This is a genomic window from Formicincola oecophyllae (genome assembly GCF_006542395.2).
GTDB lineage: Bacteria > Pseudomonadota > Alphaproteobacteria > Acetobacterales > Acetobacteraceae > Formicincola > Formicincola oecophyllae.
In genome coordinates this window covers 1,496,775-1,554,445 of sequence record NZ_CP038231.1, presented here as the reverse complement: position 1 = coordinate 1,554,445, position 57,671 = coordinate 1,496,775, and the positions used below count along the sequence as shown (strand labels likewise).

The 57,671-nt window shown below is 63.5% G+C and carries 44 protein-coding genes (1 of these 44 only partly in view); 22 read left to right on the top strand and 22 right to left on the bottom strand.

The annotated features are described in order from the left end of the window. The 3 genes from E3E12_RS06905 to E3E12_RS06895 form a co-directional block, all read right to left on the bottom strand. Window positions 1-913, bottom strand: the 5' portion of a protein-coding gene (locus E3E12_RS06905) for a DegT/DnrJ/EryC1/StrS family aminotransferase (RefSeq protein ID WP_141444165.1). Its footprint begins 200 nt before the window's first position; 913 of the gene's 1,113 nt are visible here — the first part of the coding sequence; it begins with the start codon at window positions 911-913; its stop codon lies off the left edge, out of view. Between the two features lie 193 nt (window positions 914-1,106). After that, window positions 1,107-1,532: a MarR family transcriptional regulator gene (locus E3E12_RS06900; protein ID WP_141443646.1), complete on the bottom strand. Its 426-nt coding sequence runs from the start codon at window positions 1,530-1,532 to the stop codon at window positions 1,107-1,109. Window positions 1,533-1,736: 204 nt separating this feature from the next. Further along, on the bottom strand, window positions 1,737-3,392 hold the full coding sequence (locus E3E12_RS06895) for a leucyl aminopeptidase family protein (protein WP_168194412.1): 1,656 nt from the start codon (window positions 3,390-3,392) through the stop codon (window positions 1,737-1,739). A 184-nt stretch (window positions 3,393-3,576) separates the two neighbouring features. Here E3E12_RS06895 and E3E12_RS06890 point away from each other — a divergent pair, with 184 nt between their 5' ends. The 3 genes from E3E12_RS06890 to fdxA all read left to right on the top strand — a co-directional run bounded on the left by E3E12_RS06890 (window position 3,577) and on the right by fdxA (window position 7,271). Beyond that, window positions 3,577-6,420 carry a helicase-related protein gene (locus E3E12_RS06890; RefSeq protein WP_141443644.1) on the top strand — a complete coding sequence of 948 codons (2,844 nt, stop codon included), beginning with the start codon at window positions 3,577-3,579 and terminating at the stop codon, window positions 6,418-6,420. Between the two features lie 28 nt (window positions 6,421-6,448). Next, window positions 6,449-6,799, top strand: coding sequence for an RNA-binding S4 domain-containing protein (locus E3E12_RS06885; protein ID WP_141443643.1), 351 nt, complete (start codon window positions 6,449-6,451; stop codon window positions 6,797-6,799). Window positions 6,800-6,938: 139 nt separating this feature from the next. After that, window positions 6,939-7,271, top strand: coding sequence for a ferredoxin FdxA (fdxA, locus tag E3E12_RS06880; RefSeq protein ID WP_141443642.1), 333 nt, complete (start codon window positions 6,939-6,941; stop codon window positions 7,269-7,271). Between the two features lie 194 nt (window positions 7,272-7,465). Here fdxA and E3E12_RS06875 read toward each other — a convergent pair whose 3' ends face one another. Beyond that, window positions 7,466-8,245, bottom strand: coding sequence for a Bax inhibitor-1/YccA family protein (locus E3E12_RS06875; RefSeq protein WP_240810472.1), 780 nt, complete (start codon window positions 8,243-8,245; stop codon window positions 7,466-7,468). A 231-nt stretch (window positions 8,246-8,476) separates the two neighbouring features. Between E3E12_RS06875 and E3E12_RS06870 the strand changes: the two genes are divergently transcribed. Then, complete coding sequence (locus E3E12_RS06870; RefSeq protein WP_141443641.1) at window positions 8,477-9,184, top strand: 2'-5' RNA ligase family protein; 708 nt, start codon at window positions 8,477-8,479, stop codon at window positions 9,182-9,184. Window positions 9,185-9,233: 49 nt separating this feature from the next. On the opposite strand, the gene E3E12_RS06865 is transcribed toward E3E12_RS06870, so the two are convergent. Further along, window positions 9,234-11,378, bottom strand: a complete 2,145-nt coding sequence (locus tag E3E12_RS06865; RefSeq protein ID WP_286206916.1) for a lysylphosphatidylglycerol synthase domain-containing protein — start codon at window positions 11,376-11,378, stop codon at window positions 9,234-9,236. Between the two features lie 74 nt (window positions 11,379-11,452). Then, entirely contained in the window at window positions 11,453-13,126 is a 1,674-nt protein-coding gene (locus tag E3E12_RS06860) for a lysine--tRNA ligase (protein WP_141444163.1), read from the bottom strand. Window positions 13,127-13,353: 227 nt separating this feature from the next. Between E3E12_RS06860 and E3E12_RS06855 the strand changes: the two genes are divergently transcribed. After that, the gene (locus tag E3E12_RS06855) at window positions 13,354-16,542 is read left to right on the top strand and encodes an ATP-dependent DNA helicase (protein ID WP_240810470.1); all 3,189 of its coding nucleotides are present in this window, start codon (window positions 13,354-13,356) and stop codon (window positions 16,540-16,542) included. A 311-nt stretch (window positions 16,543-16,853) separates the two neighbouring features. Here the strand turns inward: E3E12_RS06855 and groL are convergent, their stop codons facing one another. Together groL and E3E12_RS06845 are read right to left on the bottom strand one after the other, a co-directional pair. Then, window positions 16,854-18,503: a chaperonin GroEL gene (gene groL / locus E3E12_RS06850; protein ID WP_141443639.1), complete on the bottom strand. Its 1,650-nt coding sequence runs from the start codon at window positions 18,501-18,503 to the stop codon at window positions 16,854-16,856. Between the two features lie 104 nt (window positions 18,504-18,607). Next, the gene (locus E3E12_RS06845; protein ID WP_141443638.1) at window positions 18,608-18,898 is read right to left on the bottom strand and encodes a co-chaperone GroES; all 291 of its coding nucleotides are present in this window, start codon (window positions 18,896-18,898) and stop codon (window positions 18,608-18,610) included. Window positions 18,899-19,216: 318 nt separating this feature from the next. On the opposite strand from E3E12_RS06845, the gene E3E12_RS06840 reads away from it, so the two are divergent. Continuing rightward, a complete protein-coding gene (locus E3E12_RS06840; RefSeq protein WP_141443637.1) occupies window positions 19,217-19,960 on the top strand; it encodes a dienelactone hydrolase family protein in 744 nt (247 codons plus the stop codon). A 50-nt stretch (window positions 19,961-20,010) separates the two neighbouring features. On the opposite strand, the gene E3E12_RS06835 is transcribed toward E3E12_RS06840, so the two are convergent. The 6 genes from E3E12_RS06835 to E3E12_RS06810 all read right to left on the bottom strand — a co-directional run bounded on the left by E3E12_RS06835 (window position 20,011) and on the right by E3E12_RS06810 (window position 26,263). Further along, window positions 20,011-20,919: an S-methyl-5'-thioadenosine phosphorylase gene (locus E3E12_RS06835; protein WP_141443636.1), complete on the bottom strand. Its 909-nt coding sequence runs from the start codon at window positions 20,917-20,919 to the stop codon at window positions 20,011-20,013. A 137-nt stretch (window positions 20,920-21,056) separates the two neighbouring features. Then, a complete protein-coding gene (locus E3E12_RS06830) occupies window positions 21,057-21,869 on the bottom strand; it encodes an ABC transporter ATP-binding protein (protein WP_141443635.1) in 813 nt (270 codons plus the stop codon). Window positions 21,870-21,966: 97 nt separating this feature from the next. Further along, a complete protein-coding gene (locus E3E12_RS06825; protein WP_141444161.1) occupies window positions 21,967-22,986 on the bottom strand; it encodes a FecCD family ABC transporter permease in 1,020 nt (339 codons plus the stop codon). A gap of 83 nt (window positions 22,987-23,069) precedes the next feature. Next, a complete protein-coding gene (locus E3E12_RS06820; RefSeq protein ID WP_141443634.1) occupies window positions 23,070-24,248 on the bottom strand; it encodes an ABC transporter substrate-binding protein in 1,179 nt (392 codons plus the stop codon). Between the two features lie 323 nt (window positions 24,249-24,571). Beyond that, a complete protein-coding gene (locus E3E12_RS06815) occupies window positions 24,572-25,390 on the bottom strand; it encodes a Smr/MutS family protein (protein WP_141443633.1) in 819 nt (272 codons plus the stop codon). Between the two features lie 78 nt (window positions 25,391-25,468). Then, window positions 25,469-26,263, bottom strand: coding sequence for a Tim44/TimA family putative adaptor protein (locus E3E12_RS06810; RefSeq protein ID WP_141443632.1), 795 nt, complete (start codon window positions 26,261-26,263; stop codon window positions 25,469-25,471). A 511-nt stretch (window positions 26,264-26,774) separates the two neighbouring features. On the opposite strand from E3E12_RS06810, the gene secB reads away from it, so the two are divergent. Next, window positions 26,775-27,278: a protein-export chaperone SecB gene (gene secB, locus E3E12_RS06805; protein ID WP_240810625.1), complete on the top strand. Its 504-nt coding sequence runs from the start codon at window positions 26,775-26,777 to the stop codon at window positions 27,276-27,278. A 96-nt stretch (window positions 27,279-27,374) separates the two neighbouring features. Here the strand turns inward: secB and E3E12_RS06800 are convergent, their stop codons facing one another. Together E3E12_RS06800 and hemC are read right to left on the bottom strand one after the other, a co-directional pair. Next, window positions 27,375-28,169, bottom strand: coding sequence for a uroporphyrinogen-III synthase (locus tag E3E12_RS06800; protein WP_141443630.1), 795 nt, complete (start codon window positions 28,167-28,169; stop codon window positions 27,375-27,377). 62 nt (window positions 28,170-28,231) lie between these two features. Further along, window positions 28,232-29,323: a hydroxymethylbilane synthase gene (hemC, locus tag E3E12_RS06795; RefSeq protein ID WP_141443629.1), complete on the bottom strand. Its 1,092-nt coding sequence runs from the start codon at window positions 29,321-29,323 to the stop codon at window positions 28,232-28,234. A gap of 228 nt (window positions 29,324-29,551) precedes the next feature. Between hemC and tsaD the strand changes: the two genes are divergently transcribed. The 9 genes from tsaD to wrbA all read left to right on the top strand — a co-directional run bounded on the left by tsaD (window position 29,552) and on the right by wrbA (window position 44,617). Next, complete coding sequence (gene tsaD / locus E3E12_RS06790) at window positions 29,552-30,694, top strand: tRNA (adenosine(37)-N6)-threonylcarbamoyltransferase complex transferase subunit TsaD (RefSeq protein WP_141443628.1); 1,143 nt, start codon at window positions 29,552-29,554, stop codon at window positions 30,692-30,694. A 124-nt stretch (window positions 30,695-30,818) separates the two neighbouring features. Continuing rightward, window positions 30,819-31,826, top strand: a complete 1,008-nt coding sequence (locus tag E3E12_RS06785) for an NAD(P)H-dependent glycerol-3-phosphate dehydrogenase (protein WP_141444160.1) — start codon at window positions 30,819-30,821, stop codon at window positions 31,824-31,826. Window positions 31,827-31,923: 97 nt separating this feature from the next. Beyond that, complete coding sequence (gene murJ, locus E3E12_RS06780; protein ID WP_141444159.1) at window positions 31,924-33,489, top strand: murein biosynthesis integral membrane protein MurJ; 1,566 nt, start codon at window positions 31,924-31,926, stop codon at window positions 33,487-33,489. 69 nt (window positions 33,490-33,558) lie between these two features. Continuing rightward, complete coding sequence (gene mutS / locus E3E12_RS06775; protein ID WP_141443627.1) at window positions 33,559-36,519, top strand: DNA mismatch repair protein MutS; 2,961 nt, start codon at window positions 33,559-33,561, stop codon at window positions 36,517-36,519. Between the two features lie 426 nt (window positions 36,520-36,945). Beyond that, window positions 36,946-39,936, top strand: a complete 2,991-nt coding sequence (locus E3E12_RS06770) for a [protein-PII] uridylyltransferase family protein (RefSeq protein ID WP_141443626.1) — start codon at window positions 36,946-36,948, stop codon at window positions 39,934-39,936. Window positions 39,937-40,077: 141 nt separating this feature from the next. Next, window positions 40,078-41,499, top strand: coding sequence for a threonine synthase (thrC, locus tag E3E12_RS06765; protein WP_141443625.1), 1,422 nt, complete (start codon window positions 40,078-40,080; stop codon window positions 41,497-41,499). Window positions 41,500-41,612: 113 nt separating this feature from the next. Further along, complete coding sequence (locus tag E3E12_RS06760) at window positions 41,613-42,884, top strand: M16 family metallopeptidase (RefSeq protein ID WP_141443624.1); 1,272 nt, start codon at window positions 41,613-41,615, stop codon at window positions 42,882-42,884. Between the two features lie 101 nt (window positions 42,885-42,985). Beyond that, the gene (locus E3E12_RS06755; protein ID WP_240810469.1) at window positions 42,986-43,969 is read left to right on the top strand and encodes a Tim44 domain-containing protein; all 984 of its coding nucleotides are present in this window, start codon (window positions 42,986-42,988) and stop codon (window positions 43,967-43,969) included. A 39-nt stretch (window positions 43,970-44,008) separates the two neighbouring features. Next, window positions 44,009-44,617: an NAD(P)H:quinone oxidoreductase gene (gene wrbA / locus E3E12_RS06750; protein ID WP_141443623.1), complete on the top strand. Its 609-nt coding sequence runs from the start codon at window positions 44,009-44,011 to the stop codon at window positions 44,615-44,617. Between the two features lie 216 nt (window positions 44,618-44,833). Here wrbA and E3E12_RS06745 read toward each other — a convergent pair whose 3' ends face one another. The 4 genes from E3E12_RS06745 to uvrB all read right to left on the bottom strand — a co-directional run bounded on the left by E3E12_RS06745 (window position 44,834) and on the right by uvrB (window position 49,622). Further along, entirely contained in the window at window positions 44,834-45,490 is a 657-nt protein-coding gene (locus E3E12_RS06745; protein ID WP_141443622.1) for a class I SAM-dependent methyltransferase, read from the bottom strand. 161 nt (window positions 45,491-45,651) lie between these two features. After that, window positions 45,652-46,668, bottom strand: a complete 1,017-nt coding sequence (gshB, locus tag E3E12_RS06740; RefSeq protein ID WP_141443621.1) for a glutathione synthase — start codon at window positions 46,666-46,668, stop codon at window positions 45,652-45,654. Window positions 46,669-46,762: 94 nt separating this feature from the next. Continuing rightward, window positions 46,763-47,320, bottom strand: a complete 558-nt coding sequence (gene greB, locus E3E12_RS06735) for a transcription elongation factor GreB (RefSeq protein ID WP_141443620.1) — start codon at window positions 47,318-47,320, stop codon at window positions 46,763-46,765. Window positions 47,321-47,408: 88 nt separating this feature from the next. Next, window positions 47,409-49,622, bottom strand: coding sequence for an excinuclease ABC subunit UvrB (gene uvrB / locus E3E12_RS06730; protein WP_141443619.1), 2,214 nt, complete (start codon window positions 49,620-49,622; stop codon window positions 47,409-47,411). Window positions 49,623-49,893: 271 nt separating this feature from the next. Between uvrB and E3E12_RS06725 the strand changes: the two genes are divergently transcribed. The 3 genes from E3E12_RS06725 (at window position 49,894) to E3E12_RS06715 (ending at window position 53,473) form a co-directional block, all read left to right on the top strand. Then, a complete protein-coding gene (locus E3E12_RS06725; protein ID WP_141443618.1) occupies window positions 49,894-51,612 on the top strand; it encodes an aspartate-alanine antiporter-like transporter in 1,719 nt (572 codons plus the stop codon). Window positions 51,613-51,684: 72 nt separating this feature from the next. Then, window positions 51,685-52,920, top strand: a complete 1,236-nt coding sequence (locus E3E12_RS06720) for an asparaginase (protein ID WP_240810468.1) — start codon at window positions 51,685-51,687, stop codon at window positions 52,918-52,920. Between the two features lie 49 nt (window positions 52,921-52,969). Next, on the top strand, window positions 52,970-53,473 hold the full coding sequence (locus E3E12_RS06715; protein ID WP_141443617.1) for a nucleotidyltransferase family protein: 504 nt from the start codon (window positions 52,970-52,972) through the stop codon (window positions 53,471-53,473). A gap of 49 nt (window positions 53,474-53,522) precedes the next feature. Here the strand turns inward: E3E12_RS06715 and E3E12_RS06710 are convergent, their stop codons facing one another. Continuing rightward, window positions 53,523-53,963 (bottom strand): hypothetical protein, encoded by a 441-nt coding sequence (locus E3E12_RS06710; RefSeq protein ID WP_141443616.1) that lies wholly within the window; start codon window positions 53,961-53,963, stop codon window positions 53,523-53,525. A gap of 344 nt (window positions 53,964-54,307) precedes the next feature. Between E3E12_RS06710 and E3E12_RS06705 the strand changes: the two genes are divergently transcribed. The 3 genes from E3E12_RS06705 (at window position 54,308) to E3E12_RS06695 (ending at window position 56,150) form a co-directional block, all read left to right on the top strand. Then, a complete protein-coding gene (locus E3E12_RS06705; RefSeq protein WP_149498274.1) occupies window positions 54,308-55,291 on the top strand; it encodes a hypothetical protein in 984 nt (327 codons plus the stop codon). Window positions 55,292-55,308: 17 nt separating this feature from the next. Beyond that, a complete protein-coding gene (locus E3E12_RS06700) occupies window positions 55,309-55,503 on the top strand; it encodes a hypothetical protein (protein ID WP_141443614.1) in 195 nt (64 codons plus the stop codon). Window positions 55,504-55,685: 182 nt separating this feature from the next. Further along, window positions 55,686-56,150: a hypothetical protein gene (locus tag E3E12_RS06695; RefSeq protein ID WP_141443613.1), complete on the top strand. Its 465-nt coding sequence runs from the start codon at window positions 55,686-55,688 to the stop codon at window positions 56,148-56,150. Between the two features lie 99 nt (window positions 56,151-56,249). On the opposite strand, the gene E3E12_RS06690 is transcribed toward E3E12_RS06695, so the two are convergent. Further along, window positions 56,250-57,668, bottom strand: a complete 1,419-nt coding sequence (locus E3E12_RS06690; RefSeq protein ID WP_141443612.1) for an ABC1 kinase family protein — start codon at window positions 57,666-57,668, stop codon at window positions 56,250-56,252. Window positions 57,669-57,671 lie beyond the last annotated feature (3 nt).

The window sequence follows — 57,671 nt, the reverse complement described above, 5'->3', positions numbered from 1 at the left end:
GCAGTCCGGCTGCCTCAAACGCCTTCTGGACGTGTGCGCGCGCTGCAGGCCCAGCCAGCTTGACGGTGTAAACCGCCCAAGCGCTTTCACTGCTAGGCACGCGCGCTGGCACCTGCACCCCTAAGCCCCCTTGCCCGCCCAGCAAGCGGTCATAAAGGGCCGCCACATGGCGGCGGCGCTTCAAATCATCGTCAAATATCTCCAGCTTGGCTAGGAGAACGGCAGCCTGAAGGGTGTCGAGGCGCGCATTGAGGCCAATACGCTGCACATCGTAACGTTCCCGCCCCTCCCCATGGCTGCGCAGGGAGCGGTAAAGGGCGGCGCGTCTGGGGTCGGCTGTTAAGATAGCGCCACCATCACCCCACCCCCCTAGCGGCTTGGAAGGGAAGAAGGAAAGCGCCGTGGCCATGGCCTGCCCCCCCAAAGGCCTGCCTGCCAAGGTAGCGCCAAAGGCCTGGGCTGCGTCATCAACCGTGAACAGGCCATGGTCGCTGGCAAAATCGTTCAGCGCAGCCCAGGGCGCTGGCTGGCCAAACAAATCCACCCCCATGACGGCGCGCGGCCTGTGGGTGCCGGCTTCCACAATAGCTTGGTGGCGCCGCTTCAAGCTTGCCATGTCGATTTGGAAGGTGTCGGGGTCCACATCCACAAAAACGGGCATCGCGCCCAAAAGCAGGATGACCTCTGCCGTGGCCGTGTAGGTGAAGGTGGGCAGAAACACAGCATCGCCTGGCCCCACCCCCTCCCCCATCAAAATGGCCAGGAGGGCATCTGTGCCAGAGGAGACGCCGATGGCCTCCACCCCGCCCCCAACGCGGGCGGCCAAGGCCCCTTCAAGCTCTGCCACCTCTGGCCCCAGGACAAAGCGCCCATGAGCTTGGACAGCCTCCAATCGCTTGGGCAGGCTTTTCATGCGCGCGCGCTGCGCCTGGAGGTCCAGGAAGCGCACCGTTTCTGGAAGGGCCTGGGGGATAGAGGGGTTGGCTGGCACGGGCTGCGGCTTTCGCGTTCAGGTCAAAAAGCTGGGCCTGGCAACAGGTGCAAGGCGCACACCGCTGGCCAGGCAACATGCCACCGCCAGCACAGGCCAAGCGGGGCTTGCCCCCTTAACCTGCCTGCAGCATTCCCAAAGTGCCACCCATGCCAAGCGCAACCAGCCCATGCGTTGGGTGGTCGCGCCCATCCCCCTCATGGTCAGCGCAGCGCATGATTTGGCGCAGACGGCGCAGATAGGCCGCCCCCTTGGGGGTGCGCTGCACCAGGACGGAACGCCTGTCCATCGGGTCCTCTTTACGCAGCGCCAGGCCAAGGGCCGCTAAGCGGTCAAGTGCGCGGGTGATGGCTGGTTTAGAGACATTCAACGCCTGCGCTAGCCCACGCACGGTATGGGCGCCGTCACGCACGTAGCAGGTCAGGAAAACGGCCATTTGGCGCGCACTGAGGTCGGGCGTTTCCCCACGCACGAGCGAAACCATGGTTTCGCGCAGAACTGCAAGGCGGTCATTGTGGTGTGGATCGCGTGGTTTCGTCATTTCTGCTCCTCTCTGGCAGGGTGGATCCTGCGCCAGAACAAAACAGTGAAAGTGGAAAGATAGGGCCAGGGGGCCGGCCAACCTGGGAAGCGCGCCCCCTGCATGAAGGTGGCTGCGGTGCGGCAGGCCTGGCGCAGCGCCTGTTGGTGGCGGTGATAGGCAGCCATTAAGGATTTTCTGTGGCAAGATTGCCGCACATCGAAACTAAATTTCCGTAACCCCTCCACGCCAGTTGGCTGGTTGGGCCAGGAAGCGGTGCAGGGCGCGCAGCCCTGGCAGGTCGCCGCCGTGAGGGTGGGCTGGTGCTGGGTCATCGCGCCAAGCATAAGTGTCGATGTGCAACCAGGGTTGGCCTGGCGGGATGAACCTCTCCAGGAAAAGGGCTGCCGTCACAGCGCCCGCCATGGGCACGCTTGCACAGTTATTGATGTCAGCTAGGCGGCTTTTCAGCCACTTACCGTAAGGCTGCCACAAAGGCAGGCGCCAAAGGGGGTCCCTGCAGGCGTGGCCTGCTTTGAGCAAAGCTTGGGCGTGGCTTTCCGAATTGGCAAAAAGCGCTGGCAGGTCAGGGCCGAGGGCTGCGCGCGCAGCGCCTGTCAAAGTGGCGCCATCCACAATCAGGTCTGGCTTCAAAGCCGCCACATCGCTTAGCAAATCGCACAGCACCAGGCGGCCTTCAGCATCCGTATTGCCCACCTCCACTGTCAGGCCGGAACGCGTGGCCAGTACATCTCCTGGCACCATGGCGCTAGCGCCAAGGCTGTTCTCCACACAACCTAGGCGCAGTTCAAAACGCACGCCTTGGGCCGTGTTGGGCACGGTTTCCACCAAAAGCAGGGCCGTGGCCAGCATGAAGGCAGCACCGCCCATATCCTTTTTCATGCGTGCCATGGCCCCACCAGGTTTGAGGTTGTAGCCGCCTGTGTCAAAGCACACGCCTTTGCCGCACAGCGCCACAAGGGGGGCTTCAGGGTGGCCCCAGCTGGCCTTCACCACCACAGGGCCGCGCTGGCTTCCAGCGCCCACAGCAGCCAAGCAGGGATAATCAGCTGCCACCATCGCCCCCTCCACCAAGGTTACCTTGGCGCCCTGGTCTGCAAGCAGTGTAGCCGCCGCCCTGGCCAGCTCCGCAGGCCCCAGGAGGTTGGCTGGCACATTGATGAGCGCCCGCCCCAGGCGCATGGCGCGCGCTGTTGCCCGCACTTCAGCCAACATGACCTCTGGCACCACATGGGGTGGTGGCGTGACCAGGCAGGCACGCTTATGAACGGGCGCTGCAGGGCCGGCGTCCCCTTCACGCGCCCTCAACTGTGCCAGGTCATGGCCCTTTAGGGTGCAGGACGGGCTGCCCAAGCAAAAGCCCAGCAGCGCATCAGCCATCAGGCGCGCTGGCGCCGCAGCCCCTTCATTACTTTCCCTACCTTCATCTTCCTCCCCCTCAGTGAAAGGGGCTTCCAGCCGCCAGGGGCCGGGCGGTAACTTCTGGGCCAGGGCGCCGAATTCATCAGGCCCAGCACCTGGTTGGTAGCAGTAAAGCGCCACAGGGGCTTGAGGCAGGCGGGGCTGGGTTTCCTTAACCTGATCTTCGCTCCCTGAAAGAGGCGGCAACGTTGGCAGCAGCAGGAAATCGCCTGCTACACCAGCCAATCCAAGCTGGCGCGCATAGCCCAAGGACGCGCCGCAGGCCACTTCCCATGCTGTGGGCGCTGCCCCATCAGGCTGGGCTGGCACAAGGATAAGAGTGCCCACCATGGTGCCTGGATCGCCATCCAGCCCAACCAAAGGCAGGCTGGCAGCTTGGCGGAGCACAGCTTCAACCAAAGGCAGTGAAGGGGCGAGCTGGTTGGAAGGGGATTGCATAGACGATCTTCCGCTCTTGTGTGGAGTACTAGGTGTGGGTTGCTGGGGCGTTGGTGGCACGGCTTGGCTGCTGGCACGTGCCAGGCACTGATGCTCCAAAGATGGTGTGCCAATCCCCCATTGCCACCCCACCCCTTGCTTTCCAGGCCCGCCGCACCGATTTAGGACCCAAGCAGGGAGAGCCATGGCACAACGCAACGCACATCAGTTCCGCGCCCTGGCGGGCAGCGCCCTTGAGGAGCTGGCCCAGCGCCGCAACAGCGCTGTCACCGCCATTCTGGGCCCCACTAACACAGGCAAGACCCATCATGCGCTCAGCCGCATGATGGCGCACAAAAGCGGCATCATGGGTTTTCCCCTGCGCCTTCTAGCACGAGAAAATTACGAGCGCCTCAAAGCGGTCAAAGGCGCTGGCAAGGTGGCGCTGCTGACGGGGGAGGAGAAGATCGTCCCCCCAGGCGCGCAGTGGTTCGCTTGCACGGTGGAGGCCATGCCCCTGGAGCGCGCGGTGGATTTCATCGGCATTGACGAGATCCAGCTAGCTGCCGACCCAGAGCGCGGCCATGTTTTCACTGACCGCCTCCTCCATGCGCGCGGGCGCAGCGAAACGTTGTTCCTTGGCGCTGAGACTATGCGCCCCATGCTGCAGAAGCTCATACCAGGCATCACGGTTGAGACCAGGCCGCGCCTGTCGCAGCTTGTCCATGCTGGCCACAGCAATTTGGGGCGGCTACCTGCGCGTTCGGCCATTGTCGCGTTCTCCGCCCATGAGGTCTACAGCCTGGCTGAGGCCATCAGGCAGAGGCGCGGCGGTTGTGCCGTCATCATGGGACGGTTGAGCCCGCGCACGCGCAACGCCCAGATAGAGCTCTACCAGAACCGTGACGTTGACTACCTGGTGGCGACAGACGCCATCGGCATGGGTCTCAACATGGATGTGGACCATGTGGCCCTGGCTTCCATGCGCAAATTTGACGGCCAGTTCCCCCGCCATTTGAGCGCGCAGGAGATCGCCCAGATTGCCGGGCGCGCTGGGCGTGGCATGAAGGATGGCACCTTCGGCACCACCCACACATGCCCCCCCATGGCCCCCAGCTTGGCTGATACCATTGAGGAGCACCGCTTTGAAGCGGTGGAGAAGCTCCATTGGCGCCAAAGCGCGCTTGAGTTCGCCAACCCCCAAGCCCTTCTGCGCAGCCTGCGCGCCAAGCCACCCAGGCCAGAGCTGAAACCAGGGCGCCCTGGCTCTGACTTGGAGGTGCTGCAAACCCTGGCCCGTGAGCAGGCCATCATGGAGCGCGCGCGTGGCAGGCGCGAAACGGCCTTGCTGTGGGAGGCATGCCAAATACCTGATTTCAGGAAAATGGGCGACCAAAGCCACGCGCAGCTTTGCGGGCGCATTTTCAAGGAACTGCTGGAGAAGGGGCGCCTGCCAACAGCTTGGATCCAGGGCCACTTGAAGGCCCTTGACCAAACGGAAGGCGACATCGACATGTTGATGAACCGTCTTTCAGGGGTGCGTGTGTGGGCCTATGTCACAGCGCGCGCTGGCTGGACCGCTCCAGGCAGCGCCTTAGGCGCGCAAAGCCAAGCTGTGGAGGAGCGCCTTTCAGACGCTTTGCATGAAAGGTTAACAGCGCGCTTCGTCAACCGCCGCGCCGCTGTGCTGATGCGCCGTGAAGGCCATGATGATGCGGCCATGCTTCATGCTGTCACCGCCACAGGCGCTGTGGTGGTGGAAGGACACGAGATTGGCCAGTTGGAGGGGTTCGCCTTCAATGCGGCCAACGCCCAAAGCCGCTCAGAGCATGACGCCATCGCCAAAGCTGGCCACAGGGCCGCACGTGAGGCCATGGGAGGCATCATCAAGCGCTTCCTGGAGGATGGGGGAGAAACGATCGCCCTTGTTGAAAGCGGCGCAGACAGGGTGCCTGGCGCGGGGCCAGAAAATGGCGCAAGCGCCTTGCAGGAACAACCCATCCCCCCTGGCACGCTGACATGGCGCGGCGCCCCTGTGGCGCGCCTAGTCAAGGGGGAGGGTTTCTTTGCCCCCACCATCAAGCTGCTGCGGGGGGATTTCAGCGATCCCCAGCAGGAGGTGCCCGTGCGCGAGCGCCTTCAGGGCTGGCTGGCTGACTATGTGCGCCAGCGCCTGCGCCTTTTCTGGCAGGGGTTAGAGCAACTGCGCCAGCAAAGCATGACCCGTGGCCTGGCCCACAGGCTGGCTGAGGATGGCGGCGTCACCGTGTTGCTTGGGGGGGAGGGTACCAACCTGCGCACCCAGGCGCGTGCTTTGAAAAGCCATGGCTTTGCTTTTTCAACAGCTCTTGGCGTGGAGGGGCAGGGGCTTGTGTGGCATGAAAGCTTGCTCAAGCCAGCGGTAGCTGGGCTGATGTCCCTTTTGGGCTGCGTGTGGGAAGGGGCAGGCACAGCGCCCCAGCCCATGGCGCCTGGGCGCTTTTGGGTGGAGGAAGCCCAAAGGCCACCTTGGCCTGGGTGGGTTAAGGCTGGCCCTGTCGCCCTGCGCCTTGACCAGGCGGAGAGGGTCCTGCAAGCCGTTGCCAAGTTGCGGCCCCAGCCTGGGCAGCGCCATGTGCCCTTGCCTGCTGACATCACCAGGCGCCTGGCGCTCAAAGCCACCATGGCGCCAGATGTCCTGGCAGGGCTTGGCGTGCCGTTGCGCCTGCTTGGTGATCTGCCAGTTGGCGCGCTTGGCGCGCCAGCGCCGCCCCTCATCCGCATCAAGCCCTCAAGGCCAGGTTCCAGCCACCCAGGCCAAGCTGAGGGCAGGGCGCGGCATAGCAACGCACACCCCCCCGCCAAGCGCCGTGGAAGCCAGGGGCGCCTTGAAGGTCATGATCCTGCCAGCCCTTTTGCGGCCTTGGCTGGGCTTACCCTCAAAACTGCCCCTGGAAAGGGGGCGCGCAAGCCATCCAATCTTCAAAACCGCCCAGCCAGCAAGCGCAAGCCTGCCCAGGCTCCTTCAGCAAGCCACGCCAAACGCCATGACTCCAAACGCCATGCCTGATGCCCCCAGCCCCAACGCAGATCAAGCCATGAACAAGCCCACCTCCCAGCAGGAGGGGCCTGATGAAGCCCAGCTTGACCAACTGCCCGACCAGCTGCCTGAACAGCGCCTTGACGTTTGGTTCTACAATGCGCGCCTAGCTAAGACGCGCGCCTTGACGGCCAAACTGGCAGGCAGCGGCAAAGTGCGCCTCAACGGGCGCAGGCTGACCAAGGCCCACGCCAAAGTGCGCCCTGGGGACGTGCTGACTTTCCCCGCCCCAGGCAACTCGCGGGAAGCGAAGGTTCTGGTGTGGCGTGTGCGCGCTTGCGTGGAACGGCGCGGCCCAGCCAAGTTAGCCCAGCGCCTTTATGCTGCGCTGCCCCCAAACCCAAGCTGAAGGGTTGCCACTGGGGGCTGCGGGCCATCTGGCCGCGCCCTTGCAGGCTGGAGGGGATTGGGCCATAACCAGCCCATTTCCCGGCGGCACTCCCAATGGCTGCTTCCAGCCCAGCCGCCCCTGCTTCGGAGATCAAGTCATGACCTATGTGGTCACGGAAAACTGCATCAACTGCAAGTTCACCGATTGCGTGGAAGTGTGCCCTGTTGACTGTTTCTATGCCGGGGAGAACTTCCTCGTCATCAACCCTGATGAATGCATCGATTGCGGTGTGTGCGAGCCTGAATGCCCAGCGGAGGCCATTTTCCCTGACACGGACGAGCGTTCCGCTGGCTGGCTTGAGACCAACGCCAAGTATGCTTCCCAGTGGCCCAAAATCACCCAGAAGATCCCCGCTATGGCAGAGGCTGACGAATGGGACGGCAAGCCTGATAAAACCCCCCTGCTTTCTCCCAAGCCACAGCAGGGCTGAGCGAGACCGACCTTGGCTCTGGCCCTGGTTTTGGCGCCCTGGGCCTTGGTGGCTTCACGTTTTGGGTCTCAGCTCCGGTTGGCATAGGCTTAAAAGCAGCGCAGCTTGCACAAAGGCCAGCAAAAAGGCGCCCCCCTGGGAGGGCGCCTTTTTCTAATGGGTTTTCGCTAGTGGGGCTGGCCCCACCTGTGCGCTCAGTTGTTGTTGGAGCTAGAGCTGTTCTGCCCCATCAGCGAGAGCAGGAACTGGAACAGGTTGATGAAGTCCAGGTAAAGCGACAGGGCATCGTAAACGCTGCGCTTGCCCAGTTCATCAGGCGGGAGGACGGCGCTCATCTCCTGGTAGCCGATCTTGATGCTTTGCATGTCATAAGCCGTGAAAGCCGTGAACAGCACAACGCCCACGCAGGAAATGACCATAGACATCATGCCTGACGGCCAAATCAGGTTTACCACCATGGCAATCAGAAGCCCAATCATACCCATGAACAGAAAAGAGCCCATGCTGGCCAGTGAACGCTTAGTGGTGTAGCCCCAAAAAGCCACAGCTGCGTAAAGCGCAGCGCAGACAAAGAAGGTGCGCGCAACGGAAACGCCCGTGTAGCACATCACCAAGCTGGCCATGCTGACGCCCATCACCACGCTGAACAGCAGGAACAGCCCTTGGACTGCCTGGCGCGAAAGCCTGTTGAGGCCGAAGGAAAGCACCAGCACGAAAGCCAGCGGCGCCAGGACGGCCACCCAGCCAAGCCCGGTCAGCCCAACGGGGAACAGGCCGCCCTGCGTCATCACAAGCTTGAAGAACGCCCCAGCCAGAGACGTGTGGATAACCGCCCAGGAGGTGAGGCCCGTCAAAGCCAGCCCTGCGGCCATCCAGTTGAAGACGCGCACCAGATAAAGGCGCAGTCCTTCATCAAAGGGGACGGCAGCAGGCTGGGCCATGCCGCCATTGAACTGGTTGAACTGATTGTCCATGAAGTATCGTCCATGTTGAGAGCGTGAGAAAGCGGTGAAGATGTTTTACCACACCTGAAAACGCCGTTGCCACGGCTGCCCCACAGGGTTCTGGCGCAAAGCCGGCATAGGTTTCCAACATGGGGTGGGGAAGTGTTTTGTGCAACCCACCCCGAACCAGGGCGCACCACCGCCAGCGCAACCTGTGCAAGGGGGCTGGCCATGGGGGCATTGGCCTGCCATTGAGGGAGCATGAAGCGTTACACTGCCCTTCTCCTTCCCCCCCCCTCCCTCCTTGGTGAATTGGGGCTGATGCGTGGCGTCCTGCCCAAGGCCCGCTGGGCCAGGCTGGAAAGCCTGCACCTGCCATTGCGCAGCTTCACCCTGCCAGGTCGGCATGAGGCCGCTGCCCTCGACAGCGCGTTGGAACATGTGCGCTGGAAAGCGTTTGACATGACGCTGAGGGAGGTTTTCATCACCCCCCCACCCCCCCATGCCCCCAACCCTGAACTGGGGCTTGAAGTAGGCGCTGCCCCCCCAGGCCCCCTTGAAGCGCTGCAAAAAAAAGTGGAGAACGCCGTCAGGAGCGCAGGCTTGCCTCCCCGCAAAAGCCGCTGGCAGCCCAGGCTCCACCTGGGGGCCATCCCTGAAGGGTACCTTGATGACGCTGTGCGCTGGATGCAGCGCCACAATTTGTTCCGCAGCTTGCCCATGCGGGTGGACCGCTTCTTCATCGCCGAGACCTGGCCAGATCCGGAAGGTCCTGGCGCCCAGATGGAGCTTGCCGGTGTGTTCAGCCATGATGGGCGTCCGCTGGACCTGGAAGACCCCTTGCCTGATGAGGATGACGACATCTACGGCGAAGACGGCATCGCTGATGATGATTTTCTGGCAACGCTTGGCGGGGAAGGGCGTGATGGGGAAGAGCTTGGCGGAACTAGCGCCAGTCAGGGCGGCTGAGCCGCCAGCCCCTAGGCACGCACGGCCCTTCCCCCCCGCGTGAGGCTTTTCAGGCGGCAGGGGCCTTGCTGTGGTCGGTGTCCACCACACCAGTTTGCATGGCTGGTTGGGAGGCTACCTTCACCCGCTGCCTGATGCGCCCTTTGAGGAGGGCAGCCAATTGCCCCCCAGCCCCCAGGGGCTGGAACAGGAATAGCCCCTGGCCAAGTGGCTGGGCGTGTTCAGCGCCCAGGTCCTCGCACACAGGGCGGTAGCACAGCGAATCCTGCACGTAGGCGCAGGGCACCTGTTCCTGCAGGGCGTAATCGCAAGCGCGCCACAGCATGGGAACGCGCCCTTTACGCCGGCCCACTGGCCCCACTAACACCAAATATGGCCCCACATGAGCGCACAGCATGGCCGCGCGTCCGTCATCGTCATAAAGAACGGCGTCTGGGCGCAGCCCCAAAAGGCCCATCACGCGTTCCAGCCCATCACCATCACGCAATTGGCGGCAGTGCTGCGCCTGCGCACTGTCCCAGGGAACAGGGCTTATCCAGCTGCGCCGCATAGCGCCCCACAGCGCCCCGAACACCCCAAGCGCCCCCAACCCCAGGCACCAGCGGCCCACCGTGCTATCGGCGCCGCGTGTCAGCGCTTGCCACCACAGCGCCCCCACATGGTGGCTCAGCAAGCTTGCCGTCATCAGGGCGATGGCGCCCAGCCACAGCAGCAGGGGGGCGATGTGCGCCAGGGAGAACGGCTCCGCCCGCCAGCTGGGCTTGCGGTAATAGCAAGGCCCAAAAGGCAGAAGCACCACAAACACCCCAAGGTCAGCAAGCCAGATTTGCCATGGCGCACCCAAGGCCGGCACCAGTAGGGCAACCACCACCAGCACCCCAAGCGACTGCAGCCTGGCCTGCTTGATGCGCCTGTGCAGGCCTGTGGCCAGCGCCACCAGAACGATGCCCAATGTGAACAGCAGGAAGTCACCCCCCTGCCCTAGTGCCATCCACAGTGCAGAACCAGCTGTGCTGTGGCGGTAGACATGGGTGGCTGGTGGCGCCAACACGGCGTAAAGCGCCAACACACACCCCAGGAGGGTTTGAAGCCCTGTGGCGATGCCAACGGAGAACGTGGCCTCTGACTGGCGAATGAGACCTGCGGAGTGCGCTGAACCAGGGGCTGTGCTGGTGACTGCAGCCTTGGTGGTGGGGGGACCTTCCACCCCTTCTGGCGCGGCCGCTTGCTGGGGGGCGGGCAGGGCGCAAGCGCCTTCCTCCTGGCAGTCCTGGGCGCGCGCTGCTGGGCCTACTATGGCCTTGGCCCCGCGCAGGCGCACCCACAGCTCATGGAAACCAAAGGTGCCGCCCGCCATGAACAAGGGCACCACATAGTAAAATAACCTGAAAACCAGCGCTGAACCTAGAATGCGAGACGCGCTTAGCTCCCCCCCCAAGGCAATGAGGAGCGTGCTTTCAAACACCCCAAGCCCCCCTGGCACGCTGGCCAGAAGCCCAGCACTATAGGAGGCCAGGTAAATGGCCAGAAAGCTGCAGAACGTCAGCGTGCTGCCTTCAGGCAAGGGGCCCAGCACGCACCAGGCGATCAGGGCAGTGGCCGTCATGTCCGCCATGCTAACGGCGATCTGCCCCACAGCTAGGGGGGCGCTTGGCATGGTGAGGCGCCACCGCCCCCAGCGCAGCTCCCGCTGGCGGGACGCTATGAAGATATACCCCCCCAGCACAGCCACGCACAGAAGACCAGCCATCATCACTAAGGGGGTTGGGACCTGGCCCAGGTGGGGCAGGCTGTGGGGGTGCGTTAGGCACAGGAACCCCACCAACCCCAAAAGCCCCAAAATATACATGATGGAGCAGAAAGCGATGATGGAGGCGATGCCTTGCCCCCCAACCCCCCAACCCTGGTAGAGGCGGTAACGCACCGCTGCCCCCGAAATAGCCGAGCACCCCAGATTGTGCGAAAGCACGTAGGAGCAGAAGGCTGCGAACGCCGCGCGCGGCCACCCCACCTGCGCCTTGATGCTGCGGCAAGCCAGGATGTCGTAGAAGGCCAGCACTATGTAAGACAGGACGGTGGCCCCCACCCCCGCCCACAGCGCACTGGTGGGGATGGCGCGCAAGCTAGCCATGATGTCATGGGGGGAGAGGCTCCTGGCTTCATGCCAGATGACCCACACAGCAGCTCCCAGCAGCAGCAGCCCGAAAAGCGCTGGCAGGCGGCGCAGGGCAAGGGTGCGCCACCCTGGCCCAGGGTTTGGCTGTGCGCTCAGGGCGCGGTGCCTTCCTGGCTGGGGGCTTCAGGGGTAGCGGGGGCGCCCAGCGTGCCAGCCAGCCCCCCCCTGATCAGCTGGACGGTTTCAGGCAGGCCGTAAAGGGCTGCGAACACGCCAAAGCGCGGCCCATCGCTTTGCCCTAGCAGAACCTCGTAAAGGCAGCCAAACCAGGCGCGCAGTTCCTTTTTGTCAAAGTGGCGTTTGCCGATTTCAAACACTGTGTTCTGCACTGCCTCAGGAGTGGTGGTGGCTGGCAGGGCCTCAAGCGCGTCAGCCAGTTCCGCCAAGGCCTGGCGTTCGCGCGCGTCTGGGGCGCGGTAGCGCTTGCCTGGCTTGACGCGCTCATTGTAATAGGCCACGGCGCGCTCCACCAAGGCCGCCAGGTAAGGCTGGCTTTCTGGCGAAAGGGCGCTGTCATAACGGCGGATGAACTTCCACAACGTGGCCGCCTCGCTGGCATTGGCCACGCCAGCCAGGTTCAGCAACGTACTGAAGGCGACAGGGCTCCCCGCCCCCTCTGGCACGCGGCCCTGCTGGTCCAGCTGGCCGTGGACAAAGCGCACGGGATTGGCATGGTAGGCAGCGCCCTCTTGGGTGCGGCTGCGCTCAATCAAGCCCAAATACTCATCCGTGGCTTTGGGGATAACGTCAAAATGAAGCCGCTTGGCGCGTGTCGGCGCTTGGAACATGAACTGGCCCAGGCTTTCAGGCGTGCCGTAGCGCAGCCATTCCTCCACAGACAGGCCATTGCCCTTAGACTTGCTGATTTTGCGCCCCTCAGCGTCCAGGAACAGCTCGTAGGTGAGGTTCTCAGGGGGATTCCCCCCCAGGAGGCGGCAAATGCGCGATGAAAGCTTCACGCTGTCCGTCAAGTCTTTGCCTGACATCTCATAATCAACGCCTAGGGCGTACCAGCGCATGGCCCAGTCGGCTTTCCACTGCATTTTGGCGTGGCCGCCATAAACGCTTGTCTCGTGCGTTTTGCCGGTGGCAGGGTCTTTCCAGACCACCGTGCCAGCTTCTGGGTCCGCCTTGATGATGGGCACCTGCATGACCTCTCCCGTCTCTGGGTGGATGGGCAGCACAGGGGAATAAGTGGCGCGGCGTTCCTCACGCAATGTGGGGGCGATGACCTTAACGATGTCGTCATGCACCTCCAGCACGCGCTTGAGGGCAACGTCAAAGCGGCCTGAAGCATAGTAATCTGAGGCAGAAGCGAATTCGTAGTCAAAGCCGAACGCGTCCAGGAAGTCGCGCAGCATGGCGTTGTTATGGGCAGCAAAGCTCTCATGCGTGCCGAAGGGATCGGGGATGCGTGAAAGCGGCTGGCCCAGATGCTTGGCCAGCATTTCCTGGTTGGGCACGTTGCCTGGCACTTTGCGCAAGGCGTCCATATCATCAGAGAAAGCCAGCAGGCGGCTGGGAAGGCCCGTCATCTCCGTAAAAGCTTTGCGCACCCAGGTGGTGCGGGCGACCTCCCCAAACGTGCCGATATGGGGCAAGCCAGAGGGGCCGTAGCCCGTCTCGAACAGGAGGGGGCCGTCCTTCGGTTTCCCCTCCAGACGTTCCACAAGTTTTCGCGCCTCAGCATAGGGCCAGAGGTTGGGGAACCCAGCCTGGGCAGCGCCAAGGGCTTTGGAAACGTTCGCTTGGGAATGGTCTGTCATGGGGTTGGCAACGTCAACGTCTGTAAAGTGGCACTGGCTGGTCTGGCGCGCGCAGGCAGCGCTTGCGCCCCCGCCAGGGTGGAGGACCGGTGGCGTGGGCAAGTGCGCCCAGCAAGCCAAACAGGCCCCTTGTGGCCAGGGGTTGAAATTGGCACCCGGCACAGGATTGTTTTCCGCTATCATGGGGGGCGATGTCCATAGCCCATCACCCCTGACGGGAAAAGCCAGTGCCAGAAAACACCACCCCTGCGAAAAAGGACCCCGTTCAGGCAGCCCCAACTCAGGCTGCCAGCGCTGGCCAGACCTTGCCAGACGACATCAAGCGGCAATGCGCTTTGGGCGCCCTTGAGGGGCTGCCAGCCCTGGTGGCGGGCCACGCTGGCGCTGCCTTGCTCACAGCGGATGGGGAGGTGGTGGAGGGACCATCCAGCACCATCAACCCCTTGCTGCGCACCATGACGCCCCCCGTGCTTCTGCACGGGCCTGCCACGTTGCGCATGCTTGGCTTGCCGCCAGAACCCCAGCCCGTTCCCTGGCTGGATGTACTGGAGCTGTTCCTACTGGTGCGCCCTGGCCAAAGCCCAGCCCCAACGGCCCAGGCCCTGGCGGCAATGCTAGGGGTGGGGGGCGCCGCTGGCCCTGAGGGCCTCCTTGAACTGGCAGCCACTTTGCTGGGGGAGGCTTTGCAGCTGGCGCTGGACCCACAGCGCGGGCCGATTTTCCAGGACTGCCTGCGCCAACTTGACCAGGCAGGCTGGAGCTGGGGCCCCGTTTTGGCGGATCTGCTCATGCAGGCAACGAGCCTGGGCGTAACCCTGCCCCAGCCAGCGCGCCCTGGCAGCGCCCTGGCTGTTGCTGACCGGCTGCCTGAATGGGAGGATGAGCCGCCACGCCCCGTTCCAGGTACACAGCCACTCCTGCCAGGGGAAGCCACCAAACGCCTGGCCAAAATGCGCGGCCCTGGCTTTGAGCCCCGCCCAGGGCAGGAGGCCTACGCTGAACTAGCCGCCCATGCTTTCAGCGAACGCCCTAGCCCAGAGGGCCCAGCCCTCGTCCTGGCGGAAGCCGGCACAGGAACGGGCAAAACGCTGGGTTACCTGGCGCCAGCATCGCTTTGGGCTGCGCGCAACAGCGGCACGGTGTGGATCAGCACCTTCACGCGGCACCTGCAGGGCCAAGTGGCTGCTGAACTGGCCCGCCTCTACCCCGACAAGGCCGAACGCCAACGCAAAGTGGTGGTGCGCAAAGGGCGCGAGAATTACTTCTGCCTTCTGAACTTCACGGAAATCGCCCAGGCCCTCCAAGCGCGCCAACCCAACCAGCAAGGCAGCTTGATGGTGGCGCTGGTACTACTTGCGCGTTGGGCTGAAAGCGGCACGGAAGGGGACCTGCATGGCGGCGACCTGCCAGGTTGGTTCAGCGAGCTGTTCCGCCCCGCCTGGGTGCGGACCATGGCTGACAGGCGCGGTGAATGCCTGCACAGTGCCTGCCCCTTCTACCAATGCTGCTTCATTGAACACAGCGTGCGCCGCGCCCGCCAGGCGGAACTGGTGATTGCCAACCATGCCTTGACCCTTAACCTGGCGTTCTGGCAAGCGCAGGGGGAAGCTTACGGCATGGATGAGAACGGCAGCCCCACGCGCTATGTTTTCGATGAGGCCCACCACCTTGCTCAGGCAGCTGACAGCGTGTTTGGACTTCTGTTCTCTGGTGTGGAGGCATACGAGCTGCGGCGCTGGCTTTTGGGGCGCGAACAAGGACGCGCCCGCGGGCGTGGCCTCAGGCAACGCATGGAAACCATCCTCCAAGCGGTGCCTGAAGCAGCAGCGCCCCTCAACGCGCTTTTGCTGGCTGCGCAAGCAACCTTGCCCCTGCCTGGCTGGCAGGAACGCCTAGCCCAGATCCTGGCGCCTGAGGAACCCGCCCCAGGGCCTGCCACCGTCCTTGCCACTGGGGAAACAGACCCTGGAAACCCTGCCACCCCTTTGGCGGAAAGTCTGCCCCTGCCAGGGGTGGATGGCGGGATGGCCGTCAACAACCCCGCTGAAACCGTGCTGCACGCCTTGGCACGCCAATTGCTGCTGCGCGAGGCCAGCCAGAAGCCGGGCAAAGGCCAGGGCGACCACGGCCAGGACAGCCAGTGCGAACTCCACCCCGCGACAGATGAACTTGCACGCGTGGCGCCTTGGCTGGCGGAGGAGCTCTCCACCCTTTTGGCGCACGTCAACCGCCTGCTGGCCGTTTTGGGGGCCAAGCTGGAGGGCGCGCGCCAAAAGCCTCAGGGGCAGGAAGGGGTGGGTGATGCCCCCCAACCTGGCCAGGATAGCGCGCCAAGTCCCACGCCTGATCCCCCTTTGGACATGGCTACGTTGCAGCTTGTGGCCAGTATCAGGCGTAGCCTGGCCCAGCGCGCCTTGGGACCGCTGACGGAATGGCTGGCCATCATGAAGGCCATCGCCCATCCACCTGGTTTGGAGGAGACGGAGGGGGAGGAAAGTGCCCCCACAGCGCGCATAGGTTACGTGCGCCGCACAGCTGAGCATGACGTGGGGGTGAAGCGCCATTGGCTGGACCCGACAGTGCCCATGGCGCAGGTGCTGGGCAAAAGCGCCCATGGCGTTTTGATGACCTCAGCCACGCTGCGTGACGGTAAGCCAGAACCTGCGCCTGCGGAGGGGACACATTCCACGCCGCACCCAACCCCCTTGCCAGCGCCTGGGGTAACAGCATGGCAACAAGCGGAACGGGCCACAGGCGCTTGCCATTTTAAAACCAGTGCCCTTCATGGCGCAGTCGCAAGTCCCTTTGACTACAGCGCCCAGGCGCGCGTTTTCATCATCACCGACATGGCACCTGGGATGGAGGCGCTGGCCCAGGCTTACCAACGGTTTTTCATGGCATCCCAAGGGGGTGGACTGGGGCTGTTCACAGCCATTGCGCGCCTGCGCGGCGTTTATGAACGCATCAAGGGGCCTTTGGGGGCGGCTGGCATCCCCCTCCACGCCCAGCATGTCAGTGCCATGGGCAACCAAACCTTGGTGGATGTGTTCAGGGAAGACATCAAGAGTTGCCTGCTAGGAACAGACGCCATGCGCGATGGCGTTGACGTGCCAGGGGACGCTTTGCGCCTGGTGGTGTTTGAACGCACCCCCTGGGCGCGGCCAGACATCCTGCACAGGGCACGCAAAAAGCTGCTGCCAGGCAGCCCCCGTGATTATGAGGACAGGCTGGCGCGCATGAAGCTGCGCCAAGCTTTTGGGCGTCTGATTAGGCGTGGCACGGACAAGGGCGTGTTCGCCCTGTTGGACAGGCGCACACCAAGCCGCCTGCTGACGGCCTTCCCACCCACTGTGCCCATTGAGCGCCTGCCCCTGGCGGAGGCCCTGGTGAAAACCCAGCAGTTCCTGAACCCCTAACCATGTGGCCTAGGGTTGGGGTTGGTTTAAGTTAAGTTGGATTGGGCAAAAGCTAACCTAACCAGCCCAACCTTCTTCGAAGGGGCCTGGGCAGGCGCGCAACAACTGCCACCATCATCACAGCTTTCATAGGGGCTGCATAACAGGCACCACCAGGGGCTTCTCAAGGCGTGCCCCTGAAGCAGGCATAAAAAAGCCTGCCACCCCCTGTATAGGGGCAGCAGGCGTTTTGGCGTGCGGAACGCAGCTGGCAGGGGCGTGGCCATGCCCCCACCAAAGCAGCGCTTAACGCTCCTGGGTTTGGCCTGAGCTTAGAAGCCCATGCCGCCGCCCATGCCACCCATACCGCCCATGCCACCAGCAGGGGCTTCGGCCTTGGGCTCTGGGTGATCAGCCACCATGGCTTCAGTCGTGGTCAGCAGACCACCAACAGAGGCTGCGTCCTGCAAGGCCACGCGGGCAACCTTGGCAGGGTCGATGATGCCGGCCTTGACCAGGTCCTTGTAGTCACCGTCCTGGGCGTCATAGCCAAAGTTGTAGTCTGGGTTCTCCAGCACTTTGGAAACGACCACGCCGTCATCAACACCAGCATTGCTGGCGATCTGGCGCAGGGGGGACTGAAGGGCGCGGCGGACGATGTCAACGCCAACGCGCTGGTCGTCATTGGCAGCCTTCACGCTGTCCAGGGTTTTGCTGGCGCGGGCCAGGGCGGTGCCACCGCCAGGGACGATGCCTTCCTCCACAGCGGCGCGGGTGGCGGCCAGGGCGTCGTCAACGCGGTCCTTGCGCTCCTTCACCTCTGTCTCCGTGCCACCACCAACGCGGATGACGGCAACGCCGCCAGCCAGCTTGGCCAGGCGTTCCTGCAGCTTCTCACGGTCGTAGTCGGAGGAGGTCTCCTCCAGCTGCTTGCGGATCTGGGCGCAGCGGTCCTTGATGGCCTGCTGGGCGCCAGCGCCTTCGACAACGGTGGTGTTGTCCTTGTCGATGTGGACCTTCTTGGCGGTGCCCAGCATCTCAGGGGTAACGTTCTCCAGCTTGATGCCGAGATCGTCAGAGACAACCTGCCCGCCTGTCAGGATGGAAAGGTCCTGCAGCATGGCCTTGCGGCGGTCACCGAAGCCAGGGGCCTTGACGGCGGCAACCTTCAGGCCGCCGCGCAGCTTGTTCACCACCAGGGTGGAGAGGGCCTCGCCATCGACGTCCTCAGCCACGATCAGCAGGGGGCGCCCAGACTGCAGCACGGTCTCCAGCAAGGGAAGGATGGGCTGGAGGGAAGAGATTTTGCCTTCGCTGAGGAGGATGTAGGGGTTCTCGAACTCAACCGTCATCTTCTCAGGGTTGGTGACGAAGTAGGGAGAGATGTAGCCGCGGTCGAACTGCATCCCCTCAACAACTTCAAGCTCGGTGTCGGGGGTCTTGGCTTCCTCAACCGTGATGACGCCGTCAGGGCCGACCTTGGCCATGGCTTTGGCGATCAGGTCGCCGATTTCCTTCTCCCCATTAGCGGAGATGGTGCCGACCTGGGCGATTTCGTCAGAGGAGGAGACCTTCTTGGCCTTCTTGGCCAGCTCAGCCACCACTTCCTTCACGGCAGCGTCAATGCCGCGCTTGAGGTCCATGGGGTTCATGCCAGCGGCGACAGCCTTGGCGCCCTCACGGATGATAGCCTGCGCCAGAACGGTGGAGGTGGTGGTGCCGTCACCTGCCAGATCGTTGGTTTTGGAGGCCACTTCCTTGATGAGCTGGGCGCCCATGTTCTCGAACTTGTCGGCCAGCTCAATCTCGCGCGCTACGGAGACGCCGTCCTTGGTGATGCGCGGCGCGCCATAAGGCTTGTCGAGGACGACGTTGCGGCCTTTGGGGCCCAGCGTCACCTTGACGGCATTGGCGAGGGTGTCCACGCCATGAAGCATTTTCTCACGCGCTTTGGCGCCGAACAGAACGTCTTTGGAAGCCATGTCTGTATCCTTCAGTTAGAAGTGGTAGTTCAAAATGATGAAAAGGCGTTTTGGCAAGGCGCCCGCCCTCTAGGGTGCTGGGGCGATGCAGCCCAAGGCCTGCCTCAGCCCAGGATGCCCAGGATGTCGCTTTCCTTCATGATGACGAGCTCGCCGCCATCCAGCTTGACCTCAGTGCCGGACCATTTGCCAAACAACACCTTGTCACCAGGCTTCACCTCCAGGGGGATGAGCTTGCCTTGCTCGTCACGGGTGCCGGGACCAACGGCCACGACCTCACCCTCCATGGGTTTTTCCTTGGCCGTGTCGGGGATGATGATGCCACCAACCGTCTTGTCTTGGCTGTCCAGGCGGCGGAGGAGGACACGGTCGTGAAGGGGACGGAATTTCGTCATGGAACACTCCCTGCTGTAAGGGCGCTGGCCTGTGGCCTTAGCGCCGCGGTCTATGGCAGCGCCACAGCGCCGCCCCATCAAATCAATCTAGGCCATCCGGCCTTCTGTCAGTGGAAATGGTGCTGCCCTTGGCAGGCGTCAAGAACCCTTGGGGGGTGGGAGCGAGAATTTTTCACCTCCGCCTCAGAAAAAAACGCGCACCCTTGCCCCGGGGGCTGAAAAAGGCTGGGATTTTAACCCTGGGCTCCTTTGACTGGCGCTCCTGCCAGCACCCCTTCAGGGCCCTTGCACAGTCTACCCCGTTAAGGAGAACGCCCTATGCCCGCCAAGAACTCAGCCACCGCCGCCCCCCATGGCCAACGCTTGCAGTTGGCTTCCACCACAGGCCCTGTGGCTGGCAAGCCTTTTGAGGCTTGGTCCGCCACCCCGCTGCCTGGCAAGGCCAATGGCGCTGGCATTGTGGTGGTTCAAGAGATCTTCGGTCTGACCGATTTCATCAAAGATGTTTGCCAGCGCCTAGCCAGCCAAGGCTACAAGGTCTTGGCGCCGGCGCTTTACGACCCCATCCGCCCCGGCATCGTGCTGGGCTATGACCAAACAGGGCTGCGCCAAGGCATGGCCTACCGCGCTAAGCTGCCAGCGGGTGCGGCGCTCGCTGAAATTGGCGCCTGCGTTGCGGCCCTCCACAAGGAAGGTTGCGCCAAGGTGGGGGTGGTTGGGTTCTGCTGGGGTGGACGCCTGGCCTGGCAGGCTGCCCAGCATCTGCCTGTCCAGGCGGTTTCAGGCTGGTATGGCGTTGGCATTGACCAAGACCTGGACCCACTGCCCAAAGCCCCTGTGCAGCTTCATTACGGCAAAGAGGACAGCTTCGCCCCCCCTGCCCAGCGCGCCGCTGTGCGCCAAGGCTGCCCGGAGGCCGAAATCCACCTCTACGAAGCTGGCCACGGCTTTGGCTGCACGTCACGCAGTGATTACGTCCCAGCTGCTGCCAAACTGGCCTGGGAACGCACTGACGCTTTCTTTAAGCACCACCTGCTTGGGCAAAGCCAGCCTAACAGCTGAGGGGCCCAGCACCCAAGTGCGCCCAGCCAGGTCAGTTCAGCTAGGCCAGGTCAGTAAGGACCCCAGTCGCTGTCTGCCAGGCCTAGGACGCGCCCTGCCACGGCGTCCAGCCTGGCCAGCATGTCAGGCCGGCGGGCGTCTGGCGGGGTGATGATGGCGTTGTCGAGCGCGCGTTCGGCCTTGTCCAACGGGCGCTCCTTGCCCAAGCGCGGAATCGCCCTGCGCACAAGGGCCGCGGCTTTGCGTGTGTTCTCCTTCATGGCGGCCACCACCATGTCCACGGTCACGTCGCCGTGGCTGTCGTGCCAGCAATCGTAATCGGTCACCATGGCCACGGTGGCATAGTTCATCTCCGCCTCGCGGGCCAGGCGGGCCTCAGGCATGTTGGTCATGCCGATGACGGCACCGTTCCAGGAACGGTAAAGCTCGCTTTCAGCCCTGGTGGAGAATTGCGGCCCCTCAATCACCACATAGGTGCCGCCGCGGCTGACTTTGATGCCCTCCTCCTCAGCAGCGTCTGCCAGCGCTTTGCCTAGGCGCGCGCTCACTGGTTCAGCCATGGAGACGTGGGCGACACAGCCCTCCTCAAAGAAAGTGCGTGGGCGGCCCTGCGTCTGGTCGATGAACTGGTCGACAATAACGAACGTGCCTGGCGCCAGCTCCTCCTTCAAGGAACCGACCGCTGAAAGGGAGAGGATGTCCGTGACGCCAGCACGCTTGAGGGCGTCAATGTTGGCCCTGTAGTTCAACCGGGAGGGTGGCAAGGGGTGACCACGGCCGTGGCGCGGCAGGAAAACGCACTGCACGCCTTCCAGCGTGCCGAAAAGCAGCGCGTCAGATGGGGTGCCCCAGGGGGTTTCGCAAACGCGCCATTCCTTGTTCTGCAGGCCTTCGATTTCATAAAGGCCTGACCCACCAATAACGCCGATCACCGGCTGAACACTGTTCTGCGCGCTCATCTCATCCAACTCCTGCGTGTTCTGCGGTTGTGTGCCTGGTCACTGGCCAGCGCCCCTGGTGGCGGGCGGGGCCATGGCCAGGCATGTGGTGGCGCACCCTAGCGGCTGCGCGCGTGCCTTGCAAAACGCCTTGGGTTTCAAGCCACCCCTTCCACCATGATGTGGGGGCGCCCCCCTTCAGGCAGATGAACGCTGCTCCTAACGCCGTAGACCTCCTCCAGGACGGCTGGGGTGGTAACGCTGCACAAAGGCCCTTGCGCCACCAGGGCGCCCTTTTTGAGGTAGATGCCGTCATCAGCACGTTGAAGGGCAATGTTGAGGTCATGCATGACGATGAGGGTAACCATAGTGCGTGCCGCCGTCTCAGCGCGCACCGCTTCCATCACGGCCACCTGGTGGCGCAGGTCAAGGGCGCTGAGGGGTTCATCCAGAAGCAACATGCGGGGCTGGCGCACAAGGGCCTGGGCCAGGCCCACAAGCTGGCGCTGGCCACCTGAAAGCTCGTCAAGCCAGCAGCCAGCCAGGGCGCCGATGCCCAGCTTCTCCAGCATGGCCAGGGACTGGGCCATGGCTTCCCCAGCGCTGAGCGTGCTTCCTGCGCGCCGCGCCACCATGACGGCCTCCAGCACCTGGAGGTGGATGGGCGGCGGCAGGCTTTGGGGCAGGTAAGCACATTCGCGCGCGCGCTGGGCTGGCGCCAGGGCGCCGAAATCCTGCCCACCCAGCCAAACCTGCCCTAAAGCTGGCACAAGCCCCGCCAAAGCACGCAGCAAAGTGGACTTGCCACAGCCATTGGGCCCCAGGAGCGCCGTCACCACCCCAGGCAGAACAGGCTTGAGGGTCAGTTGGTTAATAACAGGTGGCTTGCGCCCATAACGCACAGTGAGGTCGCGCACCAGAAGCGCGTTGGCGCTGGCGCCATCAGGGGCAGGGATAGTGGGTGGTGCCATGCTGTGGAGACCTCGCTCTGGAACTTGTTTAAGATTCGTTGCGCGTTGGGCGTAGGCCGTGTTCTGGGCCTTTTCGAGGGCAATTTAAGGGGAGACTTCAGGAAGGCCGCTTCAGAACAATGGCCATAAAGAACGGAATCCCCACCAGCGCTGTGACGATGCCAACCGGGATTTGCACCCCTGGCATGATGTTCTTAGCCAGGATGGAGGCCAGCGACATGATGAGCGCCCCGCAAAGCGCAGCGCCAGGCAGGTAGAACCGGTGGTCCTCCCCCAGAAGGCGGCGGGCGATGTGGGGCGCCACCAGCCCCACAAAGCCAATGGTGCCAACAAAGGCCACCGCCAACGATGACAGAACGCTGATGCGCACTAAAGCGCCCAGGCGCAGCCTGCGCACGTCAACGCCGTAGCTGGCCGCCCTGTCCTCCCCCAGGCGCAGGGCGGTCAGGGCGGGGGCCTGGGACCAAGCCCAAGGCAGCATCAACGCGCAGCCACCACCCAGGATGGCGATTTTGCCCCAGTCGGCGCGGGTCAAATTGCCCATGGTCCAGAACACCAGCTCCTGGAGGGCGTCTTGGTCAGCCATGAACTGCATCAGCGAAACCAGGGCCTGGAACGTGAACACAAGCGCAATGCCAAATAAAATAACCATGGAGGCGCTGTGCCCACGCAAGCGGGAAACAACCTCCAGCAGCAACGCCGAACCCATAGCAGTGACGAAGGCCGCGCACGGCACAGCCCAGCTTTCAGGCAGGCCTGGGAAGTGCCACCCCAGAACGATGGAAAGCGAAGCCCCAAAAGCGGCAGCAGCCGATACCCCCAGCGTGAAGGGGCTAGCCAGGGGATTGTCCAGGATGGTTTGCATTTCAGCGCCAGAAGCGCCCAAGGCTAGCCCCACCAGAACCGCCATCAGCGCGTAAGGCAGGCGCAAGTGCCACACGATGACGCTGTCCATCCCGCCAGCATGGGGGTGCAGCAGCGCCTGCGCTAATGCACCAGGCCCCAGCCCTGCCGCCCCAAGGGAGAAGTCCACCAGCATGGAACAAGCAATCAACCCACCCAGAACCAGCAAAATGGCGCTGCGCCTGCGCGCAAGCTGGCGGTAGCGGCGCTGCATGGAGGCCAGCGCGCTTTCGCCAGCACCTGTATTTAGTTTGGCCGTGCTGGGGCTGGCTGTGACTGGGTCCTGCAAAGCTGCCGTCACGGCTGGGCGCCCTGCTTAGCAGGCAAGCTCACAGGGCCAGCCCAGTAGGTGCCAGGGCCAGGCAGCCCATGGAAGCGCGCCTGGATGGTGCGCAGATCGGCCTCAGGGTGGATGGAAGCCGTGGTGCTGGGGTGGAACCAGGTCGCCATGGCCTCAATGGCCAGGATGTTGAAGGGGTTGTCGTAGAAAGCATGCCACACACCCCATGTATGGCCGTCATGGGCTGCTTTGAGGGGGGTGAGGTCAGCACTTTCCAGCAACCGCTCCATGGAGGCGCGCGCTTGCTCCGCGCTAACCATAGCGCCCATCTGCACACCAGGGCCCGTGCTGCCGCCAGGGCGCGTGCCGTCCAGGATGAGGGCATCAGGCTGGGCGGCCATCAGCCATTCCGGCGTGACCTCCCCCATGAAGCCTGGCAGCAACTTGGCGGCCAAATTGTCACCCCCAGCGACTTCAATGAAGGCGCCCATGTTGCCGTTGCCAGCCGTGTGGCAGCAATTAGGGCGCTGGCCGCCCAGCATGTCGATGAAGACGCGCGGCGCTGGGTGTTTGTCCTCAGCTACAGCTTTGCGCACAGCGGACAAGCGGTCCTGGTAGAAGTCAGCGTAGGCTTTGGCCTCCCGCTGGCGGTCAAGCGTCTGTCCCAGGACGAGCATGGAGGGGACGGTGTTCTTCACAGGGTCAGCCCTGAAATCAACGAACACAACGGGGATGTGGGCTTCAGCCAAGCGCTGCGTCACAGGGCCAGATTGGCCTGGGCCATGGCCTGTTGTGCTGAAAATAGCGACGTCTGGGCGCAACTGCAGGATTTTCTCAGGGCTGATGGTGTCAGCTGAGTTGCGGCCAATCACGGCAACGCGTTCGGCCTCAGGGTGGATGGCTTTAAGGGCGTTGTAATTCTGGGCGTCAGAGCTGCGGAACTCCCCCTGCCAACCCACAACGCGCTTGAACAGGCCTTCCCCCTCCAGGGGCTCCAGGGCGTAAATCAGCCGCCCTTCCCCCAGGACGATGCGCTGGGGATGGTCTGGCACCTGCACATGGCGGCCCAAGATGTCGGTCACCTCGCGCGCTTGCAGGGTGCTGGCACCACTCCACCACAGGCCAGCCCCAGCCAGAAACGCTGCAAAAAGGCGCCCTGCCCGCTTGGCGGGGCGAGGATGGGGTGATGTGACCATGGGAATGCTCCAGGGGCTTTGGCCTGCCTTCAAGGGCACCCTAGCGGCAAGGGCACAGGGACGTGAAGGGGATTGAAGGCGCACAGATAAGATGCAGATAAGCTAAAGGTGTTGAGGGGCGCTGGGGCCAGACACAGGACCAGGGCCAGGGGTGCGCCAAGGCCCCGCAATCAACAGCCCAAGCAGTGTGGGGGTTCAGTGTGGGTGGTTGCAGGGCAGTGCCTGGAAGCCCAGCTTGTTGCGAATGGTTCGCATTCTACAAGCAGTAACAGGCCAGCGTCCAGTCAAAGTTTGCACGCCCCGGTATCACCCAGCGCATCCCTTCAGCGCCGCCGCTTGAGGAGGACCTTGATGGCGCCCTTGTTGCCAGGGTCGGGGTGGACTGAAATCTGCACGTGTTGGCGGAACTCGGAGTTCTCCAGCCAATGGCGCGCCTCATGCTTGATTTGCCCCCCGCTGAAGCGCCCAATCCCCGTGATGATTTCAACGCAGCGCATCCCCTGCTCCAGTGCGCGGCGCATAAAAGCGCAAAACACCCAGTAAGCATCAGCAACGCTTAATCCATGCAGGTCACAGCGTGCGTCCACAGCCCGCTTGGCGCTGCTGACATGGCGCACCAAGGCCAGGTTGTTGTGAACCTGTTGGCGTTCAGCTTGGCGGCGTGCCTGTTCAGTCTGAAAGCGCGCCAAACGTTCGCGCCGCCCTTGGTGGTGGCGCGCTGGCCGCAAACTAGCCAGTGACTGCCAGGCTGGTTGTGGCCCTGCCGCCAAGCCTGCCTTGAACTGCAGCCATGCCCCTTCCACCAAGGCCGTTTGTGGGGCCTGCGAAGAGGGTGGGGGGCTGCTAAGCTGAGCCTGGCCATGGTGGTTGTCAGGATTGTTTAAAGGGCTGTTCAAACGCGCCTTGGAAGGGCGCCGGGCTGTGCGGGCACGGCTCTGCGCGCGCACTCCTCCCCTGCCGCCAGCCTTTGGGCCTTCCTTGGGGCCAAGCAAATGGGTGGCCAGGGCGCTGCGGGACGTGGCGCCCAACATCACCTCAGGCAGGAAGCGCCCCCCAAGCCCCGTTTCAGGCGCAGGCGCCGTGCCACTGCGGCGCACGTAATGCCGCCAGAGCTTCGCTTCCTCATCGCGGCCCTGAGCCATGGCGCACTTCCTGCCTGAAGGTTGGTGTTGTCACAAATAACGATAAAGAAAAGTCCTGGGGGTGGCCAAACCAGCCCCTCAAAGGGCGCGCGTTTCGCCCACGCGCCATGTGGGGCCTAGCCCCACACCAGGCACGATGGCGCTTTGGCCTGGGCTGTGGAAAAACCCCCAGCATTCATGGAATTCCGTCAGGGCCTCTGTGCCTTCAGTCAGCTGGCCCTGCTCATTGACAATGCAGCTGACCTGCCACGAGACGACATCGACATCAATGCGGCAGAAGGAGCCCTGCCCGGCTGGCGCGCCCTTGCCACCCTCAACCTCAGCACCTGTAGCTTCACTGGGGTTTTCCACCAGAGCATTAACCACAGTGAGCTTCTCAATGCGTTTGAGGGCGATGCGCGGCTTCAGCCCTTCCTTGGCAAGGCTGTCCAGCTGGGCGGTGAAGGCAGCGAACACCTGCGGCGTCAGTAACGCTTGAAGGGCCTTCCTGTCGCCAGCGCTGTAGGCGGCTAGGACGGCAGCGATGATTTCCTCCGCCTGGTTGAGGAAGGCGCTGGGGCTAAAGCCAGGAATGTATTGAGCCATTTCAGCCAGCGTAGCGGCAAAGCTAACGCCTGCGTCAGGCAGGACATGCTCTGTCGGGGGCGCTGCCTCAGGGCGCGTGGTGGGCAGGGGGGGTGGCTGCAGAACGCCCTTGGGCGCGTCCGGCCCCTGGGGGGCGAGGCTTGCCAAGGGGCGTTGCTGGGGCAGGCCTTGGGCGCCAATGCGCTTGCCCAGCACCCTGTAGAGGCACACCACAAGAACGGAGGCCAGAACAGCCAGCACCACCAGGTCCCAATGAACATGGCTGGCCATGTGTCCCATGTTGTCCATGACAGTTCGTCCCCCATTCTGGCTGACCGGTTCCAGGGCCAGCAGCTGACACTGGAATTGGCTTTGTCAGCTTTGTTCATAACACCAACACCCCGTGTGGCGCCAAGTCCCGCCTGCCAGGGCATACATCCTGGCGACACTGCGGGCACCCTGCACCCACACCCACCCCAACAGCTGGCTAGATGAGGGGTGTTTGGGGGTGAGGTATGGCATTGGGGGCAAGGCTGGGCCATGGTGGCGCCAGTGCGGCAAAGCACTTGCCCAGAACCTTTCCAGGCCCGAAGCCTGGTGTGCCACCCCAAAGGTCCAGCGCGCCAAGCCTGCGGAACTGGTGCTCTGCACTGCCTTTTGCCTACCTGCAAGGCCGCAATCTGGACTGCTACTAGGCCTGCGCCAACCTAGCCTGCGATGCGGCCTCAACTTGAAGGAGCCAACCATGGCTGACAACGACCAAACCCCTGAACAAAACCAGGGCGCCAACCCCACTGGCGCTGAAGGCGCCAACAGCGACATGCCACTGCCCCCCGTCATGCCGCTGGCCGTCAATCTGCAGTACCTCAAGGACCTTTCCTTTGAAGTGCCCCAGGGCGCTGCCACTTTTGCGCGCATGACAACCCCCCCTAATGTCGGTGTGAACATCGATGTCCAGGCCAACCGCCTGGAAAAGGACCGCCCCGTATTTGAGGTCTGCCTCATCATCCGCGTGACGGCCAATGAATCCACCGAGCAGACAATGGGCCAGGCGCCTGACCCCAACGCCGCGCCCGTGTTCATCGCTGAACTGAACTACGCAGCCGTGGTCACCCTTGAAGGCGCCCCCCAGCAGGCCATTGAGCCCATCCTGCTGGTTGAGGTGCCGCGCCTGCTGTTCCCCTTCGCCCGCGCCATCATCAGTGACGTAACGCGTGAAGGCAGCTTCCCGCCCATCACGCTGCAGCCCATTGACTTTGTGGCTATGTGGCAGGCCCGCCAGGCCCAAAACCAGAACTTCCCTGACACCAAGGGCGAAGCCTGATTCCACCAAGCCGTACTCCTTAGGTCTGAAGCTGGGCCTTGGGGCACGGTGTGGGCGCAGCCCACACAACGCGGCCTTCCTAGGAGGTTCTTCCCCCTAGGGGGCGTCCGTCATCACCGCGACCTGGCCCCAGGGCGCGTTTGGGGCGGCAACACCAGCAATGGCGGAGGAGAGGCACCAAGCTTCCACCCCCCTCAGCAGCGCGCTCTCCCCCCCAGGCCAAGCCTTGAGGAAGGCGCGCACGCTTTCGCTTGAGTAAAACACAGCCGCGTGCACCTGCCGTGCCCTAGCCAACGCTAAGGCACGTTCTGGCAGGGCTTGGGCATGGCTGACGCTATAAGCCAGCAACCGCTCCGCCTGCAGCTCCCCAGCCAGCGCGCTGTTGTAAAGGGTGCCATCATCACCGCGCCCAGTCAGCAGGCGCACTCTGCCGCCCACCAGCCCATGCTGGCGGCATAGCTGGGCCAACGCCTGGGCGGTGCCACTGGCCGTGACCACCGCGCCAAAGCCAGCTTGGCGCGCTTGATAGGCGGTTTTGACCCCTACCACCCACAGCGGCAGCGTGCGGGGGGCGTTGGCCAGGAAAGGCAGCGCCTGGGCGCTGGTCAGGGCCACAGCTTTACAGCCCGCAGCCAGGAGGGTGCGCCAAAAGCCCTCCCCTGGGGCCGGTACGGGCGTAATGGCCAAAGCTGGTGCAGCCACGGCCTGCCAACCAGCCCCCTTCAAGGCCGCCATGGTGCGCCCCAGCCCTGGCTGGGGCCTGGTAACCAACACATGACGCCCCTGCCCAGCAAGGAAGTCCTCAGGCCCTGCAAGGGGGTTCACCCATCCCCAGCCCTCCTGGCCTGATGGGGGTTGGCGTTGCTTTTCAGCTTCAGCGCGGTTTTGCATGGTTACCTAGAGTGGGCACCAGGAAGGCGGCACCAACCCAAGGACGCTTACCCAAGGGTACTTCAAGGGGCGGTAATGGCAGCGAACTGCGCTGGCGGCGTCTCCGCCCGCAGGCGCGCCGCCAAGCTGCGGCCCAGGGCTGCGGCCTCACGCAAGGTGGATTGCGCATGGGCGCGGCGTTCAAAGCGACCATCTGGGGTGGAAAGGACGCTTTCCATGTGCAACCGCCCCCGCTCCATAACCGCATAAGCGCCCACAGGGGTGCGGCAGGAACCGTCAAGCTCCGCCAGGAAAGCGCGCTCAGCTGTGGCGACTGCGCGCGATTCAGGGTCTTCCACCGCCGCCAGGAGCTCACGCAACTCATGGTCTGATTCGCGCACCGTCACCCCAACGATGCCCTGGCCAGATGCCGGCACCATGACGTCTGGTGGCAGGATAACGTCAGCGCGGTCCGCCATGTCCAGGCGGCGCAGCCCCGCCAGAGCCAGCAGCGTGGCATCGCACGCACCCGCCTGCAGCTTGTCGATGCGCGTTTGCACATTGCCGCGCAGCAGGCAGAAGCGCAGATCTGGCCTAGCGTGGAGAAGCTGTGCCTGCCTGCGCACTGAGGAGCAGCCAATCATCGCCCCCTCAGGCAGGCACGCCAGAAGATCCCCAACGCTGCCAGCCTTGGCGCGCGCGGCTTTGGAACGGTCACGCAGGAGGAGGGCGTCACGCGCATCCTCCCGCCGCAACGTGCACCCCAGGACGATGCCAGGCGGCAACTCCGTTTCCAAATCCTTGAGGCTGTGGACGGCCAGATCGATTTTGCCTTCAAGGAGGACGTCGTGGATCTCACGCGAGAACAGGCCCTTGCCGCCGATGTCCGCCAGGCGCGCCACCTGGTTGCGGTCGGCGATGGTGGTCATCTGCACTTCCTTAATGGCGCCCATATCCCGCAGGCGCGGGCAGAACCTGGTCAGGCGCGCTACGAAGGCACGTGTTTGCACCAGCGCCAGGGGGGAGGCGCGCGTGCCCACGCGCAAAGGCAGCTTCAAGCTGCTGTGGCGTGCGCGGCCGTGACCGTGGCCACGCAGGAGGGCTTCAGCGGCAACGTGCAGCAGTGCCTCTGAAATCTGGAATGACTGCACGTCCTCAGGTAATGATGTATTCATAATGAATCTTTAAACCCACCTAAAGCGCTTGTCATGTGCCAGCTGATAACGGCGCGCCAGGCACGGCCAGGTCTGCGCCAACCATGGCAGGATTGCCACAGCAGCTAAAGGCCAACCCACTTGGTCAGGCCTGGCCTACCAAAGCCGTGCGGGGGCGGCAAGGTTTTCCAGGCCTGGAAGGGGGCTGTGCCTTTTCATCAAGGCCGCTTTGTGCTGCATGTGGCACTTATGACGACAACCCCCACCGAGCCTTCCCCATCTCCATCCACCCTGAGGGTGCTGGCCATTGAGAGCTCCTGTGACGACACAGGCTGTGCCATCCTCGATGGCAACGGCACTATCCTGGCGGAGGGGCTGCACACCCAGCAAAGCCATGCCGCTTTGGGTGGCGTCGTGCCTGAGATCGCCGCGCGCGCCCACTTGGCCATCCTGCCAGGCCTGGTGGCCCAAACCCTGGCGGATGCCGGTCTGGGATTGAGGGACGTCAGCATTTTCGCGGCCACGACTGGCCCTGGGTTGATTGGCGGCGTTGTTGTGGGCTCCACTTACGCCAAAGGCATGGCGTTGGCGCTGGGCAAGCCCTTCATGGCCATCAACCACATTGAAGGGCACGTCTTAGCGCCGCGCTTGGCCGCGCATTTGGCAGGGGACACGCCCCCTGCCTTCCCTTACCTGGCGCTGCTGATGTCAGGTGGCCACAGCCAGTGCGTTCTGGTCATGGGGGTGGGGCGCTACAAGGTTTTGGGTGGCACCATTGATGATGCTGCTGGCGAGGCCTTCGACAAAGCCGCCAAGATGCTGGGCCTTGGCTGGCCTGGCGGCCCTGCGCTGGAGGTCCTGGCGCGCCAGGGCGACCCGCGCGCCCACGCGCTGCCCAGGCCCCTTTTGGGGCGGGCGGGATGTGACTTCTCCTTCTCAGGCTTGAAGACGGCGGTGGCGCGCCTGCTGGAACCGTGGAATGGGCCTGATGGGCTCCAAGCGCTGCCCCAGGCTGCAGCTGCCGACATAGCAGCCAGCTTCCAGCAAGCTGTGGGCGATTGCCTGGTGGACCGCCTCAATCACGCCTTCGCCCAGTGCGCTGCAAACAACATCCCCCTGACAACCCTGGTGGTGGCTGGCGGCGTGGCAGCCAACCAGAACCTGCGCGCCAGGCTGGCTGGCTGTGCTGAGCGCCACCATGTGCGTTTTGAAGCACCCCCTCTGCGCCACTGCACCGACAACGCCGCCATGATTGGCTGGGCTGCACTAGAGCGCCTGCGCGCCAGGGGGTGGGGCCAACGCGCTACCGCCGCCCTTACGGTGGTTGATGAGCTAACCACGCCTGCGCGCCCGCGCTGGCCGCTTGAAGAGCGGGGGCCAGAGGGCCCATGATGCCGCCACCAAAGTTGACATCACCTAAGATGACATCAGAAAAAGCCGGCCCCCGCCCCATGGGCCCGCATAGTGCCTGCCAGCCTGTTTTCAAGGAGTCACGCCCATGAGCCTGGCCTTCCCCATGCCTGCCACACAACCGCAATTGCCCCCTGTTGACGACGCACACCTGCCCCACATCGCCGTGATCGGGGCAGGGGCGTGGGGGGTGGCGCTTGCTTGCGCTATGGCGTCCATCGCGCGGGTTTCGCTGTGGGGGCGCACGCCCATTCCGCCTGGCAGCCGCACGGCGCCGCGCCTGCCCTCGGTCACTTTGCCAGCGCGCGTGCAGCCTGTTGTGGATCTGCCCCATGAGGCCGACTGCGCGCTTTTGGTGGTGCCAACCCAGGCCCTGCGCACGGCAAGCCGCACCCTCCATCCCATTTTGGCGGCTGAATGCCCCGTCATCACCTGCTGCAAAGGGCTGGAGCAAGGAACGGCCCTACTGCCGCTGGAGGTACTGGCCGAGACCATGCCAGACCGCAAGCGCGCTGTGCTCTCAGGGCCCAATTTCGCCATTGAGGTCGCCAAGGGCCTGCCAGCGGCCGCCACACTAGCCGCCAGCAGCCGCGTTTTCGCGCAGGAGATGGTGACGCGCCTCAGCACCCCTGACTTCAGGCTTTATGTCAGCACAGATCCCCTTGGGGTGCAGCTTGTCAGCGCGGCCAAGAACGTCATCGCCATCGGCGCTGGCATCTGCATAGGGGCAGGCATGGGGGAGAACGCGCGCGCCGCCCTCATCACCCGCGCCTTGGCTGAGCTGGCGCGCCTGGTGGAGGCCATGGGGGAGAACGCGCGCAGCGTCTACGGCTTGGCTGGCGCAGGCGACCTCATTTTGACCTGCACGGGCGCTGGGTCGCGCAATTACAGCCTGGGGGTGGAGCTGGGGCGCGGCACCCCCCTTGAAACCATCCTGGGGCAGCGCACCACCGTGGCTGAAGGGGTGCTGACAGCCCCAACCCTGCGCCAGGTCGGCCCGCGCTATGGTGTGGAAACACCCATCATCGAGGCCGTCTCGCGCTTGCTGGCGGGGGAGCTGACCCCAGAGCGCGCCAGGGCGGAGCTTTTCGGCCGCCCCACCGCTGCTGAGTGAGGCCTGACCTCCCCAAGGCAGCTGGGCAAAGCCAGCGCCAGGCGCGCCTGGGTAACGCGCCACACTTGACCACACCACCATGAAGGGGCCGCACGCCATGTTGCGCAATCTGCTGACCGTTGGCAGCTGGACCATGCTTTCACGCTTCCTGGGGTTGGTGCGCGACCAGCTGCTGGCTGCCCTGATGGGGGCTGGCATGGTGCAGGACGCTTACCAGATCGCCTTCAGGCTGCCCAACATGTTCAGGCGGCTTTTTGGGGAAGGGGCCTTCAACGCCGCCTTCGTGCCGCTTTTCACCACCATCCATGAACGTGACGGCAAGCAGGCGGCCGTCACCTTCGCCAGCCGCGCGCTGACCATGCTTGTGCTGCTCCTTGTGGGGCTGACCCTCCTTGGGGAGGTGTTCATGCCAGCGGTCATCCACGTGATGGCCCCTGGCTTCAGCCACGGTAACCCTGAACGCTTCCTGCTGGCTGTCACTTACACGCGCATCACGCTGCCTTACATGGTGTTCATCTGCGCGGCGGCGCTGGTGGCAGGCATGTTGAACGGCCTTGGGCGCTTCAGCGCGGCGGCAGCGGCCTATGTTTCCTTCAACATCGTTGGCATTGCTGCCATTGGCTGGGCTGTGGCTGGCCACCACGATGTGGCCGTGGCCAGCGCCTGGGGCATCACGCTTTCAGGGGTGGTGCAGTTCGCGCTGCTGATGTGGGCGGCAGCCCGCCACGGCATGATGCCCCATTTGGCCAGGCCTGCGCTAACACCTGCCATCAGGCGGCTTCTGGCGCGCATGGGGCCTGGGTTGGTGGGGTCTGGGGTTACCCAGCTCAACCTCACCATCGACACCATCATCGCCACCTTGCTGCCGACTGGCTCCATCTCCTGGCTTTATTTCGCTGACCGCATCAACCAGCTGCCCCTTGGGGTGTTGGGAGCTGCCCTGGGGACAACGCTCCTGCCGCTGCTCAGCCGCCACGCTGCCCAACAGGACAAGGCGGCCATGCGTGGCGCCATGGACAGGGCCAGCGATTACGCCCTGCTGTTAACGCTGCCTGCCACAGCGGGGCTGATGGCCGTGGCCCCTGAAATCATGAGCGCCCTTTTCGGTTATGGGCGCTTCGGCCCAAGTGACGTCAACCACGCTGCCCAGGCCCTGCTTGCCTATGCTGTGGGGCTGCCTGCCTTTGTCCTCATTAAGCTTTACGCCCCAGCTTTCTTCGCTGAGGGGGACACGGCAACACCTGTTAAGATCAGCATGGTGACGCTTGCGCTCAACCTTGGCCTCAACCTGCTTTTCCTTAAGCCACTGGCCTTCATGGGGCCGCCCTTGGCCAGCGCCCTTGCAGCCATAGTCAATTTGGGGTTGATGCTCGCTGTGCTGCGCAGGCGCGCCCTGTTCAAGCCCACAAGGGCCGTTCTAGGCAGGATGGCGCGCATCACCCTGGCCGCCCTGGCCATGGGCTGCCTGACGGCCTGGGCTGCGGGGCAGGTGGCGGGGACGTTCCCCAGCTGGCACCTGCCGCTGCGCGTGCTGGGGCTTGGTGCGCTGGTGGGGCTTGGCGCGGTTCTCTACGCCTTGTTCCTGCTTGGCCTTGGCGTGGTGACGCTGCCAGGCCTTGTGGGGATGGTCCGCGCACGGCTGGGGCGCAAGCGCGCGCCCTGAAACCCCACAGCAAAACCCCCTGGCCCTTTCAAGATTCCGTTCTGACTATGCGACTAACAGGCCCTTGCCATGACTGACCACCAAGCCCCCTTCGTCAAGACACCAACCAGTGCCCCTGGGCCAGGGCAGGCTGACGCAGGCAAGGCCAACCAAGGCGCTGGTACTGAGGGGCCCACACAGTCCAGCTGGGCTGAAAGGGCCGCACAGGCCTCCCCTGCCATGGCACAGTGGTTTACCCTCAAGGAGCAAGTGCCCGACACGCTCCTGCTGTTCCGCATGGGGGATTTCTATGAACTGTTCTATGAGGACGCCCACACAGCGGCCACAGCGCTTGACATCGCCTTAACGGCGCGCGGCAAGCACAGTGATTCACCCATCCCCATGTGTGGCGTTCCTTTTCATTCCGTGGACGCTTACCTGCGCAGGCTTATCCAGCGCGGTTTCCGCGTTGCTTTGGCAGAGCAGACGGAAAAGCCCAGCAAAGGCCGTAAAGGGCCCTTGCCGCGCAGCATTGTGCGCATCCTCACCCCTGGCACCTTGACGGAGGATGAACTGCTTGAAAGTGCACGCCCCAACCTTTTGATGGCCCTGGCCCCCCCGCCAGCCCACGTCCAGGGACAGGGGGGTGAATGGGGCGTGGCGTGGATGGATTTCTCCACAGGCACAGTGGATGTGCAGAGCACCACAGCCCTTGGCCTTGATGAGCTCTTGGGGCGCCTCAAACCAGCTGAGATCATCATCCACGACCGTGAAGCGCTGCCTGCGGCGTGGCGTCCTTATGCCCAGGCACCTGACGGCGGCGCGCGTGGGCGGCGCAGCGCCCTGAACGCGGCGCGCGCGCGTACCACCATGGCCCAGGCATGGCATGTCCATGACGCAGCCTCCCTAGGGGCGGTGACGGACAACCAAGCCATCGCCTGCGCCATGATGCTGGACTACGCCCGCATGAGCCAGGCTGGCACCCTGCCGCGCCTGGCGCCGCCTGTCGTGCACCGGGAAGGGCACGCCATGGGCCTCGACAGTGCCACCAGGGCCAGCCTGGACCTGCTGGAAGGGCGTGACGGCAGCACGGCCAACACCTTGTTCGAAGCCCTCGACAACACTTTGACGGCAGGGGGCGGGCGCCTCCTTGCTGAGCGCATCGCCAACCCCCTCACCTATCTGGCTACCATTCAGCAGCGCCAGCGCGATTGGGCATGGCTTGCTGAGAACGACAACCTGGCTGAACAGGTGCGCGCGCACCTCAAAGGGCTGCCAGACGCAAGCCGGGCCTTGGGGCGCATTGCCAGCAACCGCGCCCTACCGCGCGACCTGGCTGCCATCAGGGACACGCTGGCCGCCCTGATGGCGCTCCATGTCCTCCTGGGGCGTGCCCCCCAAACCCCTTGGGCTGCGCCTGAACCCGCCCTGGCAGCCAGGCTGGCCAGCCTTCACGCCATGCTGGCCCAAGCCTTGGCTGAGGAACTGCCCGCCCGCGCCACGGAGGACGGCGTCATCGCCAGCGGTTTCGATGTTGAGCTGGACCGCCTGCGCACCCTACGTGATGACAGCCAGCAAGCCATCATGACCATGCAGGCCGGCTTGGCGGAACGTTACGGTGCGCCAAGACTGCGCGTGCGCCACCACAGCCAACTGGGCCATGTCATTGAGGTGCCCGCGCGCGAGGGCGAACGCCTGCGCGCCCACCCTGAACTGCACATCAGGCAAGGTACTGCCAACCTGGCCCGCTTCAGCAACCAAGCTCTTGACGAGCTTAACAGCACCTTGGCTGAAGCTGCTGAGCTCAGCACTGAGCGCGAGCAGGGCCTGGTCCAGAAACTGGTTGAGGCCATCATGGCTTTGGAGGCGCTGCCCGCCCTCATCCAGAACATGGCAGCCCTTGACGTGGCCCAAAGCTGCGCGGCCTTGGCGCGCACAGGGCGCTGGTGCATCCCTGAACTGACTGAGGACGCGAGCTTTGACCTGCGTCAGTGCCGCCACCCCGTTGTGGAGCGCGCTATGGAGGGCCAACGCGCCAAAGGCGGCGGTGGCGCGCCCTTCACCCCCAATTCATGCGCCCTACCCCCCACAGAGCGTGTCATGCTGCTGACCGGCCCCAACATGGCTGGCAAGTCCACTTTCCTGCGGCAGAACGCGCTGGCCATCATCATGGCGCAGGCCGGCTTGCCCGTGCCAGCCTTGAGCGCGCGCATCGGCTTGGTAGACAGGCTGTTTTCACGCGTGGGCAGCGCAGACGACCTGGCGCGCGGCCAATCCACCTTCATGGTGGAAATGACGGAGACTGCAGCCCTCCTCAACCAGGCTGGGCCGCGTTCCTTCGTCATCGTTGACGAGCTAGGCCGTGGCACCGCCCCACTGGATGGTCTGGCGCTGGCGCGCGCTTCCCTGGAGGCCCTTCATGACAGCATCAGGGCGCGGACGATCTTCGCCACCCATTTCCACGCTTTGGCCAATTTGACCGCTGAACTGCCCGCCATGCGCCCCTGGGCCATGAAAGTGCGCGAATGGGAGGGCCAGCTGGTGTTCCAGCATGAAGTGGCGCCTGGCGTGGCTGGGCGCAGCTGGGGCATTCACGTGGCGCGCCTGGCTGGGGTGCCTGCCCCGATCCTGGAACGCGCCCAGGCTTTGCTCAACCAAATGCAGGCACGCCGGAAACCAGCGCGCACGCCCCACCAGCCTGAACACCCACCAGCCACCTGGCAGGCGCAGGGGGTGGGCGCTTCAGACCTGTTCACCAATCAGGCCACGCTCAGCCCAACAGCGGAAAGCTCCCGGACTGGCCGTACTGCAAGCGGCGTTAAAGAAGCATCTGAAATGCCACCCCAAGCCTCAAGCGTTGCCGAAGGCGGCAGCCTAAACCCCCTTGCCAAACCCACCTTCACCCTGACGCTACCCACTGAAAACGCCAGCGCTGACACGGCGCCAGCCTTGCGCGCTTTCTTGAAAAACCCCGACCCCGACAGCCTTTCACCGCGCCAAGCCCACGCGCTGCTTTACGAGTTAGGCGACCTTTTGAAAAAACCGCAGTAAACACTGCAGTAAACAAGAGAGAATAGCGCCAAACAGCCCCAAAACCTTTACCTCTTTAAGGGACGCCCCCTGGCACCCTACCTAACCGGGCGCCCCCGCCGACAAAAGCACGCCTGATAAGCGCGGCCGTTCACTTGGTTTTTGAAAAATATTTCCACTCTACCTGAAACGGCAAAACTGGGACTGGGGCAGGGTTGCAGCCAAAGGACACTTTAAAGTGTCCTTTAATCGACCTGTTATCGGTTGATTTTCATTATGGATGGGGCACTGTGATTCTTACCAGTTCGTAAAGCTGTGGCCTTAGGGGCGCCTTTAATCAAGCGTGCCAAGGCTGGGGGCGCGCCCAGCGGCAAAGCTTTCTACAAAGCTTGCCTGCCCCTGCCCCCTATTGGAACCACCCGGCAGTTCGTCACGTCCAAGGACAGCATGGCAGGCACTGAACCTTTGTCATTCACACCCGCCTTTTCCCCCAACCCGCCAGCATGGCCAGGCCAAGCTAGCGTGAATGAGGCCCTCAATGGTTTGCGGCAACGCTTTTCAAGCGAGCGCGCCGCTTTGCGCCAAGCCTTCAAGGAAGGGCAGATCAGCGGCTTTAAGGCAGCGCGTTCCTATGGGCGGCTCATCAACGCGACCATCAGCATGTTGGCAGCCTTGACCGAGCACCGCACCCCATGGGGGGCAAGCCCAGCCAGCGCGGATGGCGCCACCCTCCCCCCCCAGCCCTGGTTCCGCATCCATGCTAGCGGTGAACTGGCCCATGACAGGCTGGCCCCGTTCAGCACGGTGCAATTGTTGTTCAGCCCTGTCCTGGATGAACGATGGGAAGGGCCAGCGGCAAACTGGAAGGCCAACGCCGTAGCTGCCACCAAGCGCGCTATGCGCTTCATCACGCGCACCTTGCGCGAAGCGGGCATTCAGGTCAGCGCTATCATGGCAAGCCCCCTCAAAGGGGCGCAGCTGATTTACGGCACGCCATCACGCCACCCCCCCCAGCACGAGGTAGCTGGGGCAACGGGCGTTCCGGGCAGGGGGGCTGACCCTTTCAACCCAGATACTATGGCCGAACCAGACCTGCTGCACCACCCTGGCGGCATTTTGGCGCTATCAGCTTTAACGGCGCAGTTGGGCGCCTCCCGCCAGCGTTGGCTGGCCACCCATCCAAGGCAAGCCTGGCCAGGTGCGCCCTTGATGAAGCGCGGGCGCAAGATTCTGCGCTTCCTGTGGCAGGTGCGGTTCCACCTCCACTACGTTGCTGGCCGCCCAGGGGACAGGCTGACGCTTGAAAGCCAACCCGTATTGGCCACGTTCCTGCGCTATGGCGGCAGCACGGCGGACGCCAAGGCGCTTCACTTCATGCGGCAAGTGCACCTCATGCTGCGTGGCGGGCGCCAACTTGCCATGCTTGTGCATGACGGCGCAGCTGAAAGGCCATTCACCCTCCCGCCCCAAGGCATGCCTAAAGTACCTGGCGCCGGCAGTTGGCTTCTCCAGCCTTTGATGGACTACCGCAACGCCATCATGGGCACTTCTGCCGCTGGCCCCAAAAAAGACCCCACCATGCCGCCGCACCCTGGGGCAACGCTCAGCGTGCCAGCGCTGCCAGCAGGCCTGTTCACCCGTATGACGCGCAGCGCCAGGGCACTAGCGCGCGCCGCCATCCAGGACAGCCCAACAGCGCGCCACCTGCGCTGCCATGGCGGCATGATCCTGCAGGAACTGGTCACGCTTTGCCCCCACGCCCTGCAAAAGCTGGAACTATCGGGCCTTCTAGCAGCCTTGCTGCCTGAATGGCGCCCCGTCACAGCGCTGCCTTACCCAGGGCCAGGGTTGCGGCGCACGGTGGACCACCACGGCTTGGTCACAGCGCGCCTTGTCCACCAGCTGCTGCATGTCCAACCTGTGGATGTGGATAGCACCCTTCATGCTGGGCAGCAGCACAGGGATGGGGAGCAAGCCAAAACCACACACCTTCCCCCAGGACTGGTGGCGCTGTGCCGCCTTCTCTCCCCCGCAAGGCCCTCTGGGGGCAATGGTGCTGGCCATGATTGCCTGGAGGTAGGCGGCACAGCCACCCTCCTAGCCATGGCAGCCCTGTTCCACGACATGGGAAAAACGCGCGGCATTGCCCGCCACGCCAACCGCAGCGCCCGCACGGCCCGCACGCTGTGCGCCAGGCTGGACATGGAGCAGAATGTGGTGGAGGAAATCTGCTGGCTGATCCAACATCACGGTTTGCTGGCCAACGCTGCCCTGCAGGGCCTGGACGGTGACAACGCCACCATCCTGGCCCTGGCTGATACCATCCAATCGCCAGAAAGGTTGCGCCACCTGACCATCCTCACCATGGCGGACCTGATGGCCATCAGCCCTGATGACTGGAACATCTTTGAGACCATCGCCCTGGACAGGCTTTACGGGCGCCTGGCCACCCTTTTGGAAGGGGGGCTGAACCTCATCCACCACAAAAGCGCCCGCGCCGCCCGCCAGGACGTAGCCCAAACCGGCTTGGATGTGCGCCAGGCGCTGCAAGGGCACCTGCCGTCAGCCACGCTGACCAATTTCCTGGCCATGGGCAGCGATGCTTACTGGCTTTCCATGGACACAAACACCCATGTGCGCCATGGCCTGGTCTATAGGCGCTACCAGGCACTTGCCCACCCTCCTGGCGAGGAAAGCAACGGCCATGACGGGGGAAAAGGCGCAGCCCAGAAACTACCCAGGCCAGCTTTGGTGGAGATCCAGTCTGACCCTTCCTCCGACTTGGCGGAGCTGACCATCATGTGCCCCGACCGTGACGGCTTCCTGGTTCTGGTCAGTGGGCTGATCGCCCAAAATGGCCTTCATGTGGTGGATGCGCGCTTGCACGGTTTCCAACTCACGGATCACTTCCTGGCGCCTGGACGCAAGCTCTCCAAAGTGCTGGCTACCTTCTGGCTGGAGGATGGCCAGGGCCAGCGCCCCAACCCCGCCACGCTGGAGAGGGTGGCGCGTGGTCTGCGCACGGCCTTAGCCCAACCTGATGGCGTCCTGGCCCCTGGCTGTGCCTGCGATACCGCCCCAACCCACCATGCGTCAGGGCCTGGGCTATGCGGAGAAGCGCTGTTCAGGCGGGTGGCCATCGACAACCGCCTCTCAAGCCGCCACACCGTAATAGAGGTGGACGCCCCCGATGGACCAGGCTTCCTGAACTGCGTGGCACGCGACCTCCACCAAGCCGGGCTTTACGTGGAGGCCGCCTTCATCACCACTTACGGCCAGCAAGTGGTGGATGTTTTCCACGTGACAAGCGAAGGCGCCCCCTTGACGGACATTATCGCCATTGAGCGCCTGCGCATGGCGTTGCTGAAAACAGTGGCGCGCTTCAACCAGCAGGGTCACACATCAACCACCCCTACCCAGGAACGCATCACGGCTTAACCACGACACTAAAGCGCGGCTAGGCTGAAGGGTTGTCAAGCCACCAGCCAAGGGTGATGCTGCCCCATCCATGCCCGGCCCCGCTATGCCACCACGTGCCCCGCGCGAACGTCCCCTCCACCAGTCCAGGCACCACGTCCCATGCATTACCATTCCACCCGTTCTGCGCCATCCAGCCAATTTGCTGCCAGCCAAGGCGCCCCAGCCACCTTTACAGATGTCCTCCTTGGCGGGCTGGCACCCGATGGCGGCCTTTACGTGCCCAGCCAATGGCCCAAGCTGGACAAGGAAACGCTGCGCGCCTGGCGCAAGCTGGACTACCCAGCCCTGGCAGCACGCACCATCAGCCTGTTCGCAGGCGAGGACATCCCCTTGCCCACTTTGGAGGCCATGACAAAGCGCGCCTACAGCCGCTTTGGCCACAGCGCCATCGTCCCCCTAGTGGAAGTCAGCCCAGGGCTTTACGCCCTGGAACTTTTCCACGGCCCCACCTTGGCCTTCAAAGACATGGCCATGCAGATGCTGGGGGAGCTGTTTGAGGAAGCCCTGAAGCGCCGCAACGCCCATGTCACCATTGTTGGCGCCACCTCCGGCGATACAGGCTCCGCTGCGCTGGAGGCCTTCAAAGGCAAGGAAAACGTCAATATCGTTATTCTGCACCCGTTGGGCCGCACCTCTGAAGTGCAGCGCCGGCAGATGACGAGCGTTCAAGCGCCCAATGTCCTCAACATCGCTATTGAAGGGGACTTTGACGACTGCCAGGCTATGGTCAAAGCCATGTTCGCTGACAGCGCCTTCAGGGAGGAGGTGCACCTTTCAGCCGTCAATTCTATCAACTGGGCGCGCATCGCAGCCCAAGTGGCCTATTTCATCCACGCCGCCTTGAAGCTCGGTGCGCCTGACAGGCCTGTTTCATTCGCTGTACCCACAGGCAATTTCGGCAACGTCCTGGCGGCCTGGGGGGCCAAGCAAATGGGGGTGCCTGTCAGCAGGCTCTGCGTTGGGTCTAACCAGAATGACATCCTTACGCGGTTCCTCCACAACAATGACATGAGCCGCAGCCCTGTGGCGCCCAGTCTCTCCCCCTCCATGGACATTCAGGTTTCCTCCAATTTCGAGCGCCTCCTTCATGAAAGCCTGGGGCGTGATGGGGAAGCCTGCAAAGCCACCATGGAAAGCTTCGCCCAGACAGGCGCCATGGCTGTGCCTGAGCAGGCGTGGCAACGCATCACGGCGCATTTCATGGGCCGCTCCCTTGATGATGGCGCAACACTGAACGCCATGAAGCGCTTTGCGGATGGGGGCTATGTCGCCGACCCCCACACAGCTATTGGTCTGGTGGCTGGGGAAGGGGGGCTGGAGCCTGGCGTGCCCATGATCGTGGCGGCCACCGCCCACCCTGCCAAATTCCCTGACGCCGTCCACAAAGCCACCGGCCAGCGCCCAGCCCAGCCAGCGCAGCTGGAAGGGCTGTGGCAGCGGCCAGAGCGCTGCCTGACCTTGCCAGCCGACCTGGCAAAGGTGAAGCAGGCTGTGGCCACCTTCAGCAGGCGTGATAGCTGAAGGGACTTTCATAAGGGGGCGGTTTCCCAGCTACGGCCTTTTCCTGCTATGCCGGCCCCAACCGCCTGCGCGAGCGCTGGCTTTTGGCATCACCCTAGGACATTCCACAACCCATGACTGACACCCCTTCCATCAAGCGCACCACCCTGCCCAACGGTCTTGAAATCGCCACTGACCACATGCCAGGGGTGGAGACCGTCTCCTTTGGTGCCTATGTGGCCGCTGGCACGCGCCATGAGGAGGAGGCCCATAATGGCGTGGCCCATTTCCTGGAGCACATGGCCTTCAAAGGTACAGCTAAGCGCAGCAGTGCTGCCATCGCTGAGGTGGTGGAGAATGTGGGGGGTGCTATCAACGCCTACACAGCGCGCGAGAACACAGCTTACTACGTCAAGCTCCTCAAGGGGGATTTGGCGCTGGGGGTGGACATTATCGGCGATATCCTGACGGGCAGCCTCTTCGCCCCTGAGGAAATCGAGCGCGAGCGCGGCGTCATCCTCCAGGAGATTGGCCAAGCCAACGACATGCCAGACGATGTGGCCTTCGACACCTTCCAGGCCACAGCCTACCCCAGCCAGCCAATGGGCTGGCCCACGCTGGGGCCTGCTGCTACCATCGCTGCCATGGGGCGCGATGCCCTAACAGGCTATATGAAGCGCCATTACAGCACGCGCAACACTGTGATAGCTGCCGCCGGCAACCTGGACCATGACGAGCTTGTGCGCCACGTGGCGCAAGCGTTCGCAAGCTTGCCCAGCGCGGAAGTGCCCAAGGCCATGCCGGCACGCTACGTTGGTGGGCGCGTCCACACCCCGCGTGACCTCGACCAAGTCCATTTCATGCTGGGGTTTGAAGCCCCCAGCTACCGTGACGACACCTACTACGCCGCCATGGTGCTCTCCACCCTTCTGGGTGGGGGGATGTCATCGCGCCTGTTCCAGGAAATCCGCGAAAAGCGCGGCCTGGTCTACAGTGTTTACAGCTTTGTTAGCCCTTATGAGGACAGCGGCGTTTTCGGCATTCACGCTGGGACGGGGCCAGAAAAGCTGGCTGAGCTGGTGCCTGTGCTGATTGATGAGCTCAGGCGCCTTGACCAACCCGTCCAGGCTGATGAACTCGCCCGTGCCCGCGCCCAGCTCAAAGCATCCCTCCTGATGGCGCGTGAGAGCACAGGCAGCCGCTGCGGCCAGCTGGCGCGGCAGATCCAGGTGCACGGCCGCCCCATCCCCGTGGAGGAGACGGTGGCGCGTATTGAGGCCGTGACGGCTGATGACATCATCGCCATTGCGCAAAAGATGTTGTCATCAAGCCCTGTTGTCAGCACTGTGGGCATGGCGGAAGGGGAGTTCGCCCCTGAGACCATCAGCCAGGCCCTCAAACGTTGAGCATGGGCTGGGTGAAGCTGGCGCAAAGCCCCTCAGCGCCATTCCTGAACGCTGCCCATGTCACGCACCCCACGTCACCCACCAAGCAGGGAGAAGCCGTCATGACCACCACCCACACCCTTTCCCATAGGCGTGCCCACCCCTTCATGGCATCTCTGCTCATTGCGGTGACAGGCCTTTCGCTTCTGGCGCCTAGCGCTGCGGAGGCACGCGCAGGGCGCGGCTTCTCCATGGGCAGTCGCGGCTCCCACACCTGGAGCGCGCCGCCGCGCACCAGCCTGACCCCCCATTGGGCGCGCCCAATGGACCGCACCTACACCCCCCGCCCGCAGTTCGATCGCCCCGCCCAAGCACCCTCCATGCAGCGCCCCCTGATGGGAAACAGACCTATGACCATGGCACAGCGCCCCGGATTCGTTTCGCGCCACCCCTTTATGACAGGCTTCATGGGGGGGCTGCTGGGGGCGGGGCTGTTCGGGATGCTTTCAGGCCACGGCATCCTGAGTGGCTTCACAGGGGGCAGTTCCCTGTTTGGGTTCCTGCTGCAGGTCCTCATCCTGGCGCTGATCATCCGTTGGCTCATCAAGCTGTGGCAAGGGCGCAACCTGGGTGCCGTGAGCCAGGAAAATCAAGCGCAGGGCCAGTTGGCCCCTGCCCAGCAGGCGCCTGCGCAGCAGCCCTTCACCCCCACTCCAGCTGATTACAACGCGTTCTCCGCCATGTTGGTCCAGGTGGAGACCGCCTGGGGCCAGCTGGACATGAACACCCTTCAGCGCCTGACTACGCCTGAGATGTACCAGTACTTCTCAGAGCAGCTGGACGAGCTGAGCCAGAAAGGCCTGCGCAACCACACAGGCGACGTGCGCTTCATCCATGGCGACCTTTCAGAAGCCTGGATTGAGAACGGCCAGGCCTACGCCACCGTGGCCATGCAGTACAGCCTGCTTGACTACACTGTGGACGCTGGTGGCACTGTGGTGGACGGCAGCCGCACAGCGCCACAGACCGTGACGGAGGACTGGACGTTCGTCCGCCCGGCCGCAGGTGGGACGTGGCGCCTTTCAGCCATCCAGCAGGCTGGCTGAAGCCCAACCCTTTTTGACTGGAAGCAGGAGAGAACGACCATGACCCAGGCACCACGCATCCTTGTCCTTTACTATTCCACCTATGGCCACACGGAGAAAATGGCCCAAGCAGTGGCAGAAGGTGCACGCCAGGCTGGCGCGCAGTGCGACCTGCGGCGCGTGCCAGAGCTGGTGCCTGAAAAAGTGGCGGAAAGCCATGGTTTCAAACTGGACCAGCCTGCCCCCCTGGCCGTGCCTGAAGAACTGCCAAGCTATGACGGCATCATCATCGGGGCGCCAACACGCTTTGGGCGGCTGCCTTCGCAGATGGCCAGCTTTTGGGAACGCACCGGCCAGGAATGGCTGCAAGGCAAGCTGATTGGCAAAGTGGGTGCCGTGTTCACCTCCACAGGTACCCAGCATGGCGGGCAGGAAACCACGCTGTTTTCACTGGCCATCAACCTCATGGCCCATGGCATGGTGGTGGCAGGCCTGCCCTACAGCTACAAAGGCCTGCTTGAGGACGGCACGGTTTCTGGCGGTGCACCTTGGGGTGCTGGGACCAGCGCTGGCGCAGACGGCAAGCGCCAGCCTATAGCTAATGAGCTTGAGGGGGCGTCATTCCTGGGGGCGCATGTTGCTAAGCTTGCTGCCAAGCTCAAAGATTGACGCCCAAAGGGATAGGGTACAAAGGTTGGGAACTGTGAACTAAAAACAGTCCCACGCCCCACGTCCCTCTTTCCCCATAAGTGCAAACGCAAAGCCCTGGCGCGCCCTTCAAGCAAAGGGTGCCAGGGCGTTTTGCTGCCTGGGCACCTGGATTCAGACCCAGGTGCTAAGACGTCTAAAGGCGTTTAGGGGAACGCCCCCTTGTCCAACGGCCCTTCAGTCCTTCTTGGAATTGGGCATGGTTACAAGGGTGAACAGCCCCATGGGGTGCATGGGGGTGATGGTGGCGCGCGCCATATCTTCAGGCGGCAGCAAGCTTTCCATAGCGAAGTCAGGGTGCCACCCCAGCGTGCGGGAGTTTTTGGCCATTAGCTGTTCCACTGTGCGGCGCCAACCGTGCTTGGCCTCAAAATGGTTGATGAACAGAATATGCCCACCAGGCTTGACCACGCGTTTGAGTTCCGCCAGCAGGCGGCGTGGGTGCGGCACCACGGACGCCACATACATGGCAACAGCGATGTCAAAGCTGTTCTCGGGAAAGTCGGTTGCCTCAGCGTCCATCTCCGCCAGCCGTTCCACGTTGGAAAGGCGCAGCTTGTTGACGCGCTCGCGGGCGTGGGCGAGCATGTCACCTGAAAGATCGATGCCCGTTATTTTCTTCCGCCGCCTATAGTGTGGCAGCGCTAGGCCGGTCCCCACGCCCACTTCCAGCACCCTATCACCAGGGAGGGTGTTGACGCGGTCCACCGCACTGCGCCGCCCCCAGGAGGAGACGGTGCCAAAAACAATGTCGTAAAAACGTGCCCAGCGGTGATAGGCGGCCTTGACCCCTTCGGCATCCAGTGGAAACCGTGGCTCGGTAGTGGAACTCATCAGATTGGCGACACCTCTGCTGGAGCGCTTCGCATCAAGAAGCTTTTTTCAGTGATGGTTCCCTGTTCAACCACCCTTTGTTGCGGATTTCAACTCTTTCACGCGCCAAGGCCTCCTGGCACTTGCAAAATGGGGTTGCACCGCCGTTCCGCCAGCGCCTTTCAGGCTGCCTTTGGGGAGGCGCCCGCTGCCAGGCGCCTTTCAATGGCGTCCCACACCAAGGCTGCGCTGTTGATGCCATCGAAACGGTCCAGCTCCTGCAGGCCAGTGGGGGAGGTGACGTTGATTTCCGTCAACCAGTCGCCGATGACGTCAATGCCCGTCAAAATCAGCCCATGCTCGCGCAGGTAAGGGCCGATGCCAGCGCAGATGGCGCGGTCACGCGCTGTTAGGGTGGCTTTCTCCGCCACACCGCCCACATGCATGTTGGAGCGCGTCTCCCCCTCTTGCGGAACGCGGTTGATGGCGCCAATGGGTTCGCCATCCACCAAGATGATGCGCTTGTCCCCTTTGGTCACTGCAGGCTCGTAGCGCTGCAGCATTAAGGGTTCGCGGCTGTGGGCGGCGAACAGTTCCAAAAGGGCCTTCCAGTTGCCATCGTCAGGGCGGACGCGGAACACGCCAGCGCCGCCATTGCCGTAAAGTGGCTTAACGATGATGTCGCCATGGCGCTTGCGAAATATCTCCATAGCGCTGCGGTCAGCGGTGACCAGCGTGGGCGGCATGAACTGCGGGAACTGTGTGACGAGGAGCTTCTCAGGTGCGTTGCGCACAGCGGTGGGGTTATTCACCACCAATGTCTGGCCAGAGGCGCTGCGCTTGCTTGCGCCATGGACGTGCTCCAGCAGGAAAGTGGCTGTGATGTAGGCCATGTCGAAAGGGGGGTCTTGGCGCATCAGGATGACGTCCGCCCCGTCCAGGTCGATGGCGCGCGCAGGGCCAAATGTCGCATGGGCGCCTGCCACGCGCTGCACTTGCACAGGGCGCACTTGGGCTGACAGCAGTCCAGGGTTGGGGGTGCCGCCCACCTCCAGCGCTAGGTCGCTAGGGTTATAGACCATCAACTCATGGCCACGCCGCTGGGCTTCGAGCATCAGGGCGAATGTGGTGTCGCCCTTGATGTCGACCTGTTCAAGGGGGTCCATCTGGACGGCGACCAGGCGGCGGGGGCTGTTCATAGCGTGGTTTCCTGGCATGGTTCTCTAGCGTGGGCGTGGTGGGGCAGCCTGGCTGCGGCTGGGGGACGAGCGGAAGATAGCGGGGCTGGGCGCTTCAGCCAACAGGCCTGGCAGGGGGGTAGGTGATGGCCAGCACTTCCAGCAAGCGGGGGCCCTTGGGGGTAGCGACCGTCACCTCATCACCCACCTTGGTGCCAAGCAGCGCGCGGGCCAAGGGGGAGAGGAGGCTGATCTCGCCACGCACTGTATCGGCTTCATCAACGCCCATGAGGGTTGCTGTGGCTTCAACATCGTTTTCGTCAACGTAGCGCACCGTGGCGCCGAAGAAAGCGCGCCCGCGGTTAGTTTGGGCGGCTGGATCAACGATGATGGCCTCATCAAGCTTCCTGACCAGAAAGCGGATGCGCCTGTCAATTTCGCGCAGGCGGCGCTTGCCGTAGTGGTAATCAGCGTTTTCAGAGCGGTCGCCATTGGAGGCCGCCCAGGAGACGACCTCAACGACCTTGGGGCGCTCAACCCGCGTCAGCTCCTCCAGCTCCCGCTTGAAACGCTCATGGCCTTGGGGGGAGAGGTAGCGGTGCAAAGCTGGCTTGCCCCCTTGGCCAGATTGGCTGCTTGGGGTGGAGCGTGAGGGTTGGCGTGAGGGTGGCATGGGCCCATTCTCCTGCCTTTCAGTCCATGCGTCTAGCCACCCCAAGGAACACCGGCCTGGCGGCCCTCTGGCAAGTTCAGCATCTGCTTTAACTTCTGCGCCGCCGCTTGGGGCGCGCCGCAGCCCCTGGCGGCGCTGCAAGCTGGGGCACGGCCAGCCCAAGCTCAAGGGCCTCCCTGCGGGCGATCTCATCGCGCAGGCGCGCAGCCTCCTCAAACTCCAGCGCCACGGCGGCCTCACGCATTTGCTGGCGCAGCTTCTCCAAGGGTGGTCCAGCGTCCACCTGGGGCTCAGGGGTTTGCGCCTGCTGGTCTTGCCCTTCCTCCTCCCGCTCTGGGAAGGCGCTGTCGTTGATGCGGCTTGAAACGCTCTTAGGCGTGATATTGTGGGCCTCATTCCAGGCCATTTGCTTGGCGCGGCGGCGCGCTGTCTCCTCAAGCGCCTCCTTCAAGCTGCCCGTCATGGTGTCAGCATAGAGGATGACGCGCCCATTCTCATTGCGCGCCGCCCGGCCAATGGTCTGCACCAAAGACGTGCGCGAGCGTAGGAAGCCCTCCTTATCAGCATCCAGGATGGCGACAAGCGCGCATTCGGGGATGTCCAGCCCTTCCCTCAGCAAATTGATGCCCACCAGGACGTCAAACACGCCCAAGCGCAGGTCACGGATGATCTCGATGCGCTCCAGCGTGTCGATGTCGGAATGGAGGTAGCGCACCTTGACACCATGCTCTGAAAGGTACTCTGTCAAGTCCTCAGCCATGCGCTTGGTTAAAGTGGTGACGAGCACCCGCCCACCTTGGGCGATGGTCTCACGCGCTTCATGGAACAAATCATCCACCTGCCCTTCAACGGGCTTGACCACCGTAATGGGGTCAAGAAGCCCCGTTGGCCTGATGAGCTGCTCAGCGAAGGCGCCTTCCGTGCGCTCCATCTCCCAAGGGCCAGGCGTTGCTGAGACGAAAACCGTCTGCGGCCTGAAAGCGTCCCATTCAGCAAAGGAAAGGGGGCGGTTGTCCAGGCAGGAAGGCAGCCTGAAGCCGTGTTCGGCAAGGGTGGATTTGCGCGCCTGGTCACCGCGCGCCATGCCGCCAATCTGCGGCACGGCGACGTGGCTCTCATCAACGATCAGCAAGGCGTTTTCAGGCAGGTACTCGAAAAGCGTTGGGGGCGGGTCCCCTGGCCTGCGCCCTGAAAGGTAGCGCGAATAGTTCTCAATCCCTTTGCAGACGCCTGCCGTCTCGATCATTTCCAGGTCGAAGTTGGTGCGCTGCTCCAGGCGCTGGGCCTCCAGGAGCTTATTCTGGCCTTTGAGCTCGGCCAGGCGGTCTCCCAGCTCCACCGTGATGCCCTTCATGGCCTGGTTCAAGGTGGGGCGGGGGGTGACGTAATGGGAATTGGGGTAGAGGATGGCGCGCTCACGCGTGGCAGTCTTCTCGCCTGTCAGGGGGTCGAACTCAATAATGGATTCGATCTCGTCACCGAAAAAGGCCACACGCCAGGCGCGGTCCTCGTTCTGGACGGGGAAGATGTCGATGCTGTCGCCACGCACGCGGAAGCGCCCGCGCTCAAAGGCCATGTCGTTGCGCTCATATTGCAGTTCCACAAGCGAGCGCACCAGATCGTCACGGCTGAGGTCAAGGCCCGGCTTCATCTCCACCGTCATGCGGGCGTAGGATTCAGGCGACCCAATGCCGTAGATGCTGGAGACGGAAGCCACGATGATGACGTCGTTGCGCTCCAGAAGGGCCTGGGTAGCGGCGTGGCGCATACGGTCGATGCGCTCATTGCGCTGGCTGTCCTTCTCAATGAAGGTGTCCGTGCGCGGCACGTAGGCTTCGGGCTGGTAGAAATCATAGTAGGAGACGAAGTACTCAACCGCGTTTTCAGGGAAGAACTGCTTCATTTCCTGGTAGAGCTGGGCTGCCAACGTTTTATTGGGCGCCATGAGAAGCGTTGGGCGCTGGGCCTTCTCAATTACGCTGGCCATGGTGAAGGTTTTGCCAGAACCCGTCACCCCCAGCAGGACCTGGTCACGCTCGCCGTCCTCAAGCCCCTTGACCAGTTCTTTGATGGCCTCTGGCTGGTCACCTGAGGGGGTGAAGCCAGCGTGAAGCTTGAATGGCTTGACGAGGGGGCGTGCGGGCATCCGCTCTGGCATGAAGTCGGTTTGCTTGGCTTCAACAGGGCGTGCTGGTTTGGCGGTTGATTTCCGGGCTGGGGACGCGCTGGCTGGAACGGTGCTTTGCGTGGCTTGAAGCGTGTTTGGAGTGATGTTTTCGGGGGGTGTCTCTGGTGCTGGCATGGCCTGAATATGGGTCTTGCCAAGCCCTGCTTCAACAGGGGAGGGGGTGCGCGTTTTACAGCTGCGCCCGCCCCCCTTAAAGAAGGCCCTTGGCAGGGTTTGCCCTGCCTGCGCGGGACCGGGCGCAATACCGGCGCCTGTGGAACTTTGAGTATGAGGCAACCTTTACGCCCCGGCCCTTGGCTGGGGCTGGGACGGCAAGGGCCAGAATGGGCTTTGAACATGTGAGCGCCAATCCTGCTAGCGCGCAACCAATCCGCATGGGGGCTTTGTGACGGCCACGGCACTACACCTCCTGCAGCACGGTTGGGTGCAGGGGGGGTGCTTCCTGCGCCAGTTCCCCCTGGTGGCGCTGTTCCTGGCCATGGGGCTGGGGGCCTTGGTGGGGCGCGTGCGCGTGGGTGGCTTCCGCCCAGGGGATGTGGCAGGCGCCCTTTTGGTGGCCGTGCTCCTGTCGCAGTGCGGTGTCACAGTGGCGCCCCAAGTGGGCATGGTCCTGTTCGCCCTGTTCATCTACGCCATCGGCTTTGGCTCTGGGCCAGAGTTCTTCGGCTCCCTTGGGCGCTCAAGCCTGCGTGAGGTCAGCATCGCTGTGGTGCTGGCGCTGACCAGCTTGCTGTGCGTCCTGGCCTGCGCTTGGTGGTGGGGGTTCGACCCTGGAACGGCAGCTGGCATCGCCTCAGGTGCATTGACGCAATCAGACATCATCGGCACTGCAGACACAGCCATAGAGCGCCTCGGCCTGCCTCCTGCCCAAGTGGCGCTCTGGCAAGCCAATGTGGCTGTCGGCTTTGCCGTGACCTACATTTTCGGTCTTGTTGGCACCTTGTTCCTGATATGCCAGGTGATGCCGCGCTTAGCAGGGCGCAGCATCAGGGAAGCTGCGCTGGAGGCGGGGCGCGCAGGCGCGCCAGGCCAACCAGCCCCCTTGCACACCTCCAATCCGAATGGCGCCCTGCCTGAACTTCTCAGCCGGGTTTACAGGGTGGCCCAGCCAGGGCTGACGGTGGGCAGCGTGGAGGCCATGGGGGTGAGCGTACCGCGCGCCCGCCTTGAAGGCCACATCGTCACGCCAGCGCCTGACGCCCCTTTGCTGGAAGGCGACCTAGTGATGCTCCTGGGGCCGCGGGGGCATGTGGCTTCGGCTGGGCGGCGCATCGGGCCTGAGGCGGCAGACGCCTTCTGCATGGACACCGTCCTGATGCGGGGCCGCGTGCGCCTTGGCAAGGATGCTGGGTTGTTCGGCCACAGCCATGCGGCCCTTCTGGCGGACATTGCGCCCGTCACGGGGCTGCGCGTTCACCTGCAGGGCGTCAGCCGCAACGGCAAGGCCTTGGCGCCAAACGCCCACAAAGCGCGCACAGGCGACATCATCACCCTGTACGGCCTGCCTGGGGACGTACGCCGTGCAGCCCAGCAGCTTGGCGTCTTGCTGGCAGCTGGGCAGAAATCAGCCCTGGCCTACCATGGCGCTGGGCTGGCACTCGGGCTGGCACTCGGGACGTTGACGCTGCATGTGGGCCCCGTGCCGCTGACGCTCGGCACAGGGGGTGGCTGCTTGGTGGCTGGGCTTGGGATGGGTTGGTGGCATGGGCGCCATCCCCATGTCGGCAATTTGCCAGCGCCAGCCGCCAGCCTGATGGTTGACCTTGGCCTGCCAGGCTTTGTGGCCGTAACGGGCCTCAACGCAGGGCGGCAGATGGTGGGCGCGCTGCTGGCCCATGGCGCCAGCATGTTTGCAGCCGGCCTGGTGGTAACGGTGGTGCCCGTCACGGTGGCCACCCTGTTCGCGCTCAAAGTCCTGAAGTACCGCAACAGCGCCCTGCTGGCGGGCGCCCTGGCGGGGGCGCGCAGTTCCAACCCAACTTTTGGCGAAGCCCTGACCCAGGCCGGCAACATGGTGCCGGCGCGCTCCTTTGTCGTCACCTACGCCATGGCCAATGTGCTCCTCACCCTTTTGGGGCCCTTGATCGTAGGGCTGCTGCGGTGAGGGCGCACCAGGATCCCCTACACCAGCCAACCAGCCCCCACCGTGCTCTTAACCCTGATTGAAAGAACAAACATGCAGCCCCACAACCCCTCAAGCCCCCTACACTCCTTGTGGCAGGCCCCAGCTCCCGCCAATTCAGAGCGCCTTATGCAGCCAGGCGGCACAGAGTGTGGAAAATCATGGCGCCATGTGGGGCGCGGCGTGGGCTTGGCGCTTTCACTAGCTGCTGGGCTGGCGGCCATCCAGCCAGGGGGCGCCAACGCCGCTACCAGCGCCCCAAACACAGGCGGCAACCAGCCTTCAAGCTCAGGCGGCAAGCGCTGCACACTGCTTGTCCTGGCCACAGGGGGCACCATCGCTGGGCAGCCCAATGGCTTTTCAGCGGTCGGCTACAAGGCAGGCAGCCTTTCAGGGGCTGATTTGGTGGCCAGCGTGCCCGCCTTAGGGCATTTGGCGCAGCTGCGGGTGGAGCAGATCGCCAACATTCCAAGCCAAGACATGAACGAGGCCGTATGGCGCCATTTGGCAGCGCGCATCCACCAAGCGGACATCCACCATGAGGCCTGCGGCATCGTCATCACCCATGGCACGGACACCATGGAGGAAAGCGCCTATTTCCTCCACAAAACCTATGGTGGGCACACACCTGTCGTCATAACGGGCGCCATGCGCCCAGCTAGCGCCACCAGTGCTGATGGCCCAGCCAACTTGCTGGCAGCAGCGCGCACAGCCCTGGCGCCCCAGGCGGATGGGCGTGGCGTCCTTGTGGTGATGAACGACCAAATCCACAGCGCGCGCAACGTCAGCAAAACCCACACCACAGCGTTGCAAACGTTTCGCTCACTCAATGGCGGCGTGGCAGGCTGGGTGGATGACGACCAAGTGCGCTTCGCGCAGGCCCCAGACACCCGCACGCCAGACCATGACCCCCTTTACGACTTGCCTGGCCATGACCTGCCGCGGGTGGACATTATCTATGTTCACGCTGGGCTGGACGCCCAACCCGTTGAGGACGCCGTGGCGCGTGGCGCGCAAGGGCTAGTGCTGGCAGGCGTTGGCGATGGCAACGCCCCCAAGGCCGTGCTGGAGGCCCTAGACAAAGCCCGCGCCAAGGGCGTTTTGGTTGTGCGTTCACGCCGCCCAGCGGAGGGCTTCACCAACCGCGATGTGGAGGTCAATGACAGCGCGCGTGGCTTCGTGGCCGCTGGGCGGCTCAGCCCTGTTCAGGCACGCTTGTTAGCACAGCTTATCATCGCCACGGGCCCCAAGGGGGTGGGGGAAGTCCAGCGCGCTTTTGACGCGGAGTGAGCGCGCGCCCACCCTGCCAAAGAACACAACAGAACGGGAGGCCAGTGCCGTGCATAACCCCAACGACCATGACCATAAGCATGACTATGCTGACAACGCCCCCAGCCACGCCCGCGACCGCATGGGGGATCCAGCCCGCTGGGAGGAAGTGGTCCTGGACGAAGACGGCCTGCCAGAAATCATCCCAGCAGGTCATTCCAAAGCGCCTGCGCCAGGCGCGCCCCCTTTGGAAATCTCTCTTGTCCACTGGGCCATCATTCAGACCATCCTGGCTGATTTTGCAGCCAGCTGGACAGTGTGTGCCTATGGTTCCCGTGCGCGGCATGAAGCGCGCGAGCGCTCAAACCTCAACATGGTGGTGATGGCCCCCCTGCCACCGCCGCCAGCGCGCTATGCTGAACTCAACGCCGCCCTAACCGATACAGCCCTGCCCTGGACGGTAGACCTGCACAGCTGGGACAGGCTGTCTGCCGCTGTCCGCGAACGCATCTGGCCCGACCTAGTGGTCATCTGGCCCCCGGCGCACCAAGGGCAGAAGCCAGCCCGCCCCTGAAGGCGAACACGCTGGTCACCAAGGCATTGGAGCCCAGCTTATGGGAACATCAATGGTTAAGCAGTAGCGCCAGCAACCCAGCCAAAACGAAAATCCCCCCGCCTGAAAGCAGGACCTGGCGCCAGTCCCGCCTGATGGCCGCCATGGCAATCCCCAGGCGCTGGGCACGTTCTGGCGGAAGGCGCATGCCTTTGTCGTAAAGGCGCATGTCCTGCCCCTGTACCGCCTCGCTGCGGGTCGCCATCACCTGGCGCAAGCAACGCCAGGCCCCCACCCCCACGTAAGTAAAGCCCCCAACGCACAGCAGTGGAATAACTTTGGCCGCACCATGGCGGGCTAAAAGCGCCCCAAGGCTGCCCAAAACCAAAATGGCGCACCACAAACAGGCCGTGCCGGTAATGACCATCATGCGCACACAAACACGTGGGTCAGGTTCAGGCTGGGATGATGGCTGGCTGGGATTGGCAGAAGCGGTGTCGGATGACTTCACAGGCAAGGCTCCTTCATGGGGTTGGGTTGTTCAGTTAGATTTTGGAATTGCGGCTGTCCTGGGGTTGCTGGGACAACAGTAACAGCATTCGGCCCTGCGCCTGCAATGCCCCGGCCCCATCAAGGCCAGCGCCAGGCCAACTGGGGTTGGTGGCTTTGGTTGGGGGCAAGGTGTAAGAACCAGTAAGCGGTTGGCTAACCGGCAGTCGCTTTCTGCCACCCCTTTGCAGGGGATGGTCAGGCACAGCTGGCCAAAATGCGTGGCAGAATGGCACAATGAAGGAGGGGGGTTGCTTCATGGTCAACAAGCGGAAAGGGTCCACCCCCAGGATGGCGGGCAGCAGAATGGCGGCGCTGGCACTGTGGGGGGGCATGGCCAGCGCGCTGGGCCTGGCCTCAGCCCAGGCCCAGATGCGCGCTGACACCTGTGAAGGCGTGGCGGTGGCCAGCCACGCCCCCCAACCCCAGGATGGCACAGGCGCACTCCAGGCAGGGCAACAGCTGCCCTACCTTTCAGCGGGGCGGGGGGATGACGCCTCCAACCCCACTTATTACGAGGGCCCAAGCGGGCTGCTCTACCCAGCCAGGGATGTTAGGCTCATCAACTGCCTGGTTGTGCGCCACGCCATTACTGCCACCTACGATCCAGGCTACAGCTTGCAAACCAATCCTGACGCCCCTTCGAAAAGCCAACCCCCCACCATGGCGCGCCCCACCCGCACCATGGGTAGGATTTCAGGGCAATGGGGTTTGGCGCAGGATTTCGCGCGCCGCGTGCCCATCCCCATGCTGCAGTTCACTGGTGATGACCTCTCTGGCAACAACGCCATCATGATTGAACCCGTGCCGCGTGAACGCCAAGGGCTGGAGGATACGGCGCGCGTCATCGCCAGCAGGCAATGGTTTGACTGCACCAAGGGCCCTCTGGCGCTGTGGTTCGCTAACGGCCAGACATTCTGGCTGCCCACAGCGGGGCGCTGCCGTGGCGACCAGGTGGTGACGGAACTCAACCCTCTGGATGAACGCCGCTTTGGCGCCGCTGTGCAGCAATCATGGCTGGCAGCCCTGGTGCAGGGCGGCCAAGCGCTTGAACTGCAGGCTGACCCAGGGTCGCAGAAAGCCATCACGGATTTCCGCAAAGCCAACGACCCCAGCCAGAACACACGCTTTTTCGCTGACATGCCTGGCTGGGCGCTAACGGATTACGAATTCACCTACCTCCCCCCCACGCAAGGCAAGGCTACAGCGATACCGCCAGCGGGGCGCCCCATGGGAACGTACCAGCCAGCCCCCTACACCCAGATGCGTTGGCACAATGCGGACCGCTGAACACAACAGGAAACCCGATGACAAACGCCACCCCCACCACTGAACGTGCACGCCTGCAGGCGCAAGCAGAGGCCCTGCAAGCTGAGATGCAGGCTCTCCTCACCAGCCCCGCTGCAGAGCAGGAGGATCCATTCACGCTGGCACGCCGCCTCGATGAGGTCAAAAGCCAATGGCTGACTGTTAGCCAAAAGCTCAGCCAGCTGCCCAGCTGAGCTTCACGTCACCTTATTCCCTTCACCCCTTCAAAGGGGCGCGGGCTGGCGGCGGTGGGGTGAAATGCGCCAAGATGGTCCCTGGCGGTCGGCCGCAGTCTTTGCGCTGCGCCAAGCCCGTTGAGTTCACACGTTCAGTTCACAACTGTGCCCACCAAGGGCCAAACCCTGGAGAAGCGTCAATGGACACGCAGAAAATCATGGATGCCCTGAGCGGCTTCAAAGGCACGGCCCAGCAAGGGGCCAGCCTTCTTGACAGCTTGGCGCAGAACCTGCGCCAAATGGCCGGCAATGGCGAATCCACCACTGCCCAGTGGGCAGGGCGGTTGGAAACCCTAGCCCAGGCCGTCAAAAATGGTGAGGCCAACATGGGTTCCGTCACCAAGGCCCTCCAGGGGTTGGGGCTGGCTGGGGCTGCTGCACACCTCCTCCATGGTGACGAGAAAGCGCCTGCCCAAACCAGCTCCACCCCTGCCTCACCTGAAGCCCCACAAGCCAGCCAGGAACCAGCCCAGGCCAGCCAGGGCACAGAGGCACCAACTCCCCAGCCCCAGGAAGCGGCCGCCCACCCCACAGCCGTTGGCAGCCTTGGGCCTGCCTTGGCCAGTTTGGCTGAAGAGTACCTTGGGCATTTGTTGAAGAAATAAGCCCAGCACTACCAGCAAGTCCCCCAGCGGCTACTGGGACTGTGGCCATGCCCTAGCCAACACTGGGGTGTGGTTTGGCCTCAAAAGTGCAGCTGCCCTTCAAGCAGTGGGCGCGTCAGGGCCCGGCACTCCAGCCTGCTGCAAAGCGGCGGCTTGCTGGCGCTCCAAAGCAGCTAGGCTGTAGCCTTCCAGCAGGCCTTCAAACATTCTGTGCCAGTTCAGCTTGGCGTCAAGACGCAGGAAAGCGCTGCCAAGACCAATGGCTGAACGGTCCAGCATGACGAATTCACGCGGTAGCGTAACGCCGCCTGTGCGTTTCAGCCCTTCAAACACTTGTTCCAGCATAGCGCGGGCTGCTTCAGGGTTGTTGCTCTCACGCATGGTTACGGCACGGTCGGTCAGCAGGGGCTTGAAAAAGAACCGGGCCCATTCGCCCAGAATGGCCGCCGTCTCCCGCGAGAGGCCCTTGAAGCCCCAAAGTTCATAAGCGTGGTAGGCACGCTCGCCATCTTGCTCCTGGAGGGCGCGGTACAGCTCCACAACGCCATGGACGAAGCGTGGCCTGAATACCCTGATGGCACCAAGGTCAAGTAGGTTGATACCAGGACCTTCCCCCCCTTCCCCCGCACGCAAGGTGAAATTGCCAGGGTGGGGGTCACCGTGGATGACGCCGTAATGGTAAAAGGGCTTGTACCAGGCTTTAAAAAGGGCGGATGCCACCTGGTTACGCCCTTCCTGTGCCATGTCGGGGGTGAAAGCAGCGCCGACGGGGCTACCCTCCACCCATTCCATGACCAGCAGCCGCTTGGTTGTGAGGTCATCAACGGGATTAGGCACACGCACCTGCGCTGATGTGCCCAGCATATGCTGGTACAAGCGCAGATTGGCGGCTTCGCGTTGGTAGTCCAGTTCCTCCCTCATGCGCTCGGCTAGCTCGGCGTAAACTTCATCCTGCCTGATGGTGGTGCTGAAACTGCGGTAAACACCAAGCAGGGCGCGCAACTGGCCCAGGTCGGTTTCAACGGCGCTGTCCATCCCAGGGTACTGGAGCTTGCACGCCACCAAGCGCCCATCGGGCAAGCGCGCCTTGTGCACCTGCCCCAGGGAGGCCGCAGCCACGGCCGTGCGGCCAAAAGCGCTGAAATGCCGCCCCCATTCAGGCCCCAGTTCCGCTTTCATGCGGCGCGCGACAAAACCCCAGCCCATGGGGGGCGCGTTGGACTGCAGCCCAGCCAGGGTGTCAGCGTATTCCTCAGGCAGCAGCCCTGGCACAGCAGCCAGAAGCTGCGCGCCCTTCATCAACGGTCCCTTAAGGCCGCCAAGGGCGTTTTTGAGGGCTTCAGCGTGGGCTGCGCCACCTGTTTCAAACCCCAGCCTCTGCCCGGCCAGGCGCGCCACAACACCCCCCATGGCCCCTGATGAACGCAGCAAACGCCCCATGCCATCCAGGAAGCCACTCTCATCAAGCTTGTCACGGCTGGGTGTGGGGGTGGGGGCAGGCTTGTGGTGATCACTCATGGC

Bases quoted from the DNA above. Each gene is read 5' to 3' on its own strand.
- E3E12_RS06900 (WP_141443646.1), bottom strand. From the start codon at position 1,532: ATGACGAAACCACGCGATCCACACCACAATGACCGCCTTGCAGTTCTG.
- E3E12_RS06895 (WP_168194412.1), bottom strand. From the start codon at position 3,392: ATGCAATCCCCTTCCAACCAGCTCGCCCCTTCACTGCCTTTGGTTGAA.
- E3E12_RS06890 (WP_141443644.1), top strand. From the start codon at position 3,577: ATGGCACAACGCAACGCACATCAGTTCCGCGCCCTGGCGGGCAGCGCC.
- E3E12_RS06885 (WP_141443643.1), top strand. From the start codon at position 6,449: ATGAACAAGCCCACCTCCCAGCAGGAGGGGCCTGATGAAGCCCAGCTT.
- fdxA (WP_141443642.1), top strand. From the start codon at position 6,939: ATGACCTATGTGGTCACGGAAAACTGCATCAACTGCAAGTTCACCGAT.
- E3E12_RS06875 (WP_240810472.1), bottom strand. From the start codon at position 8,245: ATGGACAATCAGTTCAACCAGTTCAATGGCGGCATGGCCCAGCCTGCT.
- E3E12_RS06870 (WP_141443641.1), top strand. From the start codon at position 8,477: ATGAAGCGTTACACTGCCCTTCTCCTTCCCCCCCCCTCCCTCCTTGGT.
- E3E12_RS06860 (WP_141444163.1), bottom strand. From the start codon at position 13,126: ATGACAGACCATTCCCAAGCGAACGTTTCCAAAGCCCTTGGCGCTGCC.
- groL (WP_141443639.1), bottom strand. From the start codon at position 18,503: ATGGCTTCCAAAGACGTTCTGTTCGGCGCCAAAGCGCGTGAGAAAATG.
- E3E12_RS06845 (WP_141443638.1), bottom strand. From the start codon at position 18,898: ATGACGAAATTCCGTCCCCTTCACGACCGTGTCCTCCTCCGCCGCCTG.
- E3E12_RS06840 (WP_141443637.1), top strand. From the start codon at position 19,217: ATGCCCGCCAAGAACTCAGCCACCGCCGCCCCCCATGGCCAACGCTTG.
- E3E12_RS06835 (WP_141443636.1), bottom strand. From the start codon at position 20,919: ATGAGCGCGCAGAACAGTGTTCAGCCGGTGATCGGCGTTATTGGTGGG.
- E3E12_RS06830 (WP_141443635.1), bottom strand. From the start codon at position 21,869: ATGGCACCACCCACTATCCCTGCCCCTGATGGCGCCAGCGCCAACGCG.
- E3E12_RS06825 (WP_141444161.1), bottom strand. From the start codon at position 22,986: ATGCAGCGCCGCTACCGCCAGCTTGCGCGCAGGCGCAGCGCCATTTTG.
- E3E12_RS06820 (WP_141443634.1), bottom strand. From the start codon at position 24,248: ATGGTCACATCACCCCATCCTCGCCCCGCCAAGCGGGCAGGGCGCCTT.
- E3E12_RS06815 (WP_141443633.1), bottom strand. From the start codon at position 25,390: ATGGCTCAGGGCCGCGATGAGGAAGCGAAGCTCTGGCGGCATTACGTG.
- E3E12_RS06810 (WP_141443632.1), bottom strand. From the start codon at position 26,263: ATGGACAACATGGGACACATGGCCAGCCATGTTCATTGGGACCTGGTG.
- secB (WP_240810625.1), top strand. From the start codon at position 26,775: ATGCCACTGCCCCCCGTCATGCCGCTGGCCGTCAATCTGCAGTACCTC.
- E3E12_RS06800 (WP_141443630.1), bottom strand. From the start codon at position 28,169: ATGCAAAACCGCGCTGAAGCTGAAAAGCAACGCCAACCCCCATCAGGC.
- hemC (WP_141443629.1), bottom strand. From the start codon at position 29,323: ATGAATACATCATTACCTGAGGACGTGCAGTCATTCCAGATTTCAGAG.
- tsaD (WP_141443628.1), top strand. From the start codon at position 29,552: ATGACGACAACCCCCACCGAGCCTTCCCCATCTCCATCCACCCTGAGG.
- E3E12_RS06785 (WP_141444160.1), top strand. From the start codon at position 30,819: ATGCCTGCCACACAACCGCAATTGCCCCCTGTTGACGACGCACACCTG.
- murJ (WP_141444159.1), top strand. From the start codon at position 31,924: ATGTTGCGCAATCTGCTGACCGTTGGCAGCTGGACCATGCTTTCACGC.
- mutS (WP_141443627.1), top strand. From the start codon at position 33,559: ATGACTGACCACCAAGCCCCCTTCGTCAAGACACCAACCAGTGCCCCT.
- E3E12_RS06770 (WP_141443626.1), top strand. From the start codon at position 36,946: ATGGCAGGCACTGAACCTTTGTCATTCACACCCGCCTTTTCCCCCAAC.
- thrC (WP_141443625.1), top strand. From the start codon at position 40,078: ATGCATTACCATTCCACCCGTTCTGCGCCATCCAGCCAATTTGCTGCC.
- E3E12_RS06760 (WP_141443624.1), top strand. From the start codon at position 41,613: ATGACTGACACCCCTTCCATCAAGCGCACCACCCTGCCCAACGGTCTT.
- E3E12_RS06755 (WP_240810469.1), top strand. From the start codon at position 42,986: ATGACCACCACCCACACCCTTTCCCATAGGCGTGCCCACCCCTTCATG.
- wrbA (WP_141443623.1), top strand. From the start codon at position 44,009: ATGACCCAGGCACCACGCATCCTTGTCCTTTACTATTCCACCTATGGC.
- E3E12_RS06745 (WP_141443622.1), bottom strand. From the start codon at position 45,490: ATGAGTTCCACTACCGAGCCACGGTTTCCACTGGATGCCGAAGGGGTC.
- gshB (WP_141443621.1), bottom strand. From the start codon at position 46,668: ATGAACAGCCCCCGCCGCCTGGTCGCCGTCCAGATGGACCCCCTTGAA.
- greB (WP_141443620.1), bottom strand. From the start codon at position 47,320: ATGCCACCCTCACGCCAACCCTCACGCTCCACCCCAAGCAGCCAATCT.
- uvrB (WP_141443619.1), bottom strand. From the start codon at position 49,622: ATGCCAGCACCAGAGACACCCCCCGAAAACATCACTCCAAACACGCTT.
- E3E12_RS06720 (WP_240810468.1), top strand. From the start codon at position 51,685: ATGCAGCCCCACAACCCCTCAAGCCCCCTACACTCCTTGTGGCAGGCC.
- E3E12_RS06705 (WP_149498274.1), top strand. From the start codon at position 54,308: ATGGCGGCGCTGGCACTGTGGGGGGGCATGGCCAGCGCGCTGGGCCTG.
- E3E12_RS06700 (WP_141443614.1), top strand. From the start codon at position 55,309: ATGACAAACGCCACCCCCACCACTGAACGTGCACGCCTGCAGGCGCAA.
- E3E12_RS06695 (WP_141443613.1), top strand. From the start codon at position 55,686: ATGGACACGCAGAAAATCATGGATGCCCTGAGCGGCTTCAAAGGCACG.
- E3E12_RS06690 (WP_141443612.1), bottom strand. From the start codon at position 57,668: ATGAGTGATCACCACAAGCCTGCCCCCACCCCCACACCCAGCCGTGAC.